The sequence below is a fragment of the Micromonospora sp. WMMD1274 genome (assembly GCF_049179035.1).
GTDB lineage: Bacteria > Actinomycetota > Actinomycetes > Mycobacteriales > Micromonosporaceae > Micromonospora > Micromonospora tulbaghiae.
In genome coordinates, this window is sequence record NZ_JBMHMG010000001.1 from 461,092 (window position 1) to 518,762 (window position 57,671).

Annotated in this window: 52 protein-coding genes and 2 pseudogenes (2 of these 54 only partly in view); 28 read left to right on the forward strand and 26 right to left on the reverse strand. The window is 71.0% G+C overall.

From position 1 onward, the window contains the following. Positions 1-163, forward strand: the end of a protein-coding gene (locus ACN27D_RS01735; protein ID WP_358177145.1) for an IS1096 element passenger TnpR family protein. The gene continues 380 nt to the left of window position 1, outside the view; the window shows 163 of its 543 coding nt (coding positions 381-543); its start codon lies off the left edge, out of view; its stop codon occupies positions 161-163. Between the two features lie 217 nt (positions 164-380). On the opposite strand, the gene ACN27D_RS01740 is transcribed toward ACN27D_RS01735, so the two are convergent. Together ACN27D_RS01740 and ACN27D_RS01745 are read right to left on the reverse strand one after the other, a co-directional pair. After that, positions 381-1,382 carry a TRM11 family SAM-dependent methyltransferase gene (locus ACN27D_RS01740; RefSeq protein WP_421498349.1) on the reverse strand — a complete coding sequence of 334 codons (1,002 nt, stop codon included), beginning with the start codon at positions 1,380-1,382 and terminating at the stop codon, positions 381-383. Continuing rightward, positions 1,366-2,286 carry a hypothetical protein gene (locus tag ACN27D_RS01745; RefSeq protein ID WP_358177142.1) on the reverse strand — a complete coding sequence of 307 codons (921 nt, stop codon included), beginning with the start codon at positions 2,284-2,286 and terminating at the stop codon, positions 1,366-1,368. Before ACN27D_RS01745 ends, ACN27D_RS01740 begins: the two co-directional genes overlap by 17 nt. 838 nt (positions 2,287-3,124) lie before the next feature. Here ACN27D_RS01745 and ACN27D_RS01750 point away from each other — a divergent pair. The 14 genes and pseudogenes from ACN27D_RS01750 (at position 3,125) to ACN27D_RS01815 (ending at position 18,967) form a co-directional block, all read left to right on the forward strand. Next, positions 3,125-4,015 (forward strand): hypothetical protein, encoded by an 891-nt coding sequence (locus ACN27D_RS01750; protein WP_421501092.1) that lies wholly within the window; start codon positions 3,125-3,127, stop codon positions 4,013-4,015. A 642-nt stretch (positions 4,016-4,657) separates the two neighbouring features. Then, positions 4,658-5,050, forward strand: coding sequence for a pilin (locus ACN27D_RS01755; RefSeq protein ID WP_358177136.1), 393 nt, complete (start codon positions 4,658-4,660; stop codon positions 5,048-5,050). Positions 5,051-5,052: 2 nt separating this feature from the next. Beyond that, complete coding sequence (locus ACN27D_RS01760) at positions 5,053-5,967, forward strand: conjugal transfer protein TrbL family protein (protein ID WP_421498350.1); 915 nt, start codon at positions 5,053-5,055, stop codon at positions 5,965-5,967. Further along, the gene (locus ACN27D_RS01765; protein WP_421498351.1) at positions 5,964-6,923 is read left to right on the forward strand and encodes a PrgI family protein; all 960 of its coding nucleotides are present in this window, start codon (positions 5,964-5,966) and stop codon (positions 6,921-6,923) included. The genes ACN27D_RS01760 and ACN27D_RS01765 overlap by 4 nt, the downstream gene beginning before the upstream one ends. Next, positions 6,920-8,761, forward strand: a complete 1,842-nt coding sequence (locus ACN27D_RS01770; RefSeq protein ID WP_421498352.1) for a VirB4 family type IV secretion system protein — start codon at positions 6,920-6,922, stop codon at positions 8,759-8,761. The genes ACN27D_RS01765 and ACN27D_RS01770 overlap by 4 nt, the downstream gene beginning before the upstream one ends. A 62-nt stretch (positions 8,762-8,823) precedes the next feature. Next, positions 8,824-11,274, forward strand: coding sequence for a type IV secretory system conjugative DNA transfer family protein (locus ACN27D_RS01775; protein WP_421501093.1), 2,451 nt, complete (start codon positions 8,824-8,826; stop codon positions 11,272-11,274). Positions 11,275-11,509: 235 nt separating this feature from the next. Then, positions 11,510-12,445, forward strand: coding sequence for a replication-relaxation family protein (locus ACN27D_RS01780; RefSeq protein ID WP_421498353.1), 936 nt, complete (start codon positions 11,510-11,512; stop codon positions 12,443-12,445). Between the two features lie 454 nt (positions 12,446-12,899). Beyond that, on the forward strand, positions 12,900-13,712 hold the full coding sequence (locus ACN27D_RS01785; RefSeq protein WP_421498354.1) for a hypothetical protein: 813 nt from the start codon (positions 12,900-12,902) through the stop codon (positions 13,710-13,712). A gap of 408 nt (positions 13,713-14,120) precedes the next feature. Further along, complete coding sequence (locus tag ACN27D_RS01790; RefSeq protein ID WP_421498355.1) at positions 14,121-14,954, forward strand: hypothetical protein; 834 nt, start codon at positions 14,121-14,123, stop codon at positions 14,952-14,954. Continuing rightward, the gene (locus ACN27D_RS01795; RefSeq protein WP_421498356.1) at positions 14,951-15,268 is read left to right on the forward strand and encodes a hypothetical protein; all 318 of its coding nucleotides are present in this window, start codon (positions 14,951-14,953) and stop codon (positions 15,266-15,268) included. Before ACN27D_RS01790 ends, ACN27D_RS01795 begins: the two co-directional genes overlap by 4 nt. Before the next feature lie 257 nt (positions 15,269-15,525). Then, positions 15,526-16,676, forward strand: a pseudogene (locus ACN27D_RS01800) (monooxygenase). A 24-nt stretch (positions 16,677-16,700) separates the two neighbouring features. Next, positions 16,701-17,060: a histone-like nucleoid-structuring protein Lsr2 gene (locus ACN27D_RS01805; protein ID WP_421498357.1), complete on the forward strand. Its 360-nt coding sequence runs from the start codon at positions 16,701-16,703 to the stop codon at positions 17,058-17,060. A gap of 168 nt (positions 17,061-17,228) precedes the next feature. Further along, complete coding sequence (locus ACN27D_RS01810; RefSeq protein ID WP_421498358.1) at positions 17,229-18,224, forward strand: MarR family transcriptional regulator; 996 nt, start codon at positions 17,229-17,231, stop codon at positions 18,222-18,224. Between the two features lie 95 nt (positions 18,225-18,319). After that, entirely contained in the window at positions 18,320-18,967 is a 648-nt protein-coding gene (locus tag ACN27D_RS01815) for a diguanylate cyclase domain-containing protein (RefSeq protein WP_421498359.1), read from the forward strand. Between the two features lie 578 nt (positions 18,968-19,545). Here the strand turns inward: ACN27D_RS01815 and ACN27D_RS01820 are convergent. Next, on the reverse strand, positions 19,546-20,553 hold the full coding sequence (locus ACN27D_RS01820; RefSeq protein ID WP_421498360.1) for a LysR family transcriptional regulator: 1,008 nt from the start codon (positions 20,551-20,553) through the stop codon (positions 19,546-19,548). A 55-nt stretch (positions 20,554-20,608) separates the two neighbouring features. Between ACN27D_RS01820 and dnaE the strand changes: the two genes are divergently transcribed. Continuing rightward, complete coding sequence (gene dnaE, locus ACN27D_RS01825; RefSeq protein WP_421498361.1) at positions 20,609-24,142, forward strand: DNA polymerase III subunit alpha; 3,534 nt, start codon at positions 20,609-20,611, stop codon at positions 24,140-24,142. Between the two features lie 707 nt (positions 24,143-24,849). On the opposite strand, the gene ACN27D_RS01830 is transcribed toward dnaE, so the two are convergent. Beyond that, positions 24,850-25,715 (reverse strand): IS5 family transposase gene (locus ACN27D_RS01830; protein WP_421501094.1). Its coding sequence is split into 2 segments (ribosomal slippage): positions 24,850-25,382 and positions 25,382-25,715, totalling 867 coding nucleotides; the frame shifts between segments, so codons are not numbered across the junction. 1,018 nt (positions 25,716-26,733) lie between these two features. Here ACN27D_RS01830 and ACN27D_RS01835 point away from each other — a divergent pair. Next, positions 26,734-27,816 carry a peptidoglycan DD-metalloendopeptidase family protein gene (locus ACN27D_RS01835; protein WP_421498362.1) on the forward strand — a complete coding sequence of 361 codons (1,083 nt, stop codon included), beginning with the start codon at positions 26,734-26,736 and terminating at the stop codon, positions 27,814-27,816. A gap of 109 nt (positions 27,817-27,925) precedes the next feature. Then, entirely contained in the window at positions 27,926-28,099 is a 174-nt protein-coding gene (locus tag ACN27D_RS01840; protein WP_421498363.1) for a hypothetical protein, read from the forward strand. A gap of 105 nt (positions 28,100-28,204) precedes the next feature. Here the strand turns inward: ACN27D_RS01840 and ACN27D_RS01845 are convergent, their stop codons facing one another. The 5 genes from ACN27D_RS01845 to ACN27D_RS01865 form a co-directional block, all read right to left on the reverse strand. Further along, positions 28,205-28,348, reverse strand: coding sequence for a hypothetical protein (locus tag ACN27D_RS01845; protein WP_162958994.1), 144 nt, complete (start codon positions 28,346-28,348; stop codon positions 28,205-28,207). A 62-nt stretch (positions 28,349-28,410) separates the two neighbouring features. Continuing rightward, positions 28,411-29,973: a murein biosynthesis integral membrane protein MurJ gene (gene murJ / locus ACN27D_RS01850; RefSeq protein WP_421501095.1), complete on the reverse strand. Its 1,563-nt coding sequence runs from the start codon at positions 29,971-29,973 to the stop codon at positions 28,411-28,413. A 121-nt stretch (positions 29,974-30,094) separates the two neighbouring features. Beyond that, a complete protein-coding gene (locus tag ACN27D_RS01855; RefSeq protein ID WP_121686484.1) occupies positions 30,095-31,339 on the reverse strand; it encodes an IS256 family transposase in 1,245 nt (414 codons plus the stop codon). A 323-nt stretch (positions 31,340-31,662) separates the two neighbouring features. Beyond that, entirely contained in the window at positions 31,663-31,983 is a 321-nt protein-coding gene (locus tag ACN27D_RS01860) for a DUF4253 domain-containing protein (protein ID WP_421498364.1), read from the reverse strand. Positions 31,984-32,074: 91 nt separating this feature from the next. Then, positions 32,075-32,500 carry a hypothetical protein gene (locus ACN27D_RS01865; protein ID WP_421498365.1) on the reverse strand — a complete coding sequence of 142 codons (426 nt, stop codon included), beginning with the start codon at positions 32,498-32,500 and terminating at the stop codon, positions 32,075-32,077. Positions 32,501-32,723: 223 nt separating this feature from the next. Here ACN27D_RS01865 and ACN27D_RS01870 point away from each other — a divergent pair, with 223 nt between their 5' ends. The 9 genes and pseudogenes from ACN27D_RS01870 (at position 32,724) to ACN27D_RS01910 (ending at position 41,060) form a co-directional block, all read left to right on the forward strand. After that, positions 32,724-33,395 carry a hypothetical protein gene (locus tag ACN27D_RS01870; protein ID WP_421498366.1) on the forward strand — a complete coding sequence of 224 codons (672 nt, stop codon included), beginning with the start codon at positions 32,724-32,726 and terminating at the stop codon, positions 33,393-33,395. A gap of 77 nt (positions 33,396-33,472) precedes the next feature. Continuing rightward, positions 33,473-34,570, forward strand: a complete 1,098-nt coding sequence (locus ACN27D_RS01875) for a DUF4314 domain-containing protein (protein WP_421498367.1) — start codon at positions 33,473-33,475, stop codon at positions 34,568-34,570. A gap of 56 nt (positions 34,571-34,626) precedes the next feature. After that, entirely contained in the window at positions 34,627-35,109 is a 483-nt protein-coding gene (locus ACN27D_RS01880; protein WP_421498368.1) for a hypothetical protein, read from the forward strand. Positions 35,110-35,455: 346 nt separating this feature from the next. After that, on the forward strand, positions 35,456-36,619 hold the full coding sequence (locus ACN27D_RS01885; protein WP_421498369.1) for an AAA family ATPase: 1,164 nt from the start codon (positions 35,456-35,458) through the stop codon (positions 36,617-36,619). Positions 36,620-36,649: 30 nt separating this feature from the next. Next, positions 36,650-38,287 carry a VWA domain-containing protein gene (locus ACN27D_RS01890; protein ID WP_421498370.1) on the forward strand — a complete coding sequence of 546 codons (1,638 nt, stop codon included), beginning with the start codon at positions 36,650-36,652 and terminating at the stop codon, positions 38,285-38,287. 266 nt (positions 38,288-38,553) lie between these two features. After that, the gene (locus ACN27D_RS01895; RefSeq protein ID WP_421498371.1) at positions 38,554-39,165 is read left to right on the forward strand and encodes a hypothetical protein; all 612 of its coding nucleotides are present in this window, start codon (positions 38,554-38,556) and stop codon (positions 39,163-39,165) included. A gap of 156 nt (positions 39,166-39,321) precedes the next feature. Next, on the forward strand, positions 39,322-40,137 hold the full coding sequence (locus ACN27D_RS01900) for a hypothetical protein (RefSeq protein ID WP_421498372.1): 816 nt from the start codon (positions 39,322-39,324) through the stop codon (positions 40,135-40,137). Further along, a complete protein-coding gene (locus ACN27D_RS01905) occupies positions 40,130-40,591 on the forward strand; it encodes a DUF4262 domain-containing protein (protein ID WP_421498373.1) in 462 nt (153 codons plus the stop codon). The genes ACN27D_RS01900 and ACN27D_RS01905 overlap by 8 nt, the downstream gene beginning before the upstream one ends. Positions 40,592-40,675: 84 nt before the next feature. Continuing rightward, positions 40,676-41,060, forward strand: a pseudogene (locus ACN27D_RS01910) (ArsR/SmtB family transcription factor). Positions 41,061-41,494: 434 nt separating this feature from the next. Here the strand turns inward: ACN27D_RS01910 and ACN27D_RS01915 are convergent. Next, entirely contained in the window at positions 41,495-42,394 is a 900-nt protein-coding gene (locus ACN27D_RS01915) for a hydroxymethylglutaryl-CoA lyase (RefSeq protein ID WP_421501096.1), read from the reverse strand. A 78-nt stretch (positions 42,395-42,472) separates the two neighbouring features. Here ACN27D_RS01915 and ACN27D_RS01920 point away from each other — a divergent pair, with 78 nt between their 5' ends. Continuing rightward, complete coding sequence (locus tag ACN27D_RS01920; RefSeq protein ID WP_421498374.1) at positions 42,473-43,129, forward strand: GntR family transcriptional regulator; 657 nt, start codon at positions 42,473-42,475, stop codon at positions 43,127-43,129. Positions 43,130-43,201: 72 nt separating this feature from the next. Here ACN27D_RS01920 and ACN27D_RS01925 read toward each other — a convergent pair whose 3' ends face one another. From ACN27D_RS01925 to ACN27D_RS02000, 16 genes are all read right to left on the reverse strand, one after another. Continuing rightward, complete coding sequence (locus tag ACN27D_RS01925) at positions 43,202-44,161, reverse strand: ABC transporter ATP-binding protein (protein WP_120569168.1); 960 nt, start codon at positions 44,159-44,161, stop codon at positions 43,202-43,204. After that, positions 44,158-45,189, reverse strand: a complete 1,032-nt coding sequence (locus ACN27D_RS01930) for an ABC transporter ATP-binding protein (RefSeq protein ID WP_421498375.1) — start codon at positions 45,187-45,189, stop codon at positions 44,158-44,160. The genes ACN27D_RS01925 and ACN27D_RS01930 overlap by 4 nt, the downstream gene beginning before the upstream one ends. Next, complete coding sequence (locus tag ACN27D_RS01935; protein ID WP_120569166.1) at positions 45,186-46,052, reverse strand: ABC transporter permease; 867 nt, start codon at positions 46,050-46,052, stop codon at positions 45,186-45,188. The genes ACN27D_RS01930 and ACN27D_RS01935 overlap by 4 nt, the downstream gene beginning before the upstream one ends. After that, the gene (locus ACN27D_RS01940; protein WP_421498376.1) at positions 46,045-47,058 is read right to left on the reverse strand and encodes an ABC transporter permease; all 1,014 of its coding nucleotides are present in this window, start codon (positions 47,056-47,058) and stop codon (positions 46,045-46,047) included. The genes ACN27D_RS01935 and ACN27D_RS01940 overlap by 8 nt, the downstream gene beginning before the upstream one ends. After that, positions 47,058-47,693, reverse strand: coding sequence for an isochorismatase family protein (locus ACN27D_RS01945; protein ID WP_205776010.1), 636 nt, complete (start codon positions 47,691-47,693; stop codon positions 47,058-47,060). The genes ACN27D_RS01940 and ACN27D_RS01945 overlap by 1 nt, the downstream gene beginning before the upstream one ends. Before the next feature lie 12 nt (positions 47,694-47,705). Then, entirely contained in the window at positions 47,706-48,917 is a 1,212-nt protein-coding gene (locus ACN27D_RS01950; protein WP_421498377.1) for a CaiB/BaiF CoA transferase family protein, read from the reverse strand. A gap of 153 nt (positions 48,918-49,070) precedes the next feature. Continuing rightward, positions 49,071-50,492, reverse strand: a complete 1,422-nt coding sequence (locus ACN27D_RS01955) for an FAD-dependent oxidoreductase (protein ID WP_421498378.1) — start codon at positions 50,490-50,492, stop codon at positions 49,071-49,073. Then, positions 50,489-51,295: an alpha/beta fold hydrolase gene (locus ACN27D_RS01960; protein WP_421498379.1), complete on the reverse strand. Its 807-nt coding sequence runs from the start codon at positions 51,293-51,295 to the stop codon at positions 50,489-50,491. Before ACN27D_RS01960 ends, ACN27D_RS01955 begins: the two co-directional genes overlap by 4 nt. Position 51,296: 1 nt before the next feature. Further along, complete coding sequence (locus ACN27D_RS01965; protein WP_421498380.1) at positions 51,297-51,821, reverse strand: BMC domain-containing protein; 525 nt, start codon at positions 51,819-51,821, stop codon at positions 51,297-51,299. 1 nt (position 51,822) lies between these two features. Next, positions 51,823-52,110 (reverse strand): EutN/CcmL family microcompartment protein, encoded by a 288-nt coding sequence (locus tag ACN27D_RS01970; protein WP_120569161.1) that lies wholly within the window; start codon positions 52,108-52,110, stop codon positions 51,823-51,825. A gap of 20 nt (positions 52,111-52,130) precedes the next feature. After that, positions 52,131-52,763, reverse strand: a complete 633-nt coding sequence (locus ACN27D_RS01975) for a hypothetical protein (RefSeq protein WP_120569160.1) — start codon at positions 52,761-52,763, stop codon at positions 52,131-52,133. 1 nt (position 52,764) lies between these two features. Next, the gene (locus ACN27D_RS01980; RefSeq protein WP_421498381.1) at positions 52,765-53,922 is read right to left on the reverse strand and encodes a methyltransferase domain-containing protein; all 1,158 of its coding nucleotides are present in this window, start codon (positions 53,920-53,922) and stop codon (positions 52,765-52,767) included. Further along, on the reverse strand, positions 53,919-54,686 hold the full coding sequence (locus tag ACN27D_RS01985) for a hypothetical protein (RefSeq protein ID WP_421498382.1): 768 nt from the start codon (positions 54,684-54,686) through the stop codon (positions 53,919-53,921). Before ACN27D_RS01985 ends, ACN27D_RS01980 begins: the two co-directional genes overlap by 4 nt. A gap of 34 nt (positions 54,687-54,720) precedes the next feature. Next, entirely contained in the window at positions 54,721-55,020 is a 300-nt protein-coding gene (gene eutM / locus ACN27D_RS01990) for an ethanolamine utilization microcompartment protein EutM (RefSeq protein ID WP_120573698.1), read from the reverse strand. Between the two features lie 90 nt (positions 55,021-55,110). Then, positions 55,111-57,132 carry a hydantoinase B/oxoprolinase family protein gene (locus tag ACN27D_RS01995; protein WP_421498383.1) on the reverse strand — a complete coding sequence of 674 codons (2,022 nt, stop codon included), beginning with the start codon at positions 57,130-57,132 and terminating at the stop codon, positions 55,111-55,113. Beyond that, positions 57,129-57,671, reverse strand: the 3' end of a protein-coding gene (locus ACN27D_RS02000) for a hydantoinase/oxoprolinase family protein (protein ID WP_421498384.1). Its footprint extends 1,518 nt past the window's final position; only the last 543 of its 2,061 coding nucleotides appear in the window; its start codon lies off the right edge, out of view — the gene reads right to left on this strand; the stop codon is at positions 57,129-57,131. The genes ACN27D_RS01995 and ACN27D_RS02000 overlap by 4 nt, the downstream gene beginning before the upstream one ends.

The following is a 57,671-nucleotide window of genomic DNA, read 5'->3' on the forward strand; positions in this document are numbered from 1 at the left end:
GACGGAGCCGACGCCGTACTGGGGCTGGGGGAACCTGCCCGATCAGTACGGTCGACGGTGGGACGGCGACGATGACGAATCGCCGATGCCCAAGCTTCCCAAGAACCCGCTGCGTGATCTTCCTCCGATCCTGCCCTGGTGGGGACCGCGGCGCCGCGGCTAAACCCGGCGGACGTGCCTCAACCGGGGGATAGGGACCAAGCTTCAACCACGTCACGCCGGCAGGTCGACACGGCGAAGACGACATGGCAAGACCTCGTCAGCCCCCAGGGCGACGCACGGAAACGAGTCAGCCCACCCACCGTGACGTCTCTACCACGGGCGGCGGACCGACCCGCCCAGCGTCCCACGGGACGGCAGCACGGGAATGAGGCAGCCGGCTACCCCGCCTTGGGTTCCCCGTGAGAACACTTGGGTTCGCGGGAACTTCCGGAGCTCTGGCTCTTGATGAACACGAGGACGTCCTCGTGCGCGATCAGGTGCATGGGGGTGCCGGCGGCCCGTGCCTTACGGACGGCCTGGAGTTGGAAGAACGACGGGCGGGCCACGAGCCCGCCGTCGCGGACGGCGGCGAGCAGCGCCACGCATCGGTCGACGGGGGTGAGGCCAGCGCGGATGGCGGCGCCGATGACGGCCGACGGGAGGTCGACCAGTTCGCCCTGCTTGCGCCAAGGCCGAGCGGTCACAACGACGACCCCACCGGGGCGTAGGAGGGTGTGGCAGCCGGCGAGGATCTGCGCGAATCCGTCGGCGAGGCCGGTGAGGTCGCGATAGGCGAGGTTCCCGCGGTCGGTGCCGTCGTTGTAGGCGTTGTCGAACTTCGCCACGCCGCCGGCGCCGGGCCGCACCAGGCCGTGCACGGTCGGCCCATACGGCGGTGAGGTCACGACGAGGGCGATCTGCCCGGTCAGGGCCCCGGGTACGAGCGACAGGATGCTGGTGGCGTCGCCGCGGATGACGCCGGCGCGGCCGGTCGCGCCCTGGGTGTGGGCATGCTTAATGTTGGCGTCGGCGATGTCGGACCAGCGTGACTCGTACTCCACGCCGATCGCGTCGCGGCCGGCGTGGATCGCCTCGACCAGGGTGGTGCCGATCCCGCACATCGGGTCGAGCACCAGGTCCCCCGGTTGGGTGTAGGCGGTGACGGCGTGCGCGGCGATCGCGGGGAGCATCCGTGCCGGGTGTTGCACGGACTCGCGGACGTACCGGCCCCGGCGCTGGACCGGTCCGGTGGCCTGAGCGGTCGCCCACACCGACAGGCCCTCCGGGCCGGCAGCAGCCTGATGGCCTTCGACCGGGTCGATGATGGAGGAAGCAGTCGGTGTGCTCTGCTCGTCGGGGTCGCCGACGGCTTCTGCGCGGTGCTTAGCCACGGCGACCACCGCCCTCGCGCCCGCCCCGTCGACGCGGGGCGCGGTGCTGGGCCTGGCTGAAGACCATCAGGTCCGCGTGGACTCGCAGGTGCGCCATCTGCCACCGCTGGTTGGTGGTGGTGAGGGTGAGCAGTTCCTCGTCGGTGACGTGGTAGACGAAGGCGTCGCCGTCGGTGTCGGCGGTGACGGCGACGAGGTGCTGCAGGTAGCCCAGTCCGACGCCGGCGGCGGCCTGGACCACGCCAGAGAAGTCTTGCGGGCCGGCGGTGGTGCCGGCCGGGACGGTGACGAGGAGGATCAGGCAGCCGCCCGGTTGCAGCAGTGCGGCGCAGGCGGTCAGCAGCCACGCCAGCCGGGCCCGGTTGGCGGCGGCGTGCTCGTGCAGGGGCCAGCAGGCGACCACGAGACTGGTCGCCTGCCGCAGGGAGTTGTCGGGTGGCGGGTCGGCCGCCGTGTCGGTCGGTGGGTGCAGTTGCGGGTCGGTGAGATCGTCACCGAACCAGGCGCCCATCTCGGGTAGGTCGTCCTGTTCCCCCAGTTCCGCGTCGCCGGTAGTGCCGACGGACGGGGCTACGGTGGCCGGGCCGATGATCAGGCTGGACGTGTCGGTGAACCACGCGGGGTGGTGACGGCGTGCCCCGGCCGCGCAGGCCTGGGTGAGGGCGTGATCGGTGGTGAGGTCGACGACCGCTTCGCCGGGGCGGCTGTAGGCGGCGATGAGGCGGCCGGCCAGTCGGGTGCCGATGCTGCGTCCGGCTTCGCCCGGGGTGTGGGCGGTGCGCCAGACGGTGAGCGGTACCGGCGGGTCGCCGGCGACCAGGTCGGTCGGTGTCGGGTCGACTTCGGCCCGAGGGCCGGTGTCGGCGGTGGGGTCGGGATGCGGGTTGTGGTGCTGCGGCGTGTGCTCGCTCATGTGGTGTCGGCTCCGCGCCGCGCCGTGGTGCGCTGACACCCTCAAACCGGTGTTTGTCAGCTGTGGCGAACACCTGCCGCTCTCACGGTGATCTCGCAGATGTCTGACAGCCGGTTCCCGTCCGCCTAGCTGCCCTCGCCGCGGGGATAATCACGCGGGTGCCGGCTCCATGGGGTCGGATCAGTATCGGGAGGCTGCCAGAGCCGTCGATCGTCCCAGTTCTGTCCGCCGCCCAGTGTCACGGCCACCTCGGCCACACCAGCGGCGTACGCCAATGACACGGGGTGCTGGCCGGCATTGTCAGACCGCTGTCCGACTTCCCCAGACGGCAGCGGCGCCGCCGGGGGGCACCGGCTCTGGATCTGTCATTGGATGGCGGCTCGTCAGACCGTCATGGCCCGGCGGAAGGACGCTGTCAGCCGGCACGCCGGCGCACGCCACGCCCCGTGGGCGCCGACAGGCGGCGGGGCGTCCAACCGATCGCGGTCTGTCACTGTTCGCTGTCAGGCGCTGTGAGACGGGCTGGGATGTGTCGTCGGGCCAGCGCCGCGGTGGCGCGTCCTCTCATCCGGCCGCGGCTGCGGAGCGTGTCCGTCCGTCTCTGGTCGTGTCAGCGTGCAGGTCAGCGTGGCGTATCAGAATGGTGCACGTCGACGCCCATCGTCAGTGAGCGGTGGTGTCGCGAGAGGCGACTGATGGCGTCGACCCGGTTTCCATGTCGGCCAGCCTGCGTTGTCAGGGGTCCGTGAGGCCGGGGTGGCGCAATGGCGGTCAGGCGTGCCGACTGCGCGGCTTCGGCCCGTCCCCGACATTCGTCTCTGACATGGGAGTTCCTGACATGACCTCCTCCGCCACCGGCTGGCCCGACTCGCCTCTGGACGCCGTGGACACCGCGTTCGCCGACCTGACCTGCGACCCCGACCCGTTGTCCTTAGACCTCGATCCGTTGATCGGACAGCTCGGACAGCTCGGTGATGACACCGGTCTGCCCGGGGGTGTCATCGCGCTGCCGGCGTTGCGGCAGTGGCTGCTGGAGCATCCCCATGCCTACCCGGTGCGGGACGTGGTGTGGCGGGAGCTGATTCTCCGTGCCCGCCTCGACGGGCCGGCCTGGGTCATCGCCGCGGTGGCCATGGCGATGCCGGCGCTGCGCCGGTACGCCGGCCGGCTGCATACCGGCTGGGCCGGCGACGCCCACGACCTGGATGCCGAGATCCTCACCGGTTTCCTGACCGCGCTGCGCGACCGGGTTGACCTGGCCCGCCCGGCGCCGTACGCGTCGTTGTGCATGGCCGCGTGGCGAGCCGGGCATGAACTGCGGCAGCGTGCTGGCGCCGAGGCCGTGCCGGTGGACGACGTCGACCACGTCACCGGCCCGCGTACTCCGAAGCGGCCCTACGGGCATCCGGACCTCCTGGTACGTCGCGCCGTCGAGTTGGGCATCGTCGATGAGTGCGATGAGCAGCCCTACATCGACCTGCGGCTGGGCCGGCGGGCCATCGAACCCATCGCCGCGCGGCTCGGCGTGGAGGTCGACACGCTGCGGCGGCGCGTCGAGCGCATCGACGTGCGCATCGCCGAAGCGCTCGCCGCCGGGTTCCTTACCGAGGTGCTCTCATCGCGGGTGCAGGAGGACCTCGCCGCGGCGGCCGAGCGACGACAACACATTCGGGCCGCCCGCGGCGGCGGTCCGCGACCGGCTGCGGCGCGGGTGAGGCTGGCAGCCTGAGGGGCCATCCCCGTTGTGCGCCTCGACGCGGGCCCGGCCGTCTGGTCGGGTCCGCGACCGTGTGCGGCGAGCCTGCCGTGCCGCAGCGGCCGCCGGTTCCCACCCCCGGGTACGGCGGCGAACCGCCGTGAACCGCTGCGGGGCGGGCTGTCGGGACTCTCACAGCGGCGTCCAGGGGATGTCGGGGAGGCGGCTGTGAGGTTCCGGCGCCGATGCTGACAGGCGGTTCCGTCACCGGCGGCATGCTCGTCCGGAATGGCGTTCCGGCCAGGGTCGTTAGAGGTTTGTGAGGTCGTGTCGGAGCGCTGTGGGACAGGCAGGTGTTCGCCAGGGCTCACAAACGCCGGTTTGAGGGTGCGGAACTCCTCCGGCGCCACCACGGCGTCATGCGGAGGTTTGGTTTCGCCCGCCGTCGGGCCGGGACATAGGGCTGACACGGGACCGGGTGCCTCGGGTGCCGCGCCACGTTGATGCGCTGACACCTCATCGATCGCCGCTGACCCGAACGGGAGGACGAGCTCCTCCCGAGGTTCACCGCGCTCCCCTGTCCGGCATGTGTCTCCCGCGCCCGGCGGCGGCTCCCCGACCGCCGTTTCGACGATTCGCGCCGGCCGTGAGCCGGTGCGGGAGGTGCAGCCACCCATGTTCCCCACGTTGTGGGCACGTTCTCGTGCTCTGACCATCGCGCTGTCCACGCTTCGCCGCGTCGCCCGGGTCGCCGCGCCCGCCGCGGCTGCCCTCGGGATGCTGGCCGTGCCCGCCGTCGCCTACGGCGACGCCGGTGAGCCGGTCATCCTGGCCGTCAACGACCTGCCCACCGTCATCGCCAACCTGCAGGCCTGGGTGATGGGCATCCTGGCCGCCGTCGCCACCTTGTACCTGGTCCTGGCTGGGGTGTACTGGGCCACCGCCGGCGGCGACCCCGTCCAGGTCGACAAGGCCAAGGGCGCGTTGAAGAACGCTCTGATCGGCTACGGCCTGGCCGTGCTCGCGCCCGTCCTGCTGAGGGTCGTTCAGGGAATCGTCGGAGGCTGACGATGGCCTGGGCGCTCAACCAGATCCTGGACTGGTTTGCCGGTCTGCTGCTGGACTGCCTGAACGGGCTCATCACCGCGATCACCCGCGCGCTGCTGATCACCCCGGACGTCACCAGCCTGCCGCAGGTGCAGGCCCTGACCGGACGGTCGGTCTGGGTCGTCGACACCGTCTTCGTCCTGGCGTTCGTCACCGCTGGTGTTCTCACCATGGTCGCCGGCGGTGACGAACGCGCCCGCTACACCGTCAAGGATCTCCTGCCGCGGTGCGTGGTCGGGTTCGTCACCGCCCACTTCTCCCAGCTGATCGCCGGCACGCTGATCGAGGTCGCCAACGCGTTCACCGTCGCGCTGACCGCGCAGGACTTCAACGGTGACGGGGCCCTCGACGCCGTCAAGACTCACCTGATGGCCGCGCGGGACCAGAGCGCCGGTCTGCTGTTCGTCGTCTGCCTGGCGATCATCGTTGTCCTGCTCGCCGCCACGGCCTGCAGTGTGATCGTCCGCTTCGCGGTCGCGCTGGTGCTCACCGCGGTCGCGCCGATCGCCCTCGCGTGCCACGCCCTGCCGCAAACAGAGGGTGTGGCCCGCCTGTGGTGGCGGTCGTACGTCGCCATGCTGGCGATCCCGGTGGTGCAGGCGTTCGTGCTGTTCGCCGGCCAGTGGATGCTGCTGGACACCAGCACCATGCTGCCGCTGCTGGGCCTGCCGGTCGAACCGGGCGGGACGCTCAACCTGTTCGTCGTGATGGTCCTGCTATGGACCACGGTGAAGGTGCCTGCTCTGATGCGCCGCTACGCCACCAGCGGCGCAGGCGGGCGTGGCGGCAATCCGCTCGGCGCGGTCGTGCGGGTCGTCGTGGTGCAGCAGCTCACCCGCGGGCTGCGTATCCCCGGCGTCGGGGCGGTGCGACGATGAGCCGCGACCGCGGCGGGCAGCCCATCACCGCCCGCATGCCCACCGACGTGGACGCGCCGGACAAGGTGCTCTACGGGCTGACGTTCCGGCAACTGGCGATCGTGGCGGTGGCCGCCGTCGTCTTCTACGGCGGCGGGAAGGCCCTGCACACCGTCGTGCCCGCGCCGGTGCTGCTCGGCGCGGGCGTCGTGCTCGGCGGCCTGGTGTTCGGCCTCGCTGTCGGCCGCCGCGACGGACTGCCCATGGACGTGTGGCTGGCCTGCGCGGTACGGCACGCTCGGGCGCCGCGCGCGTTGTCCACCACCGACACCACCGCGACAACACCCGCCTGGGTACAGGCCCCGACGTCGACGGTGACACTGCCGGCCCCGCTGCGGTTGCCGGCCGACGCCATCGACGACCGCGGGGAGATCAGCCTCGGCGGTGTGAAGGCGGCGATGGTCGCGGCGACCAGCGTCAACCTCGCGTTGCGTACCGCCGACGAGCAGACCGCCCTGGTCGACACGTTCGGCCGCTGGCTCAACAGCCTGTCCACGCCGACGCAGATCGTGGTGTCGGCGCAGCCGGTCGACCTGCACTCCGCCGCCCACACCGTCGCCCGGGCGGCGGACGCCATGCCGCACCCGGCTCTCGCGGACGCGGCGGCCGACCACGCCCGGTTCCTCGACGACCTCGCCCAGCGGCGGGATCCGTTGCGCCGGCAGGTCCTCATCGTCACCCGCACCACCAGCGGCGAACGGGGCGAGCACGCCGCCCGACGCCGCGCCGACCAGACGGCCCGGGCGCTGTCCGGGCTGGGCGTCACCACCCGCGCCCTGGACGGCCACGCCGCGACCGCTGCCCTGGCCGCCGCCGCCGACCCATACCGGCCGCCCCGCCCCGGCGGACTCGCCGCCCCCCACACCACCATCACCGGACCTCCGGCCAGGAGGCCACGCACCAGGAGAACATCGTGATCTTCGTCAGGCGCCGACGCGCCCCGCACGACGACAACCCCAGCGCCAGCCCGCCGTCCGCAGGACTGGCGGCGACGGTGGCACCGGCTTCGGTGGAGGTCACACCCCGGTTCCTGCGAGTCGGAGACGGCTACGCCGCCACGCTGGTGGTGACCGGGTATCCGGCCGAGGTCGGACCGGCGTGGCTGGAGCCGCTGCTGTCCTGGCCAGGCCGCCTCGACCTCGCGTTGCACATCGACCCGATCCCCGCCCCGATGGCGGCGTCCCGGCTGCGCAACCAGCGCGCCCGCTTCGAATCGTCCCGGCGGGCCGATGCCGAGAGAGGGAAGTTGGCCGACCCGTACGTGGAGGCCGCCGCCGACGACGCCACCGACCTCGCCGAACGCCTCGCCCGCGGGGCGGCGAAGCTGTTCCGCGTCGGCCTGTACCTGACCGTGCACGCCCGCACCGAAGCCGAACTCCTCGACGCGTGCGCGCAGGTGAAAGCCGCCGCCGCGTCCACCCTGATCGAGGTGCAGCCCGCGACGTGGCGGCACCTGCCCGGCTGGACCACCACCCTGCCGCTTGCCACCGACAGCCTGCAGATGCGCCGCACCATGGACACCCAAGCCCTGGCCGCCGCGTTCCCCCTCGCCAGCGCGGACCTGCCCGCGCCGCTGCCCGGCGACCCGGCCACCACCGGCGGGGTGCTGTACGGGGTCAACCCGGACTCCCAGGGCATCGTCTGGTGGGACCGGTGGGCGCAGGAGAACCACAACAGCGTGATCCTGGCCCGCTCCGGCGCCGGCAAGTCCTACTTCGTCAAACTCGACATCCTCCGCCAGCTCTACCAGGGGGTGCAGGTCGCCGTCGTCGACCCCGAGGACGAATACCTCCGCCTCGCCGACGCGGTCGGCGGCACCATCGTGCGCCTCGGCGCACCCGGCGTGAAGATCAACCCCCTGGACCTGCCAATCGGGGATAACCGACCGGACGTGCTCACCCGCCGCGGCCTGTTCCTCCACACCCTCATCGCGGTGCTGTTGGGGCAGGTGCCGCCGCCTGCCGAGCGCGCCGCCCTGGACCGGGCGATCCTGCAGGTGTACCGGCAGGCGGGCATCACCGCCGATCCAGCCACCCACCACCGGCCCGCACCACTGCTGAAGGATCTGGCCGCGACACTGCGGGCCGACGACAACGCCGCCGCCCAGGAGTTGGCCGCCCGGCTGGCGCCGTGGGTGGCCGGTTCGTTCTCCGACCTGTTCGACTCACCGACCACGACCCGCCCGGACGGGCACCTCGTCGTCTGGAGCCTGCGCCACCTGCCCGACGAACTGCGCACCGTCGGCACCCTCCTCGCCCTGGACGAGATCTGGCGGCAGGTCGACCTCCCACCCCAATATCGGCGGCGGCCCCGCGAAGGATCCCGCCCGCAAGGCCGGCGGCTGGTGGTGGTGGATGAGGCGTGGCTGCTGATGCGCGACGGGGAAGGCGCCCGGTTCCTGTTCAAGATGAGCAAGGCCGGCCGCAAGCGCAACGCCGGCCTGTCGGTTATCACCCAGGACGTCGCCGACGTGCTCGGCACCGACCTCGGCCACGCCGTCGTGTCGAACGCGGCCACGCAGGTGCTGCTCAAGCAGGCCCCGCAGGCCATCGACCAGGTCGCCGACGCGTTCGGCCTGACCGCGGGCGAGCGGCGGATGCTGCTGTCGGCCCGGGTCGGGCACGGCCTGCTGATATCCGGCACGAACCGGACCGCGTTCGAGTCGATCTCCTCGCAAGCCGAACACCTTCTCGCGACCACCACACCGTCTGACCTCGCCGACCTCGACCCCGACGACACGGAGGAGGACCTGTGACACCGTCCCTTGTCGCATCGCCAGCGCCGGCGCCCAGTCCTTCCGGGCCGGGCGCCGGAGTCATTGCCCCGCCGAGCGCGCCCACGCGCTGGGTTCTGCACGCCGCCGATTGGGCGGTGGACCGGCCGTGGCTGCTCGGTGTCGCCGCCGCCCTGCTCGTCGTCTACGTCGCCGGGCGCACCCTGCTCGACGGGTGGCGGCACCGCCGCCACGCCGACCGGGCCCGCCTCGTCACGGTCGCCCCACCACCGGAGGTCGACCCGCACAGCGCCGCCGCGCTGTGGGCGAACCTGCACGGCACGCTCACCCCGTCGCGCCGACGGCGGCTGCTGTACGGCAGCCCGCACGTGGTGTGGCAGTACACCTGGACCGGCCGCCGGCTACTCATCTCGATCTGGGTGCCCGGGAGCGTGCCGGCCCGGGCGGTGGAGGCTGCGGTGCGGGCCGCGTGGCCCGGCGCCGCCTGCACCACCGACGACCAGGCACCGCCGCCGATCCCACTGGACGTGCCGGCCGCCGTCGGCGGGCAGCTACTGCCGGCGGCCGCCGAGTGGCTGCCGTTGCGAACGGATCACGCCAACGACCCGCTGCGGGCGCTGATGTCCGCGGGGTCGCAGCTCAAGCCGGACGACTACGCCTGCGTGCAGGTCCTCGCCCGTCCCGCCACCCTGCGCCGGGCCGCGCGGGCACGCCGCGCGGCGGGCCGGCTGCGTGACGGTAAGACCGCCGTGCCGGTCGTGAATCCCGCCGCGCCGCTGCTGTGGCTCATCGAGGCCTTCCAGGCGGGATCCTCCGCGCGCAGCCGGGCCGGGTCGGCGGGTGCGGCGACCCGGAGGGACCCGGGAGTGGAGCGGGATGTGCGGGCGATCCTCGACAAGACCGCTCACCCGCTGTGGACGATCGGTATCCGCTACGCCGTCGCGAAGAACAACCGCCGCGGCGGCTCCCGGCCGCAGGCCAGGTTGCAGGGCATCGCGGACGCGGTCGCCTCGTCGTTCGCCGTGTACGCCGGCCGCAACCGGCTCACGCACCGGGCGCGTATGGGGCGGCCGGTGGCCGTGCTGGCCGCTCGGCGGCTCGGGGCAGGGTTCCTGGCCTGCACCCCCGAGCTGGCCGTCCTGGCCGCCCTGCCGCGGGATCTGGCCGTGCCGGGGCTGGATCGGGCGCGGGCGAAGTCCATGCCCGCCCCGGTGGCGGTCCCGACCGGCGGTCGCGGCGCGAAGGTTCTCGGTGACGCCGAGGTCGGCGGCCACGCGGTGGCCCTGTCCGTCGCCGATGCGAGGTATCACCTGCATGTGGTCGGCTCGACGGGTTCCGGGAAGACCACGCTGCTGGTCAACATGGCCGTCGAGGACATCAAAACCGGCCGGGGCACCGTGGTCATCGACCCGCACGGCGACATGGTCCTCGACATCCTCGACCGGCTCCCCGCCAGCGTCGCCGGACGGGTGGTGCTGTTCGACCCCGACCAGCCCAACCCGCCCACCCTCAACCCGCTGTCCGGGACCGACCCCGACCTGGTCGTCGACAACCTCGTGTCGATCTTCGGGAACATCTTCGCCAAGGCGTGGGGGCCGCGGATGGACGACGTCATGCGGGTGGCCTGCCTGACCCTGCTGCGGCACGCCAACGTCACCCTCCAGCACATCCCACCGCTGCTCAACTCCGCCCAGTTCAGAAGCGCGATGACCGTCGGCCTGGACGACCCGGCCGGCCTGTCCGGGTTCTGGCAGTGGTACGACCAGCTCAACCCGGCCCTACGCTCCCAGGTCATCGGCCCCGTCCTCGCGCGGCTGCGGGCGTTCCTGCTGCGCGACTTCGTCAAGCGCACCATGCGCTACCCCCGCTCCAGCTTCGACATGGGAAAGGTCCTCGACGGTGGGGCTCTGCTGGTGCGCATCCCGAAGGGCCAGCTGGGTGAGGACACCAGCAAGCTCCTCGGCTCCCTCGTGCTGGCGCAGGTGTGGCAGGCCGCGACCGCCCGCGCCAGTGTGCCCGCGGACAGACGCCGGGACGCCACGTTGATCATCGACGAGTGTCAGAACTTTCTGACCCTCGCCAACAGTCTGGACTCGATGTTGGCGGAGGCGCGGAAGTACCGGCTGTCGATGGTCTTGGCGCACCAGGACCTGGCCCAGTTCCCGCGCGACCTCCTGGCCGCGGCGTCCGCGAACGCCCGGAACAAGCTGTACTTCTCCGTTGCCCCGGAGGACGCCCGCGTCCTCGCCCGGCACACTTTGCCCGAGCTCGACGAGCACGACCTGACCCACCTGGACGCCTACACCGCCGTCGCCCGCCTCGTCGTCGGCGGGCGGCAGGCGCCGGCGTTCACCTTCAAGACCCGGCCGCCGAAGCCGGTCGTGGGCGAGGCGACGGCGATCCGTCAGGCCGCCGCGCAGGCGGTGCCGGCGCAGGACACCAGCGCGATCGACGAGCTCGTCGACCGGTTCTCGGCCCGGCCCGACGACACCCGCCGGTCCCGGAGCAAGGCCGGCCCTGCAGTCGACGCGTGAACACCGGCCTGGAGTGAGATCGACAGATCGGTCGACGTCGGTCGCCGAGCCAGGTCAGCCCTTTCCGTGGGGGCTTCACCAGTCCTTCACCACCGATCACCAGGCGGCGCTGACAGGTCGGGCCGTGCCCGTCTGTCAGTGCCGCTCGTCGGCGGTCACCCGCCGTGGTGAGCGTCCCGCCGAACCCCGACACCCTCCCTCAGAGGGACTCCCTCTCCCGCTTGGAGCGTCCACGATGCCCGCCGACACCTCCCCTTCCCGCTCGTCTGCGACCTCATCGTCGCCTGCCCGCGCGTTGTCTCGCCGGGCTCGTCTCGACCGGCTGCGTCGCCTCACCGCCCGTGACCATCACCTGCTGCGCTGGCTCGCCGAGCACTATGTGCTGTCCACCGACCAGATCGCGGCGGCCCTGTTCCCCTCACGTCGCTCCGCCCGGCTTCGCCTGGCACGGCTGCAGCAGATGGAGGCGGTCAGCCGGTTCGTCGACGTCACCACCGGCAGCGGCCAGTACCTTTACACCCTCGGCCCGCTCGGCGTTGTGGTCTATCCGAGCGCGTTCAACGACCCCAACCGGGCCCACGTTCGTGCCCCCCGTTCCAGCGTCGAGCGCACCGAACGCATCATCGGCAGCCGTAAGCTGCGCCACCTCCTGGGCACCAATCAGCTATTCATCGACCTGGCCGCCTTCTCCCGCGGCGACGACAACGCGACGTTGGCCCGCTGGTGGTCCGAGCAGCACGCCGCCGCGGTGTTCGCCCGCTCGGGTATCCAGCCTGACGGGCACGGCGTGTGGGTGGCCGGCGGTCGGGAGGTTGGGTTTTTCCTCGAACACGACAACGGCACCGAACCTCTCCGCACGGTGCTGCGCAAGCTGCGCGGCTACGAGCAGCTCGCCGGCTACGGGCCGCGGTATCCGGTGCTGCTGCGCGTCCCCGGCCGCCGCCGCGAGCAGCACCTCCTCGAGGCCCTCGCCGGGGTGCCGACCGCCATGCCCGTCGCCACCGGGATCCACAGCGAACACCCCGCCGGATCCGCCTGGACCCTCACCACCGATCCCGGCCTGCGCCGCTGGCTGCACGAACTGCCGTCCGACCATGGCCCGGACAACCCGGCCACCAACCCGCACCGCTTCCCCGACACCGACCCCGGCGGCGTCGACCCGGATCGGTGAGACCTGCCCTCGCCCCGAGGGGGTGCTTCCTGTCCGCGGGTCGAGGCGGTTGTGAGACCGGCCAGATCTCACAGTCTCCGGCTGCCAGTTGGGGCAGAACCGACGATGCGTCTGACAGTGCAGGTCAAACCCGCCGCTGACGATCATGACAGCGGCCGGCACTGACAGACGCGGCCGCTACCTTCATCGGCACCACCTTCACCCACATATCGCTCCACCCGGTCCGGTCCCACCTCGGGAACCACCGCCGCACCCCCACGGTGCGCTCCGCCCACCCGCCCCTTTGCGGCCGGTCGGCGCCCGCGCCGCGCGGCGACCCCAGGTCCCACCGCACCGCCAGCACCACCTCACTGCACCTCTCCCCTGTTCGTCTCGTGAGCCGCCCCATGTACCCGGTGGGCCGGCCGCTTCCGCGCGCCCAACCGCGCGCCCCAACCGGAGGAGGAACCCCTTTATGGCCGCAACCAACGGTGCCGCGACTCCGCTGAGCCGCTACGGCACCCGCGTGCCGACGGTGACGCCCCGCCTGGGCCGCAAGCCCGCCCCTGGGGCGACCGTCGCCAGCACCACGGTGCCCGCCAGGCCGGTGGTCACGCCGACCGCGACGATCCACACCATGATCATTTGTCCGCCCGACGGGCTGCCGTCGCAGGCCCTGACCGCCACCCAGCTCGACCGGCACTTCGGCGTGTCAGGCAGCCTGCAGCCCCGCTTCTGGGCCATCCCGAACATGTGGCTGTGGCAGCGGCGCGACCTGGTCGCACCGCGGAAGGGACGTCCGGTGTCCTGCGCCGGCGGACCGGTCAAGCTGCTCGACCTCGCCGCCATGCGCCACGCCGCCGGCGTCGGCGCCGGCATCCGCCATCAGCTGTGGCAGCAGGTCGTGCACGGCACCCGGCCGGCCACCCCGTGGCCGACCCTGCTGGCCCGCCACCTGGCGGATCCCGCCCGTTACCCGCGCGAGCGGGCCGAGGCGGACTTCCACCAGCAACCCCGCGTCAACGCGATGCGGATGCACAACGCGGCCAGCTACGGCGCCGCCCACCTCAGCCCAGGTGAGCTGGAGATGTTCCAGGCAGGCCCGGTGGCCTACCAGCACTACAGCGCCACGACCGCCGTGTGCGGGGACGCCCTGCTCACGGCGGACGGGCACCAGCTGGCACCGGCGAGCGACGCCCTGACCCACCGGGTGACCTACCTCGAGAAGGCGATGCGGTACCTCGACACCATCGAGCCCGACCAGCGGCTGCTCGCCGTGGCTCTGTAGCACCGCCGGGCCGGTCGGGCGCCACCACTCATCTCCTCTTTCCCTAGGGATTGGGGGCGGCCCTGACCGGCTCCATCCCCATTCCACCCGGGCCGAGGGCCGGCGCGCGGCAGCAGACGCACGCTCTGCAGCCGCCTCTCTCAGCTTGCCCAGGCCCTGCGACGCACACCGGGCCGCCACCAGTGCGGCCACTACCGCCACCCACGTTCACCGCCGGCCAAAACACGCCTGGGACTACATCCGATCCGCATCTGCGCGTCACGCGCCGTGCCGCGGGTCCCAGAGCAGCGGCGGACCCGGTTGCGGGTCCGTGCGGCACCGCCCGGCGCCCCAGGCCGGGGCAACCCGCCAGCCCGGCCGGCGAAGCGGCCGACCTTCCCTCTTCCACCATCAGGAGGTTTCCCCGCCATGTCCGAGCGACTGTGGTTCCGCGTCGACGACGTCCTGCCGCTCGCCGAACACGCCGCCTCCACCGGCGCGCAGCGGCGGACCCGGCAGCAGTACCGGGCCGGCGTCCGGGACCAGGCCGCGCTCATCTGGTCCCACGACATCGACGGTGACTGGTTGTCCTCCAACGGCGTCCCCCGCTGGTACGACGCCGACGGCGCCGACCACCGCGTCCGCGCCGAAACCTGGACCCACACCGCCACCGGCGCCACCGGCAACCCGATCCCTACCGACGACGGACACGGATTCCTGCCCCTGCACACCGAACACCTTGACGGCCGGCGGGACCTGCTCGACCTGCTCCGCTACGCCCGCCGCCACGGGATGCACTGGCTCGGGCTGCACCCGGACCCGGCGAGCGACGTCCGCTACCGCATGTCCCGCAGCCGCGGCGACATCACCCCGCCGCTTGCCACCTGGACCCCGGCGACGGTGACCTGCGACGTGGTCGGCGGCGGCGCCTACCGCGCCATGGTCGCCACCGGCTACACCACCCTCTCCCGCGCCGGGGTGCTGTGCCGCTTCCCTCGGTTCGCGGTGCAGCGCATGGCCGCCCACCTCGACGCCCTCCACCCCGGTGACATGTCCGGCGAGCATCCCCGGCTGCGGTTCGACGGCGACGAGGTCACCGTCGAGTGGGAGGACGACGACGCCCTGGGCAGCCGCTGGGTCCAGCACGACCGCATCGTCCCGGATACCAACCGCTGCTACGCCATCGGCGCCTACCAGTGGCCCTGGATCCGTGCCGCGTCCGAAGCGACCCGCGCCACGGACCCGGAGGACCGGTCGCGGTGATCGTTGACGAGGTGTTCCATCAGCACGGCCACGGCACCTACGAGCTGACCCGGGTGCACCACATCGACGGGTACGTCCTGCGGGTGCGGGTCTGCCGCGATAGCTACGCCACGCAGAGCACGGCGGTCGCCGAAGTCCTCACCCCGCTGTTCACCTGGACGATCATCGCGAGCAGCCCCGGTAGTGGCTGGCACCGCACGACCCCAGCCACGCCCCCGGACGCGACACCGCTGATCACGGTCGCCGACGAGGTAATGCAGCGGGCCCGGCGGATCCTTCCCGTGCCGCCTCCGTTCACCACGCCCGGCCGCTAACCCGCCGAGACCACACCTTCCCGCGCCGCCCTGCCGGCCCGGTCGCACCTCGCGGGCCAGCCGACGCCGTCCGGCGCCGCGCCGTCCGAGCCTCCATCCGCCCGCCGCATCAAGGCGGCCGACCTGGGTCCGCAGTCCACCGTCGCTGACCCGCCTTCTCACTGGCACCACCCGGCCGATGCCCGGCCACCCCGCGCACTCGCGCACACCCGGGCACGGCCGTGCCCGGGTTTCCCGCACTCCAGAAGGGAACCCTCATGACATCCGCCACCAGGCCGTCCTCCGGCCTGCAGCCCACCATCGCCGTCATCGGTGGCAGCATCACCGGCCCGGTCACCGCGCTGCTGTTGCTGCGCGTCGGATTCGACGACGTCACCGTCTTCGAGGCGGCGCCGGCGTCCGCGCCTCTGGGCGGCGGCCTCATCGGCCTGGAACACCCGGCCCTCGACGTGCTCGACCGCCTCGACATCGGCCAGAGCGAGTTCGTGGCCCACGACTCCGAGGCCATCGTCGAGATGACCGTCCGCGACCGCCGGCCGGCCGAGACGATCCGGCGTACCTACCCGGGGCGGAACACCACCTGGACGCTGCTGCGCCAGGCGCTGATCCGCCGCCTGCCCGCCGGTGTCCTGCACACCGGTATGAAGGTCACGGCCCTGGCCGAGCAGGACGGTCGGCCGGTGCTGCGGTTCCGCGACGGCCACACCGCGGCCGCCGACCTGGTCGTGTTCGCCCACGGCCGGTCCTCCACCGGCCGCCGGCTGCTGGATCCCGAGCGGGCCCTGCGCTACGCCGGCTACGTCGCCCATCGCGGCATCGCCGGCATCACCCCGCAGCCCGGGCTGCGGGACTTCCTGCGGTTGCAGCCCTGCCCGGGCGTGCAGTTCAACCTCGCCCCGGTACCCGGCGGCTGCGACTGGACCTTCTACCTCAACTGCACCCGCGCCGAGTACGCGCAGCGGTTCGGCGCCGACCCCACCCGCCGGTCTTCGCCCTGCCCCGGCACGTCAGCCCCGCCGCCCGCGCCCACGTCGACACCCACGCCGACCTGCTCCTCCCGGCCGACCACGCCGCCGTCGTGCACGCCACCACCACCCGGATGGCGGTACCGGTCCTCGACATCACCGCACCGCAGCGCATGGTCTGGCCCGTCGGCGCCGGTCACGCCGTTCTGCTCGGCGACGCCCTCGCCCCCGTGCGCCCGCACACCGCGCGCGGCGCCAACAACGGCATCGAGCAGGCCGCCGGCCTCGCCGCCGCCCTCACCCAGCACCGCAAGTACCGAGCTGACCTCACCGCCGCCCTGCACGGCTGGCAACGCCGACACCTGCCCGCCGCCGTCGCCGCCGTGCGCCGCGGGCCCGTCATCGGCCACCAGCTCGGCCTCGGCGCCCACCCGCCCGCCTAGTAACCCACCCCGAGAGGAAAGGAGGTGGCCCCATTGGCCACCAAGACCACCACGATCCTCGTCGACGACCTTGACGGCTCCACCGACGACGTCGCCACCCACCAGTTCACCTTCAACGGCATCACCTACGAGATCGACCTATCCGCCGGCAACTTCGACCGGATGGCCGCAGCGTTCGGCCCGTTCCTCATGGCCGGGCGGCGCCTGCCGAAACAGCCCCGGGCAGCGCGGCGGCAGCGCAGCACCGCGACCGGCCGCGTCCCGAGCCAGGAGATCCGCACCTGGTGGTGGACGGTCAACTGGCAGGAGCTGAACCTGCCCCGGCCACGAACCGGGGGCGTCATCCCCGCCGCGGTGCGCGACGCCTATCACGCCGCCCACTGACCCCGGCCGCCGTGCCGCCGGGCGTGCGATCACCGGGCGGCGTACCTGCGGCGGAGTCCCACATCTCGGACAGACGACTTGATCGATACGCGATCCGGAGCGTGCATCAGTGCGCGCGCCTCACTCACCGACCCCTGCCGACGGCAGGAGAAAGGGGGCCACGCGCCCATGACCAGCACCCCCACGAGTACGACCACCGCTCCGCTCGTGCCAGCGCCACTGGCGCCCAGCGTCGTGAAGGTCCTCGCGGCGCTGCACCGGCTCGGCGAAGCGGCCGCTGCCACCATCGCCACCGAAGCCGGCCTCGGCTACTCGACCACCACCCCGAAACTGCGCACCCTGCACGCTGCGGGACTGGCTGAGCCCACGCGAAGCGACACCGGACCTACCCTGTGGCGGATCACCGACACCGGCCGCGCGCACATCGGACAGGGGCGGCACGGCCAGCCCGCCCCGGGGCCCGCCACCCGCGACACCGACACCTCCGGCATCTCTGCGGAGCGCGGGCCGCGCGGCGGCGACCGGCAGGAGGCCGGGGAGGCTGCCGGGCAGGACGACGACCAGCCGCCGGTCGCCGAGGTTCCCGCCGTCGGGCAGCCGGAGGTCGGCCGGGAGTCGGCATCGCCGGCTCCGGGTGACGTCGAGGCGGCGCCCGGTGAGGACTGCGGGGCCGAGAACACCGAGGCTGATCACGGTGAGGCAAGCGTCCGCCGGTCTGCTGAACCCGACGTGCCGGTCGTTGGCGGCACCGGCCCGGCCGCCGGAGCGACGCCCGCAGCGGACGGTGTGGACGCCGAACCGGCCACACCGGAGGTTCCCGGAGCTGGCACGGCCGTCGACAGCACCAGCGGTGGCCTCGCTGCGGACGTACCCGCCGCACCGCCGGCCACAGAGGCGCCGGGCGATGAGGTCCAGGCCCGTCTCCGGCGGGCGTCGGGAATCCTCCGCGGCGCGATCCTCGGCATCCTCGAGGCCAACCCCGGCCGGCAGTACAAGGTCAGTGAGCTGTGCAGGCTGGTCGACCGGGCCAACGAGGGGACCGGCGCGAAGAAGGCCAGCGCGGGCGCGGTCCACAACGCCGCCGTGAGGCTCGTCGGAACCGGGCGGGTGGTCCTGGTCGCCGAGAGGCCCGCCACGTTCGCCCTCGCCGACCCCACCGCCTGAACGACCCCGCCCTGCCGGTAGCCCGGAGGCGGGCGTCGAACTTCCCGGAACCACGCCCGCCCCCGGTGCTCCTTAGTACAGAAGGAGCTTCCGAAGTGTCTCCCATCCTGACCTCGATCGTCACCGCCGCAGGTGGAGTCCTCGCCGGTCTCGCCCTCGCCGCAGCGCTGCTGTGGCGCCAACATCAGGCGCTGACCCGCGCCCGCTACGCCGCCGACCACGACGACACCACCGGCCTGCCCAACCGGCGGGCCCTGCTCGCCGCCCTCACCCGCGCCACACGCGCCGATGCCCCGTTCGGGCTCGTCCTGCTCGACCTCGACGGCTTCAAAGCCGTCAACGACACCTTCGGCCACGAGGCCGGCAACGACGTCCTCACCGAGGTCGGCCGACGGCTCACCGCCCTGCGAGGACCGGTGCGACTCGCCGCACGGTTGTCCGGCGACGAGTTCGCCCTACTGGTCGCCGGCGGCTCCGACGACGTCGCCGCCGTCGCCCGCGCCGCGTGGCGGGCGGTGGGCCGCCACCCCATCGATCTCGGCGACCACGCGCTGGTCGTGCGCGCCAGCGTCGGGCACATCAGCGCCGTCCTCGGTGTCGGCCCGCGTACCCTGCTGCACCAGGCCGACATCGCCATGTACCAAGCCAAACAAACCGGAAGCGGGGTCCGCGGAGCGACCGCCGCCGCCGGCCATACCGGACCGCTGCTCGGCCCCCGCCTACGGGACCTGCGCCGCCGCTGACCGCTCACGGACGAACCAAGAGAGCGTCGCGCACGTCGCCGTGCGCGAGGTTCCCACCGTGCCCGCTGCATCCCGTCCGCCCTGCCGTTGCCTTCCCGGTCCTCGGCGACGGTCGCTGAGGGTCTTGTAAGGGAGTACGTCCTGGTCGGCCCTCACCCACACACCATCGGTGTCCAGCGACCCTGACTCGACAGCGGCACGCCCCAGCACGCGGGCGGCCCAGAGCGTCACCCTGCTGCTGACTGTCAGCGTCGTCGTCGAACCTGTTGACGGCGGTCGGCAGGAGGAGGGCAGCCTGTCGACCTGGCTCGCCTCCGCGGCGGACGCTACCACCGGAAGCGAGTCGGCCATTATCCACGAGGCACCTATGGCCCCGGCCACTTCCATCGCGGTCGCCAGGGCGGATAAGTGGAGCTCCCGGTGGGGTTGCCGACATCTGGGTGCAGTGCAGGTCGTCGCGCACCGTTAGTCACATGACCTTCGACATCCGTGTGTTGGCCTGGCGGTCTCAGGCGTCCTCCCGCGTCGGTGCCTGCCGTGGTTGCCGGGTGCCGCCGTTCGTCCGGGTCTGGGCTGCATCATGATGCGGACGGGCGGGCTACCCACCTCGGGACCCAGACATCACCGGGGCGGTGGCGGTGGCAATGTGGCACTGAGCGGATGTAGCTCCGCAGCATAGCCAGGCCCGGGTGTGGGTTGTCGCGGTGCCAGATGAGGAAGTGCGGATACACGGGGGTCGGGTGGAGGATAGGGATGCGGCGTAGGTCGTAGTTCGTCGGCCACAGCATGCGGGTGAGCTCGCCGACCAGGGAGGCCAGCGTCGGCGATTCGGCCAGCACGTCCAGCAGGTGATCAGTGCCGAAGTTGGGTCCGACCCGCTCGATCGTGAGTCCGAATTGCGCGCCCAGGTCGTCGTAGTAGGCGGCCCATTCGGTGCCGGGGGCGATGCCGGGGATCCAGATTCGTTGGCCAGTCAGGTCGGCCATGGTGATGTGGCTGGCGGCGGCGAGCGGGTGCCCCGGCCCGGTCAGCAGTTGGTGTGGATCGTCCAGCACCCGGGCCGCCCGGATACCCGTTGGCAGTTCCCGTACCGGCACGGTGACGGCCCGGAACGTGGCATCGATCGTCCCAGCTTCGACGGCGGCGATCGCGGCGGCCACGTCCGACTCGACCAGGGTCAGCACGTCGAGCTCGGTCTGCGGGTGCGCCTGGTGGAAGTCGCGTAGCAGCCCAGCCGGGCCGATCCTTCGGTTCAGTACGTCCACTCGCAACGCGCGGCGGTCCGGTCGGACGGAGCTCACCGCGCGCTCGGCCAGCTGAATCATTGCGCGCGCATGTGGGAGGAATGCCTGCCCATCGATGGTGAGTGCAGTGCCCCGGGCTGTACGCGTGAACAAGCGCACTCCGAGAATGTGTTCCAGCGTCGCGACGCGTTTGGACACGGCCTGTTGGCTGATGCCGAGCCGGGCCGCCGCCTCGCCGAAATAGCGGTCGTCGGTGACCGCCAGGAAGGCCTGCACCGATCCCAGGTGGAGATCTTCAACAACCTCTGGTTGTGGATCGTCCGCGTGTCGGTTGTTGGACACCTCAGCTCCTGAACTGTTCGAATGCCTGCTCTGGCGAAGGCTACAACCGGAGGGTGTGGTGGACTCCTTCGTGCATCTTCACGTGCACACCGACTACAGCATGCTGGACGGCGCCGCCAAAGTCGCCCCGCTGACTGCCGAAGTGGCGCGTCTGGGGATGCCTGCGGTGGCGATGAGCGACCACGGCAACGTGCACGGGGCGTACGAGTTCTTCCACGCCGCCCGCAAGGCCGGCGTCAAGCCGATCATTGGCATCGAGGCGTACCTGGCACCCGGCAGCCGTCATGACCGCCGGCCCGTGTTCTTCAGTGACAACGTGGCGCTGCGGAGGTCTGACGACGAGACCGGCGCGGGCGGTGACGTCTCCGGCCGCGGCCTTTACACACATCTGACCATGTGGGCAGCCGACGCCCGCGGCCTTGGCAACCTGTTCCGGTTGCAGTCACGCGCCTGGCTAGAAGGCCATGTCCAGAAGTACCCGCGGATGGACGACGAGTTGCTCGCCGAGCATGGGTCCGGGCTGATCGCCACCACAGGGTGCCCGTCTGGTGAGGTGCAGACACGGCTCCGGCTCGGCCAGTACGACCAGGCGGTTGAGGCGGCCGCGCGCTACCGAGACCTCTTCGGCACGGACAACTACTTCCTTGAGCTGATGGATCATGGGCTACCGATCGAGCGCCGGGTCCGCGACGACCTGCTCCGCCTTGGCCGTCATCTGGGTCTGTCGCCGCTGGCCACTAACGATTCGCATTATGTCACCGAGGACCAGGCGGCCGCCCATGATGCGTTGCTGTGCGTCGGCACCGGCAGGCGGCTGGCTGACACCGACAGGTTCCGGTTCGGCGGCAGCGGCTACTACTTGAAATCCGCCGCGCAGATGCGCGCCCTCTGGGACAACGAGGTGCCCGGGGCATGCGACAACACGCTGCTGGTGGCCGAGCGGATCGGAGCCTACGACGAGGCCTTCACCCACCGCGACCTAACGCCCCGGTTCCCCGTGCCCGAAGGCGAGACCGAGTCCAGCTGGCTACGCGCCGAAACTCTACGCGGGGCCCGGCAACGATACGGCGAGACGCTCTCGCCCGAAGTACTCGCCCGGATCGACCACGAGCTGTCAGTGATCGACACCATGGGCTTTCCTGGCTACTTCCTGGTGGTAGCCGACATCTGCGCATACGCCCGGAAGCAGGGCATCGGGCTGGGCCCTGGTCGGGGCTCGGCGACCGGCTCGATCGTCGCCTACTGCACGGGGATCACCCAGCTCGACCCGATCGAGCACAAGCTGATCTTCGAGCGGTTCCTCAACCCCGAACGGATCTCTATGCCGGACGTCGACCTGGACTTCGACGACCGTCGGCGCGACGAGATGATTGAGTACGTCACCCGGCGCTACGGCGACGACCGGGTCTGCCAAATCGTTACGTTCGGCACGATCAAGGCGAAGGCGGCGGTGAAGGACGCCTGTCGGGTGCTGGGCCTGCCGTATGCGCTGGGCGACCGCATCTCCAAGGCGTTCCCGCCAGCGGACGGCGGCAAGGAGATCCCGCTCGCGGCGATCCACGACGATGGCCATCCACGCCACGGCGAGGCCACCGAACTGCGGCGCATGTACGAGCAGGAGCCGGACGTACGCCTGGTGCTGGACAACGCGGCAGGCCTGGAAGGGCTTACCCGCGGGACCGGCATCCACGCGGCGGGGGTGATCCTCTCGGCGGAGCCGCTGCTGGACGTCATCCCGCTGGTGCGGCCCAAAGCCGCAGGTCCGGTGATCACAGCGTTCCCGTTTACGCAGGCCGAGGAGATGGGCCTGCTCAAAATGGACTTCCTGGGGCTTCGGAACCTCACCGTCATCGGCGACACCATCGCCAACGTGTGCGCCAACAAGGGCATCGACATCGACATTCTTGAGGTGCCGCTGGACGACGCGAAGACGTACGAGCTGCTGGCCCGCGGCGATACGCTCGGCGTCTTCCAGCTCGACAGCGGCGGTATGCGTGCCCTCCTGCGACTGATGCAGCCCACCACGTTCACCGACATCGCTGCTGTCAACGCGCTCTACCGGCCCGGCCCGATGGAAATGAACGCGCACACCAACTACGCGCTGCGCAAGACCGGCAAGCAACCGGTCGAGCCGATCCACCCTGAGCTCGCCGACGCACTGGAGCCGATCCTCGGCGACACGTATCACCTGGTCGTCTTTCAAGAGCAGGTGATGGCGATCGCGCAGCAGCTAGCCGGCTACTCGCTGGGCGCTGCCGACAACCTGCGCCGGGCGATGGGCAAGAAGAAGAAAGAAGTGCTGGACGCCGAGTGGGATCGGTTCGCCGCAGGCATGTGCGAGCGTGGCTTCTCGCCGGCGGCGACCCGAGCGATCTGGGACGTGCTGGTCCCGTTCAGCGGGTACGGATTTAACAAGTCACACACCGCGGGGTATGGCCTGGTGTCGTACTGGACTGCGTATCTCAAGGCCAACCACCCCAGCGAGTACCTCGCGGCACTGCTCACCTCGGTCGGCGACGACAAGGACAAGCTCGCTATCTACCTTGCCGACTGCCGCCGTCTGGGCATCGCGGTGACGCCACCGGACGTCAACGAGAGCCGCCTCGACTTCGCCGCGGTCGGCAACGGCATCCGCTTCGGTATGGGCGCGGTCCGCAATGTCGGTGCCAGCGTGGTGGAGGCGATCGTCGACGCCCGCAAGTCGCGCAGCAGGTTCACCGACTTCGCGGACTTCCTCGCCAAGGTACCGCCCGTGGTATGCCAGAAACGGGTGATTGAATCGCTCGCTAAGGCCGGCGCTTTCGATGGACTCGGCCATCACCGCAAGGGCCTGGTCACCGTTCACGAGCAGGCTGTCGATGCGGTCATCGGTGTCAAGCGCAATCAGGCCCTCGGCCAGGAGTCCCTCTTCGGCGACCTGGGCGGCGCCAGCGTCGCAGTGACCATTCCAGAGGGAGAGTGGGACCGGTCCACGCTGCTTGCGTACGAGCGAGAGATGCTCGGTCTCTTCGTCTCCGGTCACCCCCTCGACGGGACCGAGCACGTGCTCCGGCAGCACCGCGACATGGGCCTGGCCGACCTGTTGGCCTCTGGACGTACCGATGGCGCGATCCGGGTCAACGGCATCATCGCGAGCCTGCACCGCAAGATCACCAAGCAGGGACACGCGTGGGCGGTGCTCACGCTGGAGGACCACGACGCGGCCGTGGAATGCCTGGCTTTTCCCAAGACCTACGAACGGTACGAAGCGACACTTGCCCAAGACCGAGTGGTGGCCGTGCGGGGAAGGATCACCGTCCGCGAAGAGACGATGAGCATCCACGTGGAAGAGGTGACGCCGCTCGACATGACGGGCGAGGACGCGCCGATCGTGCTGGCGCTGCGGGACACCCAGGTAACGCCGCAGCTCGTCGGCGAGCTGAAGCAGATCCTGACCCGCCACCACGGCAGTGCGCCGGTGCACGTACGGCTGGCGTGCACCAGTGGGCGTACGATCTTGCTAGATCTGAAGGCCTGCCGGGTAGCGCCAGGTCCGGCGCTCTACGGCGATCTCAAGGCGTTGCTGAGCACCGCAGCGATCGGTTCCTAAGCGCGGGTGCAGCAGGCTGGAGTCGGTGTCGCGGACCAGCCACTGCAGCGTCCCGGAGGATCGCGTCCCGACCACTGGGCATCCGGCTGATCAGATCTTGTGCTGGAACCCGATCTCGGACCCGAGCCGTAGGCGCGTTGCTGCGGAATCGACACCAATCGCGTCTGCGTCCCCGTGGCCGCTACTGGCAGCGCCCGCAACCTGCTCACACCGTCGCACTAGCCGGGTACGCCTCGACCCCGAGCAGACCCGGAGCCCCTACGCCACGCTGCCGTTCAGAGCGGGCAACGTGCGTTCGCAGTCGACGTCGCCCACCAACTGGGTTCCGACGGTGTTTGCTGGAACCTGCGATGCCCCGGGCAGCACCGCCCGGCCCCTGCTGGGCGGTGCGCACGGCCCGCCGCGCCGAACTCCACTCCCGCCGCGCCGCCACCCTCACCTCGCTGCCTTCGCCGCACCCGGCCGAGAACGCACGCGGATGCGCCCCGTTCCCGCCACGCCGCCTCGCTTCGCCGGTTGGTTCACGCCGGCCCGCCCGCCGGAACCGGTGATGCGGCCCGCGTCCGTACCCGACGCGGCGCGACCGAACTCCAGGCTCCACCGGCGTCGACCCGTAACGGCGTTGACCACCCGAGCACGCTCCTGGAGGCAGCAGGTGAGCTTCCTCCCCGAACGACACCCGCGCCGGCTAGGGCGTGTCCTGTCGATCATGGGAGCCAGATGACAGCAGCGATCAGGACGAGGCCGGCTCGGTAGAGGGATGCGCGTTTGGCGTATCGCGTTGCCAGGTCACGCCACTGCTTGAGCCGGTTGAAGCAGCGTTCCACGACGTTGCGCTTCTTGTAGATCACCTTGTCGAAGGCCGGTGGTCGCCCGCCGTGGCTGCCCTTGGCGGCCCGGCGAGCGACCTGGTCGCTGCGTTCCGGGATGACGTGCCGGATCCCGCGTTGTCGCAGGGCTCGCCGGGTCGAATCATGTGCATAGCCCTTGTCCGCGATCAGCACCTCCGGTCGCTTGCGGGGCCGACCCGGCCCGGGCTCGTTGACGCGGATCGCGTCCAGCAGCGCCAGCAGCTGCGGGTTGTCGCCGGCTTGGCCGGGGGTGAGCAGGATCGACAGCGGCCGTCCGCGTCCGTCGACCGCGAGGTGGATCTTCGTGCTCAACCCGCCGCGGGACCGGCCGATGGCCTCGCCATCTTGCGCACCAGGCGTCGCCGCACTTGTCGGGGAGCCCCCTTTTTGCGGGCGCCAGCGGCATGCTGGTGCGCCCGCACGATCGACGAGTCGATGCTGATCGTCCACTGCACCGGCGTGCCGTCGTCATGCACCTGCGCCGCGGCCAGGACCCGATCCCATGTCCCATCAGCGGTCCAGCGGCGCAGCCGTTCGTGGCACGTCTTCCACGGCCCGAAGCGTTCCGGCAGGTCACGCCACGGCGCACCCGTGCGTAGCTTCCACAGGATCCCGTTGATGACCTGACGGTGATCCCGCCACCGCCCCCGAGCCCCGCCAGGTTCCGGTAGCAGCGGCGCGATCACCGCCCACGCCTCATCGGTCAGTTCACCACGACGCACCACCGGCACATCGTCAACGATCAACCATTACATGATCGGCAGGACACGCCCTAGCCCGCACCGCTGTCGACCTGTGCGCCCTGCATGGTCGACTGCCACCGCAGCCCGATCGCGGCGCAGTACCTGCAGGCGTTCTTCCGCAGTCGCCTCGCCGATCACCCCGCCTCCGGCACCGACGGGATGGTGAAGGTCCTGAACGCGGCCTTCGCTATCACCGCCTAATCCGTGGCGATTCGGCAAGCCATACGTCATTGCCCCCGCGATGGCCGCCGCCGCCGTGAGCCCTCCAAGGTGCTCCTTGCCGACATCGCCCCCCGGCTACGGCGGGGTGCTATTCCTGCCCGAACCGATCGAGCACCGCGGCCTCAGCGGTGAGATGTCCTCGATCGGGCGATCATTTGGGCCCGCACCACCAGTACCCACAGCAGCCGGTTCTTCCGGGCCAGCGCCGGCTGGGCCGACCAACGCGACCTGCATGACCCGCCGACGGTGCGCCATCGTGCGCAACTCGCTGACCGGCCCGATCTCGTCCGCCATTTCGGTCCCCCGTGCTGACCGAATTCACCGAGACTCCATCGGCCACCCGTCGACCCTTGCCCTGACCTGCCCGTCCAGGTCCAACCTCTCGCCACCATCACCGCCTCCCCCTTTGGACCGCACCGCACGCCGCCGCGTCGTACGGGCCAGCATCCGTCACGACCTGCGTGGTGATGCTGCGTCGCGCCAGCCCTCTCTCCGAACCGCCTGACGGCGAGCCCCAAGTGGCACTACCCGGCGCGGTTCGTCGCCCGAAGCCACTGACAGCGCCTCATTGACCGCGACGGCAACCCGTACCGCATCTGAATCATCGCTTACCGCAAAGGCCCGGACGACGCTCCCTTGCTGCACGGCGAAAGGTTGGCAGCCCTCGCCTGCCGACCACCCGCACCCGTCCGAGGGCCTTGCGACGCCGCTCCAGAGGCCCGCGCGGCTTCACCTTCCCAACGATCCGCCGCACCGGCCTCGAAGGAGTCCAATCATGACCGCCCGCGTGCTGTCCGGGATCGCCATCGCGTTCGCCGCTGTCCTGCTGCTGTGCTCCGGACTGGCCGCCACCCTGGTCTCCGGCGGCGGCGGCGCGTGCGGATCGATCACTAGCATTCCCGCTACCGCCTCGTCGGCCGCGCGCGGCCCCGCCTCGGGTGGCATCGATGCGATCGGTGACTGGAGCGCCGAGCAGACCGGCAACGCCGCCACCGTCACGACCGTCGGCATCCGCCTCGGCGTCCCGCCCCGCGGCTGGGTCATCGCCGTCGCCACCGCGATGCAGGAATCCTTCCTGATCAACACCCCGGGCGGGGACCGCGACTCGGTCGGCCTTTTCCAACAACGCCCCTCCCAAGGCTGGGGCACCACCGAACAGTTGCACGATCCCCAGTACTCGGCGACGAAGTTCTACCAGAGTCTGCAGGCCGTCGACGGTTGGCAGGCGATGCCGCTCACCGAGGCCGCCCAGGCCGTGCAGATCAGCGCTTTCCCCGACGCCTACGCGAAATGGGAAGGACCGGCAACCCAGCTGGTCACCGCGATCGCCGACACCGCCGGCCTGTCCACCGACGGCCTTGCCGGGTGCCGGGCCACCGGCCTGTGGACGCAGCCGGTCCTCGCCTCTATCGGGTCGGGGTTCCGTACCGGTGACCGGCCGGGCCACGACGGTGTCGATCTCAGCGCCCCGCGAGGCACCCTCATCCGCGCCGCCTCCGCCGGGAGGGTCCGCACCGTCCGCTGTAACGCCGTTTACGCCGACACCGGCGCTGAATGGGGCTGCGACCGCGACGGCGACCCCGTTCTCACGCGGGGTTGCGGCTGGTATGTCGACATCGACCATGCCGGTGGGCTGCTCACCCGCTACTGCCACATGCACCAGCCGCCGATGGTGACGGTTGGGCAGCCGGTCGCCGCCGGGCAGCCGATCGGTGTTGTCGGTTCCACCGGCCACAGCTCTGGCCCGCACCTGCACTACGAGGTGCACCGCCACGGCGATGCCAGTTCGAACGGTGCGATCGACCCGGTGTCCTTCATGACCGTTCAGAACGCCCCGCTCGGGCCCTATGAGCGGTGATGCATCTGCGCACCAGCGGCTCTGTCAATTCAGTAGGCGCTGGGCTCAATACATCTGGCCCGTGAGGACCGACGTTGTTCAGAGGGGTCCCCTGTTCACCACTCTGACGATGATCGCTGAGGTCGTGGCGGACCTGACCTGGATGCGGACCTGCGAGGGCATGTGGGTCGTCACGGCGAAGGGCCGGCTCCGTGGCAAGGCGCCCAAGCTCACCGTCAAGCAGGAAGCCCAGTTGGTCGGCCCTGCACAAAGCCGGGGAGCACACCAGAGCCGAGCTGCCTGAGCTGTTCGGTGTGGCGCGCTCGACGCCCTATGGCGAACTCGAGCTGCTACGGCGGTACCTGGCCCGGCCTAAACCCAGACAGGACCCGGCCGCCGCGGCCGAGCGTCAGTGCCCGTCGCGGCCCTTGCGGTATGAAGTGACGAGCCATCCGAGCAAGCCGAGCAGGAGCAAAATCAGGACAAGGATGGTGATGTGCCAGGGCTTCATGACATCTCCCGGACTGGTGAGTCGTTTGTAGGTCTGCGGCATGACCCTACGGGGTGTGTCTTGTGGCGACCGGGCTGTTGGTCGCTTCCCTGCGAGGAGTCATGTCAGCCGGTTCGGATGCCGGCGAGGGCGGTGGCCACAAGTTGCTGCAGTTCGGTGAGACGCACCAGTCGGGCCACCGCGACGTATGTTGCGGTGCCTACGACGCCCGCGACGCTGAGCATGAGGAGCGCCGCGTTGACACCGGAACCGACCTGGGGCGTCAGGGCGGACGTGGTGGCGGCGGCGCAGCTTCCGGCGACCCCGGCGGCGACCGCCACGCGGACGTGGGTGCGGAGCAGTCGGTTGCCGTCTATGCGTCCGAGTCGGCGGCGCAGGATGGCTGCGGCGGCGATGAGGCCTGTGGTGTAGGCGGCCGCGTAGGCCAGCGGAATCCCGACGACGATGTCCGCGCGGGGTAGTAGCCAGGTCGCGGCAAGGCAGCCCGCCACGCCGACGACGGTCACCGCGGCGGTGATCAGCGCGGGGGTCTTGGTGTCCTGCAGGGCGTAGAAGCCGCGTTGGAGGATCATGTAGCCGGTGAACGGCACCAAGGCCATGCCGAAGGTGGCCACCACCGCGCCCAGTAACGTGATCGCCGACGGTGAGCTGCGGCCGTAGGCGAACAGCACAGTGGCGATCTGCGGGCCGAGGACCAGCATGGCTGCTGCTATGGGGGCGAGCGCCACGACGGCCAACCGGATGGCCCGGGACAGATCTTCGGTGATCTGCCGATGATCGAGGTGGGCGGCGTAGCGGCTGAGTCGGGGCAGCATGGCGGTCATCACCGACAAGGCGATCACCGCGAACGGCATTTGAAACACCGCGAACGCGTTCTGATACGCGCTGATCCCGCCCGGGCCGCTGACCGACGCGGCCCGCGTAGCAGCCGCGAGCAGCACCTGCGCGGCGACGACCGACACGAGTACCCAGCCGCCGAGCCGGCCGATACGGCGGATCCCGATGCCGCGGGGGTCGAGTCGGGGCCGCAGCGCGAAACCACTGCGGGCGAGCGCCCACACCACCAACGCCATCTGGGCAAACACGCCCGCGGTGGTGCCGACCGCAAGCAGCAGCAGGTGTGCAGGTGTTATCGACTCGATGCTGTTAGCGCCGCCGATTAGCAGGTAGACCACGGCGACCGCGATCACGATCAGGCTGTTGACCAGCGGCGCCCACATCGGGGCGGCGAAACGGCCTCGGATGTTGAGCACGGCACCGGCGGTGGCGCTGACTCCGTAGAACAGGATCTGCGGCAGGAAGAACAGGCTGAACACGACCGCTAGCTCACGCTGCTCGCCGGTGAAGCCGGGCGTGTACACCTCGACCAGCCACGGCACCGAGACCATCGCCACCACCGTGACCGCCCCGAGGCCGTAGACCATCAACGACAGCAGCCGCTGGGCGTAAACCACCCCATCATCAGGCTCGCTCAGCGCCGCCCGGGCCAGCAGAGGCACCACCACGCTGGCCATCGCGCCCCCGACTACGAGCTCGTAGACGGCGTTGGGCAGCGTGTTCGCCACGTTGTAGCTGTCCAGTAGCCGGCTACCCAGGCCCAGGGCGGAGGCCAGCACCACTAGCCGTACGAAGCCGGCGATACGTGACCCCAACGTTGCCACTGCCATGCCGCGGCCTGCACGCCCTACCGACGATCCTTCTGCCATGTCAACCTTCATAGCGCATCGGGCGCCGGTCACGTCCGCGCTGATGGTGTAAGAGACGGCCATCGCGTGATCCGGTCTGATGCTATGCGGCGATCGGGGTGGGGTCGGGTTGGTCGGTGTCGTGTTGGCTGGTGTCGACGGTGATCAGGCGGGCTTTGGCGAGGAGTTCCAGGCCCATGTAGCGGCGACCCTCGGTCCACTCGTCGGTCTGCTCGGCCAGGACAGCACCGACAAGGCGGATGATCGCCGCCCGATTGGGGAAGATCCCGACGACGTCGGTGCGGCGGCGGATCTCCTTGTTCAGTCGCTCCTGCGGGTTGTTCGACCAGATTTGACGCCAGATCTCGCGCGGGAAACTGGTGAACGCGAGGAGGTCATCGCGGGCGGCGTCGAGGTGTTCGGCCGCGGCGGGGAACTTCGCTTCGATCGTGGCCACGACCCGCCGGAACTGGGCGTGGACGGCGTCGGCATCAGGCTGGTCGAAGATCGTGCGCACGAGGGTCGCGATCCACGGCTGCGCCGACTTCGGCACCTTCGTGAGCAGGTTGCGCAGGTAGTGGGTGCGGCATCGTTGCCAGGTGGCGCCGGGCAGGGCGGCGCCGATCGCGGCGACGAGGCCGCGGTGGGCGTCGGAGATGACCAGTTGGACGCCGGAGAGTCCGCGGGCGGTCAGGCTGCGCAGGAACGCCAGCCAGCCGGCGCCGTCCTCGTCCGAGGCGACGTCGACGCCGAGGACTTCACGCTGGCCGTCGGCGTTGACCCCGACCGCGATCAGGGCGTGGACGTTGACGGTCCGGCCGTGTTCGCGGACCTTCATGGTCAGCGCGTCCATCCACACGAACGTGTAGTGGGCGGCGTCCAGGGGTCGGTTGCGGAACGCCTCGACCTGGGCGTCGAGGTGGGCGGCCATCTCCGAGACCTGCGACTTCGACAACTGCCGGATGCCGAGGGTCTCGACCAGCTTCTCCACCCGCCGCGTCGACACCCCGAGCAGATAGCTCGTGGCGACCACCGAGACCAGGGCCTGCTCTGCCCGTCGCCGGTGCGTCAGCAGCCAGTCGGGGAAGTAGCTGCCCTGACGGAGCTTGGGGATCGCCAGGTCGATCGTTCCGGCGCGGGTGTCCCACTCCCGAGGCCGGTAGCCGTTGCGAGAGTTGACCCGCTCGTCGCTGCGTTGCCCATAGCCGGCTCCGCAGATGGCATCGGCCTCGGCGGACATCACCGCCTGCGCGAACATTTTGATCATCGCCTGCAACACGTCCGGCGACGCGCCCTCGATCTGCTCGCGCAGCAGGTCAACAGGGTTCACACTCTCTGAAGCGGCCATCGCGTCCTCTCTTCCTTCTCTGACTTGGTCGTCTTGAAGGATCGACGCGATGGCCGTCTCTCATCTACGCAACACGCCCATCACGGGCAAGTCGTACACCACTTCCGCGGACGCAACCTCGGCGCGCCTCCCGGCTCAGGTACCCGGCCCCTTCTGCGGCAGCTCCTGTCCCGCCTGCACGATCAGGGCGGCTGCACAGAGGCGCTGGCTCTCCGGCTAAGCCATGATGATTGCTCGGACTGGCGGCTCTTACCCGCCAACGCCCCACGCGCAGGCATACCGGCAGGTCTCGAACAGCGCCTGTAGCCAGCAAACACTAGGGTTTAGGGGCGGTCGTGCAGGAACCATGCGTCGCCCCGGGTGAGGGCCATGGCGAGCTGCCACTGTTCGCACTGCAAGCTGCCGCCGACGGCTAACTGCTGCCCGGCGAGCTCCCAAGCCGGCGGCCCGGGCTGCGGCCGGCGTTGCGCGGTGAACTGCAGCATGCTTCCCCAGGCGGCGATCAGGGCAGCGCCCCACCGCTGTTCCCACTGCCGGATCGCCGCTGCCAACGCCGGGATGCCGTTGTCACGGTCGGCTTCGAAGTAGGGCACCCAGGCGGGGGCCAGCCACTGCGACGTCGTGGGCAGCAGCACCAGCTGCACTCGCGGCGGGGTGTGCCACCGGGCGGTACCGACGAGGTGCTCGGAACCGCTGAAGGCTCGGGAGGCGAGCTGCCCATCGGCGATGAGGGTGTCATAGGTCCACCGCTGCAGAGCTGCCGACGTGGTCGGCGGTCAGCTCTTCGATGGCCTTGGTGACCATGTTGTCACCCAAAAATGCCTGGACATAGCGTTTTACGTCTTCCTTGTCTTGGACGTCATCCCTGCCGTATCGCCGATAGAACGACCACGGATCCAGCGTCCGAGCCACCTGGTCCAGATCGGCGAGCTCATCGCCATCCGGTTCGCGGGCGACGCCGTCCGGCAGCGTAAACACCGGCCAGCGGCCTGTAATAGGCATGGCCGCATGAGCCGCCTGCCAGGCGTCGAGTAGCCGGCCAGGATCGACGTCGTCCACCACGAAGGTGTGACCGGGCCCTTCCTCCACGGGATGGCCCTGCAGTGCGGTCCCGCGCAGCGCGGTCGCGATGCCATCAATTTTATTGATTCGTGCAGCCATCCACGCACGGTAATACCGACCACCGACATGGCCGCCTGATCCGCCGACTCCTGCCCACCGGTGCAGTCCGGTCGGAGAAATACCGCCGGATATGAGTATCGCCGTCTCCCGCACGAGGGCCGTGAGTAATACCGGCCGATCCATGCCACCCAAGTTCAACGGTCGTCCCACCGGGACGACCGCCGCCTGCCCCAATCCACACATCTCTGAGGAGGAATAGCCCGTGAGCACACCCACGCTCATCGGTGTCGCCGCGTTCCGCGGCAGCTACACCGCCCGTTTGATCCAGTTCGGTGAGAGTCCGGAGGTTCTGGTGCCGCTGCTGCGCCGGATCTGGACCGACACGTTCGGTCGGGACACCGGCGCTATGGCCGCCGCGCTGCTGGCCCACGACTGGTGGTCCCTCGCCGTCCACCCCAAGCCCCGGCGTTGGGACCGGCAGCCGCCCGTGCCCGGCCTGGGCTACCCGGTCGTCGCTCAGGACGCCACCGTCCGGCGGGGTGCGCTGCGCGAGGACGTCGGCGGGGCCCTGGAGTGGCTGTATCTGCTGCACCTCGACCAGCGGCGGCTGGTGGTGTACGAGGCGACGGTCCACGGCCGTTGGCTGCGGCACAGCGGGCACCACCTCGACCCGGTCGAGGACCTGTTCGTCACCGCGCCCGCCGACGACGGGGGCGGTCCGGAGATGACGGTGTGCACCGTCTGCGGCGCGGTCGACGAGATCGACCACGTCGAGGTGCCGTCCATGGCCGGCTACGGCTACGACACCGTCACCAGTTGCGCCCACTGCGGCTCCTCGGTCGCCAGCGACCCGATGTTCGGCGATCGCGTCACCCGCAAGCCCTGGCCACCGCAGACCCCCACGCCGGACGACGCGGCGGGGGAAACCCGTTGAGCACCGACCGCACGCCGTCAGCGGCCACCGGGGACGGCGGCCCTTGCACCGGCGCTGACGACCGATCCGAGACCGCCATGACCAGCTACAAGGTCGGACAGCGTGTCAGCTTGGTTCACACCGACGACCCGTACACCCTGCTGCGGCCCGGGGACACCGGGACTGTCCGCCGCCACGACCAGCGGCAGAACATCGTGGAGGTCACCTGGGACAGCGGCTCGACGCTGGCGATGTGCCTCGACGCCGGCGATCGCATCGCACCGGCCACCACCACCCCGCCGCCGACCGGTGATCCGGTTGCCGAGGCCACCGGATGGGCCGCCGCGCTGCAACGGATGCGCGCCGCCGGCGCCGAGGCCGGACGCACCGCCGCCGAGTGGTGGGCGCAGGACACCATCGGCGCCCGGGCCGGCGGGAACACCCGCCTGGCCGCGCGCCGGATCCTGGCCGGCACCCACGACGGCGATCCTGCCGTCCTCGACGCCCTGCCCCACTTCTCCTCGGTCGGAGAGCCGGTCGACGTCGCCGGGTGGGAGCTGTTCGCCGCCGCCACCGGCGACACCGCGGGCTGGTTCGGGCTGCGCATCCCGCAGCGCGACGAGGCGATGGCCGTCTACCGCGACGCCTACGACACCGCCGCCACCGACCGCGTCGCGGAACTGTGTCACCTCGCGGCCAGCCCCACCGGCACGGATGTGTCCCACCTGCACCCCGACCGGGTCCGGATCGGCGGCGTCGGTGTGTTCGCAGGCGACTGGGCGCGCACCACCGGCCCCGACGGCGACGACCGGGTCGAGGTCGGGTTCGTCGGCACCCTGATCGACTACTGGAACGGGTGGGCGGTGTTCTCCTGCACCCGCGACGTGGCCGAGGCGATCGTCGCCGACCAGCAGCGCCACCGCGACCGGTACCGCGACAGCCTGCGCGAGCAGGGCGTACCGGCCGACGACCTGGACCGGCAGGTCGACGAAGCGCTGGCCGGTCTGTCCTTCGACGGCGACGTCCTCGTCGCCGACCAGCGTGCCCTGTCCGACGACCCGGACGCCATCGACCGCATCACCGCAGACGGGGACGGCCGGTACGTGGTGATGGGCCGCAGCCGGTGCTGGGAGGCCGTCGATCCGTACGCCTGCGACCGGATCGTCGGCGACCTGCCCGACACCGACAACGCATAGGCCGGCATACCCACCGATGCCCTACCTCGACGAGTGGGCCGACAGGAAGGAAACAAGTGACCATCCGTACCCAAGAAGAGATCGTCACCCGGGTCTGGGCTCTGCGGGCCAACCGCGGGGACATCTTCGGCTTCCGGGAGGAGGTGCTCGTGGAGGCACTCGACCTGGACCACGCCCGCCAGGTCATCGCCCCTCGACACCCGGGCGAGTGGACCCAGCGGGTCGACCACAGAACCTACGCTCGGGACTACCTGCGATTCGCTATCGGGAAGATCCTCGACCACCGCGGCAACTCGGCGAGCCGGTCGGTGGACAAGCTCAGTGAACTCGCCTGGCTCCTCGGCCGCGACGACGTCGTGGCGGCGATGGAGCACACCGGCTACCCGATGTACGGGGCGGCCAAGGTCAAGGCGTTCGCCGACGGGTTCAGCTGGCCGTTCCACGACGACCTCGACGGCGGCGACGGGCTGGCTCTGGCCCGGATGGCCGAGGGACAGCAGTGCGACCCGCAGGGCTGCGAACGGGGCTGCGCCGACTGACCACGACCCCGCCGGCAGCATCGCTCGACGCTGCGTCGCCCACGTAGTCAGCCGGCACTTCCGAAATCCCGCACCCGCGCACCCATTCGACTTGATCAATTGGGCTGGCGGGGGTTCCATCGTCGGCGCCGACACCGCCCGCGCGGCCTCGACACCGACCAGCACGCATCAGCGGCGACCTGACGTGTCGCCGTCACCCTTCAGCACCACCGGGGTGTGGTCGCCGACCTGCCAGGCCCGATTCGGGCCGGCAGGGGTTGGCCCCGCCCGTCTCCGCTGTGCGGTACCCACCGCCCGCGCACCCGGAGACGGGTGCGCGGGCCCGAACCCGAATCGAGGCAATCCCATGACCACACCACACCCACCTGCCGGTTCACCGCAGAACGACCCGGCCCCGACCAGCGGCGCCGCCACTCCCACCACCGGCGAGGGCTCCGGCCGGTCCGGCTACCTCTACCGCAAGGTCGCCCTGCACCTGGCCGACCACCCCGACCAGATTCTCAAGGTCGGCGAGATCACCCGGGCGATCGGCGCACCGTCGTCCGGGGCGGTGTTCGAGGCGCTGAAGAAGATGGCCGCCGCCGGGCACGCCACCCACCACCGCGACCCGCACCACCGGTTCCAGATCACTCAGGACGGCATCGACGCCGCCGGCGCCCTCCCGCCCGCCGCGCCCCGCACCCGCTCCAGCGGCAGCTCTGGTGGCCGGCAGTCCCGGCCCGCTCCGGTGCCGCGGCCGAACGGGACGCTCTATCACCCGCGGCGGCTCGGCAAAGGCTGGGACGTCGAGGAACTGCGGCGGCTGCGCGCCCAGCAGGTGCCGGTGCTGCTGTACGGGCCGCCCGGTACCGGGAAGACCGCGATGGTTGAGGCGGCGTTTCCCGATCTGCTGACCGTCGCCGGTACTGGCGACACCGTCGTCGACGACTTCCTGGGCTCCTACAACCCGGTCCCCGGCGGCGGCTACGAGTTCGTCCACGGACCTTTGGTCATTGCGATGCGGGAGGGGCGGGTGCTGCTGGTCGACGACGCCACCCTCATCCCGCCCCGCGTCCTGGCCGTGCTGTATCCGGCCATGGACGGCCGCGGCATCGTCACCATCCCCGCGCACGGCAACGAAACCGCGCAGGCCGTTGACGGGTTCTACATCGTCGCCGGTCACAACCCGGGCGTGCACGGCGCGGTCCTCACTGAGGCCCTGGCCTCCCGGTTCACCGTCCACCTGCACGTCACCACCGACTGGGACCTCGCCCGCCAGCTCGGCGTTCCCAGGCCGGTCGTGGCCGCGGCGATGGACCTCAACGCCGACCTCGCCGCCGGCAAGACCGTGTGGGCGCCGCAGCTGCGTGAACTGCTCGGCTTCGTCAAAGTCCGCGACCAGCTGGGTATGAGCGCCGCCCTGGCGAACCTGGCCGGCATCGCCCCGGAGGACGCCCGCGACGACGTCACCGCAGCCCTGTCCCGGCACACCGGCACGCCCATCACCGCGCTTGCCCTCGGCAAGCGCTGACCGCCCCCTTTTCTGGAAGGAGCCCTTTCCGTGTCCCACCCGCACACTCACCTGCGCCCCGGCACACCGCCGCCGCCGGCCGGTGCCGCCGATTGGCGGGCCTGGTCGCAGGCTTGGACCCAGCATGTTCCGCTGTTGACCGGCCGTACCGACCTCACCGTCCTCGTCGCTCCCGGCGCCGCCGGGGACGCACCCGAATGCTTCTACCCCGACCTGAACCGGATCGAGGTCGACGCCACCTACATCGCCGACAGCCCTGATGTCACCGACCCGGTCAAGGCCCGGCACAAGCGGATCGTGCCCACCGGCTACGGGCTGCTCGTGCACGGCGCCGCGCACGCCGCGCACAGCCGCTGGACCGCCCCGCCCGGCACCCCGCCGATCCTCGCCACCGTGGCGGACCTGCTGGAGGAATCCCGGGCCGAAGGACGCCAACGCGCTCGCCGCCGCGGCGACCGCCGTTGGCTGCGCCACGTCGTGACAACCCTCCTCGACCCGAACGGCGCGGCCGTCGACGACGCGTGGCACGCCGGACAGCTCGCCGCGCTGCTCCTGGCCCGCGTCGACGCCCGCATCGTCACCAGCAAAGACGTCCGTCCCGTTCGCGCCGCGGTCACCGGCGTCCTCGGACGCGCCCGCCTGCGGCAACTGCGGGACATCTGGCGGCAAGCCCACACCTGCGACGACACCGACGCCGACACCATGATCCGCCTGGCCCGCCGGTGGTGTCAGGTCCTCAGCATCGACCCCAACCAGCAGTACGACACCCCGGTACCGGACGCCGGCCTGTTCCCCGGCCGCCTCGCCGCGGCCCTCGTCGACTACCTCGCCGTCGCCGCCGGTGTCACCCCGGCCGAGTACGCCACGGCGCTGCTCGCCCACCGGCACAGCCCACCAACCGAGTGGGACCGCACCGACCCGACAGAGCAGGAACACCGCGCGGCCCGCGATCTCGCCAACCGGCTGCGGCAGGCCCGCACCCGCCACCCCGAACCCGGCCGGCGTCCCTCGCCGATCCCACCCGGTCGGCTGCGGACCCGCCAGGCCATCACCGCCGACGCGCAAACCGCCGCCGGGCAGATGCCGACCGCCGCACCGTGGCAGCAACGCGCCCAGCTGCCTCCGGAGAAGCCCCGCCTGCATCTGGCTGTCCTGGTCGACCTGTCCGGGTCGATGGCCCGCTACACGCAGGCGATGTCGTCGGCCGCGTGGATTTTCGCCAACGCGGCACGCCGCGCGCAGGCGACGACCACCACCATCGGGTTCGGTGACCGCACCACCGTCCTGGTGCCTCCACGCACCTACCCCCGACAGGTGCTGCACATGCGCACCGAGTTGGCGACCGCCACCTTCCCGGAAGCGGTCAAGGTCGCCGACCAGCTCCTCGACCTGCGCCACGGCCGCGCCCTGCGGATGCTCGCCGTCGTCTCCGACGGCTACCTCGACGACATCCCCGTCGGCCAGCAACTCGTCACCACCCTGCACCGCGCCGGCTGCGCCGTGCTGTGGCTCCACCCCGCCGACCCGCCCAACGACGGCGAACCGGCCGACCCGGACCAGATCTGGGGGCACACCTTCACCCACGCCACCACCCTGGCCGTCACCGACCCGGCCGAGGCCATCGCGGCGATCGCCGACGCCGCCGTCACCGCCCTCACCCAGGCCTGAAAGCCGACCGGTCCCACCCCGCGCCGCGGGGCTGCCCGGGCCGCTGCCGGGCGGCGCCGCGCACTGCGACCCGCGACATACCGGGCCTGGAATGCGGGGCTGCCCCAGGCGGCCCCACTCGCATCTCGGGGAGGGCCCGATGCCGAACGGCCTCGCTGCCGCCCCCGCGACTTGACCATCCCTCGCCATCGAAGCGTGCATGCATCGCGCCCGGACCGACCCAGATCCGGGGTGCGGCTACGACGCTGCCCGACAAGGAGTTCCTCATGCGTTACGACACCGACGACGAACACCCCTTCGACACCGACAACCGCGCCTGGCGGCGCCTGCGCGACGTCACCAGCGAACACTTCGACGCCATCACCTGGAACCGGGACCCGGACGGACGGCCGGTCCTGCTCACCCTGCGCGACATGCGTACCGGCGACACCGTCACCCTCGCCGTCCTCGACTCCCTGGAGATCCGCGACCCGCACGCGCTGATCGCCGTCCACACCAGCGGCGACCTCGACGCCCACGGCCCCACCAGCGGCGCCGACGCAGCCCACTCCCACGCCGCCACACTCGCGCTCGACAGCACCACCCTCGCCGTGACCAGGCCCGTACCGCTACACGACCCCGCCGTCACGGATCTACCCGCCACCGGATGGGTCGACCTACCGCCCCGCCTCGCCCCGATCCTGCTGCCGGCCCTCGACGACGCCCGCACCGCCGTTCTCGTGCTCCTCGACCGCACCGACGGCAGGCTCGCCGCCATCGGCCCGTTCCCCACCCACGCCGCCGCCGGCACGTGGCAACCCGCCGACCGGTCCGGCCGCACCGCCGACCGGCTCACCGTGCCCCTGCACCCGATCCTCAGCGAGCAGGCCCAGCCGTGACCACCACCCGGCCACCGGCGCACCCGCCTCCTTCCCCGTCGTGGCCATCGACGTCGACGGCGTCCTCAACCCCGACGGCCGGCACGTCACCGGCACCGTCTGGCTGAACCCCGACCACGGGCCCTGGCTGCGGAACTCGCCGAGCACGCCCAACCGGTGTGGTGCACCAGCTGGAACCACCTCGCCGCCGCATGGATCGCGCCACGGCTGGGCCTGCCGACCACCTGGCCGCACGTCCCCGTCCACGCCGGCGGGGTCCGCTTCGGCCACCAGAACAAACTCAGCCCCCTGTACGCCTGGGTCGCGCGGCGGCCACTCGCCGTCCTCGACGACGAGTTCGGCGGCAAGGACCCCACCACCGCCGGCCAGCGCACCGCCGACGGTGCACCCACCCTGCTTCACCCGGTCGACCCGTACAACGGGCTGCACCGCGCCGACATCGACACGGTGCTGACCTGGCTGCGCCGGCTCAGAACCACGCCGCACCAGCACCGCAGAACTCCGATCTCCCGGACTCACGGGTCCCGCATCCCACGCCAAGCGGGCCCGTGCCGCAGCGACAAGGAGCTGACGATGGACAACACGTTCGACGCCGCCGACGAACCGGACGTCGACCGGCCACCCCGACTCAGCGTCGGCGACCCGGAACTGCGCAAGACCCGCCGGCTCGCCCGCGAATGCGCCACCTGCATCTTCAAGCCCGGCAACCCAATGCACCTCACCCCCGGTCGGCTCCAGCAGATGGTGTCTGAAGCCCGCGGCGACGCGGGATACATCATCTGCCACTCGACGCTGCCCTACGCCGGCAGCCCGATCCCGCCCGCGCTCTGCCGCGGCTTCGCCGACCGCTACCGCACCTGGCAACTCCAGGTCATGGAACACCTCTGGGGCTTCGTCGACGTCGAGCCACCCCACCCAGACACGGACCCCGCCCCCAGCCCCGAATGCCTAGGAGACACCGACCATGCGTGACATCGACGACTTGCTCCGGCGTCAAGAACGGATCATCCACACCATCGGCTGGGCCGTCACGTACGTCCTGCCCACCGACGACGCCACCGTGCCCACCGCCCCGTTCGCCTACACCGTCGGGCTCACCGCCCACGAGCACCCCGAACTGATCACCGCCGGGCTGCCACCCGAGGTCGCCCACAGTCTGCTCAACGACCTGGCTCGCCGGGTCAACGACCAGGCCGAACGGTTCACCCACGGACAACGCCTCAGCGACGTCATCGCCGGCTACGACGCGATCATCATCGACGGACCGCCGACAGACGAACTGTTGCCCGGGTTGGCGATCAGCCGCTACGGCCGCGACCAGGTCCGCCTCCAGCAGATGGTGTGGCCGGACCAGCAGGGCCGGTTCCCCTGGGACGACGGGTATCGGTTCGACCCGTGGACACAGCCGCTGATCGGCCGGCTGTAGCCGGATACCCGACCGCCGCTGCCCAGCCGAGTCCAGCAATGACCTCCAACGTGCGGGGGCCCGCGAGCGCCTGCGAAAACAGCTATGTCTGCCACCTCGCCGCTGGCAGGTGAGCCGATGAAGCCCGCCGATGCCCAGCGGCTCGTGGGAGTGCTGAAGGCGTTCGACGACCCGGCTACGGCTACGGCTACGGCTACGGCTACGGCTACGGCTACGGCTACGGCTACGGCTACTAAGCCTGATCCAGTCCGCCGGGCAGGGGGAAGCGTCCGTCAGTGACCTCACCGCGCCGCTGGGTCTTTCCCAGCCGACCGTGAGCCATCACCTTCGGATCCTCACCGAGGCCGGCCTGCTCGAACGCGAACAGCGCGGCGTCTGGGCGTACTACCGGCTCGTGCCGTCCGCGATCGCGGCGATCGCCGACCTGTTGACTCCGCCCCGAAAGCGAGCGACCAGGAAGGTCCGCTGAGCGGCACCTGGCGAACGACGAGCGCCTCGGTCTCGACGCGGGTAAGGCGTCGGGCCATTAGGCGGTCCCTCCAGTACGACCATGCCCGCCCGCTGGTTAGTGGGACTACGTGGGCGCACCATGGATCGGTGGGTGGCCGAGACCGGTCCGGCCCGGGCGCCCACCTGACCTTACTGATGCACCCTGCAGTGTTCTCTCTCCAGCGGCTGAGGATCGCTAACGTGGAGGTCGTAGCCCGCCGTGGCGCGGTTGGCGTACAGCAGCGTTTCCTGCGTGTACCGTCAGGCGGACAGCGGCCAGGCCAGCCCCTGATCGGTCGATCAGCCGCAAGGTCCTCGACTCGCAGGCCTTTCGCCGTTCCCGGTATTGGGCCGGCAAGGTGGCCGCCGCAGCTCAGTGAAGGGCAGGCCGGCCACAGCCATGTCCCGATGATCTCAGGCCGGCTCGTCCGGGAACCAGCCGGCCCGGCCGAGGGCACCCGGCAGGCTGGCCTTGCCGAGCCGGTCACCGATCCAGGCCGCCGTCTCGATCACCGCACGCGGGTCGAGGCCGGTCTGGTGGCCGGAGCGGTGCAGGGCGTAGACCAGGTCCTCCGTGGCGACGTTGCCTGTGGCCGCCGGGGCGAAGGGGCAGCCACCGATGCCGCCGACGCTCGCGTCGAGCACGCTCACGCCGGCCTCGACAGCAGCCAGAGCGTTGGCGATTGCGGTGTTGCGGGTGTCATGCAGGTGCAGGCGCAGCGGTATGCCTGGCGCGGCCGCGCCGGCTGCGGCCACTAGGTGCCGCACCTGGGCGGGCACTCCCACACCAATGGTGTCGGCCAGAGCGATCTCGTCCGGCTCGCCCTCAGCGAGCCGGGCGACGAGCTCGCCGACTGTCGACGGGGCGACGTCGCCCTCGAAAGGGCAGCCGAACGCCGCGGCGACGGTGACGCTGGCCCGACGGCCGGCGGCGTGGGCGGCTGCGGCAATGTCGGACCAGGCCTGGACCATGGTTTCGACCGAGGCGCCCTGGTTTCGCTGGCTGAACGTCTCGGTGGCGACCACGACGCAGTTCACCTCGTCCACCCCGGCGGCGAGGGCGCGGTCGAGCCCGCGTCGGTTGAGCACCAGACCGATGTACGATACGTCGCTGCGGCGCGGCACCTCGGCCATGACGGCTTCCGCGTCGGCCATCTGGGGCACCCGGTCGGGACGGACGAACGACACCGCCTCGACCCGCCGCGCTCCGGCCTCGACGCAGCGCCGGATCAGCTCGATCTTGCTCGCTGTCGGGAGGACCTCGGACTCGTTCTGCAACCCGTCCCGGGGGGACACTTCCACCACGCGCACCATCATCTGTATACAATCGCAGAGCGACAGGCGGTCGGCAAGGTACCGGTCGCGACATCGCTTCAGACCATGGAGGCACGGGTGACCAATGCCGGGCAGGACGCCTACGAGGCGTTGCGGAGCGCGATCCTGAAAGGATCCATCCGCCCGGGGGAGCGGCTGGGCGAGGTAGAGCTGTCCTCGCAGTTCGGGGTGAGTCGGACCCCGATCCGGGAGGCCCTGCGTCGGCTCACCGCCGAGGGCCTGGCCGTCTTCCAGCCCAACCGGGGGGCCCGGGTGGCCGAGTGGTCGATCAGCGATCTGGAGGACACCTACGAGATCCGGGCCCGGCTGGAAAGCTACGGCGCGGCCCTGGCCGCCCAGCGCATCGACGCCGACTGCCTGCCGAGGCTGAGCCTGCTCTGCGACCAGATGGATCAGCGGGCGCAGCGGATGACCCCGCAGGATCTGGACGACATCGCCGACCTCAACGCCGAACTGCACGGTCTGGTCATCGGCGCTGCCGGCAGCCCTCGGCTGACCTCCCTGCTCTCGGCGGTGGTGGAGGTCCCGCTAGTGGTTCGGGCGTTCCGCCTCTACACCCCGGAGGCGCTGGCCCGCAGCATGGCCCACCACCGTGACCTGGTGGCAGCCCTCCGCGCCCGCGACGCCGAATGGGCGTCGAGCACGATGCGCGCGCACGTGCTGGCCGCCCGGCGAGTGCTGCTGGACGCCATGTCCGACAACCCGGATCTCTGAGCGCTCGGGGCGCGCCGATCCGACCGCGGTCCAGCCTCCGGGCCCGGAGGCTGGACGGGCCACCGGGCGCGGTCAGCTCCCGGGTGCGCCCGGCTTGATGCAGGCCACCGCGCGGTCGGCGCCGAAGGGGGTCAGTCGCACCTCGTTTTGTACACACCGGTCCTCACCGACCGGGCACCGACCGTAGAGGACGCAGCCGCTCACCTTCTCCGTCGGACTCACCGGGTCGCCGGCCAGGCGGGCCAGCGGCAGCTCCTGGTCGGGGTCGACGGGCAGCGCTGCGGCCAGCAGCGCGCGCGTGTAGGGGTGCTGCGGGTCGGCGAACACCCGCTCCGACGGGCCGGTCTCCACCACCCGTCCCCGGTACATGACCGCGATCCGGTCGCTGACGTAGCGAACGGTGTGGATGTCATGGGAGATGAACAGATACCCCATGCCGAGTTCGGTCTGCAGGTCGGCCAGGAGTTGCAGGATCTGGGCGCGGACCGACAGGTCGAGCGAGGAGGTGGGTTCGTCGAGGACGATCAGGGAGGGCTCGGTGACGATGGCCCGCGCGATGCCGACCCGCTGCTGCTGTCCCCCGCTGAGTTCACCGGGAAATCGGCGGGCCATCTCGGGTGCCAGCCCCACCTGGTCGATGACCGTGGCGACCCGGCTCCGGCGGTCGGCCGCCGGGGTCTTCGGCTGGTGGATGGCGAGTGGCTCGCCGATGATGTCGGCCACCCGCATACGCGGGTTCAGCGACTCGAACGGTTCCTGGAAGATGATCTGCGCCTTGGCGCGCAGCTGGCGCAGTCCGGCTGCGGGCAGCGCGAGCATGTCGGTGCCCTGGAAGTGCACCGAGCCTCGGGTCGGCTCGATCAGGCGTAGGGCCAGCCGGCCCAACGTCGACTTGCCCGACCCGCTCTCGCCGATGACGGCCAGTGTCTCGCCGGCGTTCACGGTCAGCGACACGTCGTCGAGGGCGTAGACCGTGGTGGTCCCGCCGACGGAAAACTCCTTGCTGACGTTGGTCAGCTCCAGCAGGCTCACCGAACGGCCTCTCTCTCCTGCGACAGGTGACACCAGTACGTCCGGCCCGACGCAGAGGTCGTCGGCTCCGGGAACACCTGCCCGCAGGGCTCGAGGACGTGCGGGCAGCGGGCCTGGAAGGGGCAGCCGGCCGGATAGTTGACGAGATCCGGCAGCCGCCCGGTGAGGTGCACCAACGGATGGCCCGGGCGGGGAACGGCCCGGACCAGCGCCTGCGTGTATGGGTGCTGCGGGCTGGTGAGCACGTCACGGACCGAGCCGTGCTCGATCACCTTGCCGGCGTACATCACGACCACCCGGTCGCAGTACTGGGCCACTACGCCGAGGTCGTGGGTGACCAGCAGCATCGAACGGCCGTGCTGCTGGACTAGGCCCCGGATGAGGTCGAGGATCTGCCGTTGCACGGTCAGGTCGAGGCCCGTGGTCGGCTCGTCGGCGATGACGAAGGCCGGGTTGAGCAGCATGGCCATGGCGATGACGACGCGCTGGGCCATCCCGCCGCTGAGCTGGTGGGCGTAACCGTCGAGGACCCGGTCCGGGCCGGCGATGCCGACGTCGGCCAGCGCGTCGCGGGCCCGGTCCCGGGCGATGGCGTCGGAGCGGATGCCGTGCGCAGCGAGGATGTTGGCGAACTGCCGGTGGATGCGCATCACCGGATTCAGCGCGCTGAACGGGTTCTGCGCGATGAAGCCGATCTCGGCGCCGCGCAGTCGGCGCAGTTCGGCCGCACGCAGGCCGAGCAGGTCGACGCCGTTGAATCGGGCGGTGCCCTCGACCACCCGCCCCGGGGGGCGGACCAGGCCGAGGATCGACCGGATCGTCACCGACTTGCCGCATCCGCTTTCGCCGACCACACCGACGATCTCGGCCCGGTCGACGTGGAAGTCGACGCCGTTGACCGCGTGTACCAGTCCGTCGGGGGTGTCGAAGCGGGTGGTGAGGCCGCTGACCTCCAGCAGGCGGGGCTCCCGGTCCACGCTCTGGCCGATGTTGGCGGGGCGGCTCAGCGCCTGGCGGGGGGCGCTCATCGCTGCCTCGCCCGTCCGAAGGAGTCCTGCAACTCGTCGCTGATGGCGTTGAAGCAGAGCACGGTCAGGAAGATGGCGAGTCCCGGGAAGACCGATACCCACCACTGGCCGGTCGTCATGTTCTGCGCTCCTGTCTGGATCATCGCTCCCCAGCTGGCGTCGGCGGCGTTGATGCCGATGCCCAGGAAGGACAGCGAGGCGATCACCACGATCGAGTGGGCCACCGCCAGCGACGCCTGGGCCAGGATGATGCCGGTCATGTTCGGCAGCAGGTGACGGAACATGATCCGCGGCCCGGTCGCGCCGATGGCGTGGGCGGCCTCGACGTAGCGGCTCTCCCGGATGGTCAGCCCTTCGCTGCGGACCAAGCGGACGAACCGGGGGACGTTGATGATGGCGATGGCCACCACGACGTTCTCGATGTTGTTGCCCATCAGGGCGACCAGGGCGATGGCCAGGACCAGCAGGGGGAAGGCCTGGAAGACGTCCAGCGCGCGGACCACGCGCTCTCCCCACGGCCCTCGGTGCAGGGTGGCCAGCCCGAGCAGTACGCCGACCACCAGCGAGATCAGCATGCCGGCGAGGGCCAGCGGGATGTCCACTCCGGCCGAGGCCACCAGGCGGCTGAAGACGTCGATGCCGAACTTGTCGGTGCCCATCCAGTGCTCGCCGTCGGGGGCGGCGAGGGTGTCGGGCAGCGGCTCGGCCGGGTCGTACGGCAGCGGCGCGAGGTAGGCCGCCGCCAGCATGCCGGCGAGGATGCCGCTGGGCACCCACAGGCGCAGGCGGCGGCGACCGCGGCGGGGCTTGCGGCCCTTCGGCGCGGTGACCGTGGTGGGGTCGGCGGCCAGGGTTTCAGTCATAGCGCACCCTCGGATCGAGTACCGCGACCAGGATGTCCAGTGCGGTGAAGGCCAACAGGGTTCCCAGGCCGGCGGCGAGGATGAAGCCCTGCACGGCCGGCATGTCGAGCTGGAGGATGGAGTCGATCGCCCACTCCCCGAAGCCACCCCACGAAAAGATCGTCTCGATGATCGCCGCGCCGCCGAGCAGGGCGGCCAGCAGGATGCCGCCGTAGGTGAGGATCGGGGTGCGGGCCTGACGGAAGGCGTAGGCCAGCACGGTCCGCTCGGGCAGACCGCAGGCCCGGGCGAATTCGACCTGCTTAGACTCCAGGGCGGGCACCAGCGAGGCGTAGGTGCTGCGGGCGAAGTACGCCGAGTAGTAGATGCCCAGGGTCAGCACCGGCAGCGTCGAGTGCGCCACCGCCGAACGGAAGACCGTCATGTCACCGGCGATCAGCGAGTCGACCAGCAGTGCCCCGGTCGCCGCCGGCGGCGGCTCGTCCATCAGACCGAGCCGGCCGACCGGGGCGGGAGCCCACCCGGCGAGATAGAAGCAGAGGTAGATCAACAGGAGGGCAAGGAAGAAGTCGGGGATCGACTGGAAGGTGGTGACCACAAATCGGGAGCCCCGGTCGGCCAGCCTGCCCTTGTAGTACGCGCCCAGGGTGCCCAGGCCCACCCCGAGCACCGCGGCCACGATGAGCGAGAGGATCACCAACTCCAGGGTGGCCGGGGCGAAGCGCAGGATCTCCGACAGGATCGGCCGGTCGGTGTAGTACGACGATCCGAGGTCGCCGCGGACCAGGCCGCCGAGGTAGTCGACGAACCGCTCCCACAGTGGCCGGTCCAGACCGAGGCGTCGCTCGATCTCGGCCAGTTCCTCCGGGCCGGCGGCCGGCCCGGCGATGGCCCCGACCGGGTTGCCCGGCAACGCGTTGACCAGGAGGAAGGCCAGCACGACGACCGAGAGCAGCCCCACGGGCAGGAAGAGCACCCGCCGTCGGGTGTAGCCGAGGACCCGCATCACAAACCTCCCGGTCCGAGCAACGCCGTGGCTTCGTCCAGGGCCAGCACTTCGGCGTACTTGGCACCGAGGTCGAACAGGGCGGCCTGGTGCGGTCGCGGGTCGCGGTCCAGGCATGCCTCGGCGACGACGAGGGGGACGAAGCCGTGCTGCAGGGCGTCCACCGCGCTGGCCCGGACACAGCCGCTGGTCGACGCGCCGCCGATGACGAGGGCGTCCACCCCCAGGACACGCAGGGTGCTGGCCAGGCTGGTGCCGAAGAAGGCGCTGGCGTACTGCTTGGTCACCACCGTCTCGCCGGGCGCCGGGGCAAGGCTCGGCGGGGCGTCGGCGAACGCGCTGCCGTGCTCGAAGACCCGCAGGGCGGGCACCTTGCGGGCGAAGAGGCCACCGTCTTCCCCGCCCGGACTGAGTTGCACCCGGGTGTGGATGACCGGCACGCCGTGGCGGCGCGCGGTGTCGAGCAGTGTGGCGCAGGCCCGCAGGGCCGGTGGGTCGGTGTCGCCGGCGTAGAGGGGTGAGGCCGGGTCGAGGTAGGCCCGGACGAGGTCGACCAGGAGCAGGGCTCGACGTGATCCGCGACCCAGGTCCCCTCCGAAGCCGGCCCTGCGGTAGTCGCCCTGGAGGTCATCCACGGTATCCACCCCCTAGATGACGCCGCTGGTTCGCAGCGCGTCGATCTCGGCGGACTCCAACCCGACGATGTCGGTGAGCACCTCGTCGGTGTGTTCCCCGAGCCGCGGCCCGGCCCACTTGATCCGCCCCGGGGTCGCCGACAGTCTCGGTACGACGTTCTGCATGGGGAACTCGCCGAAGTCGGGGTGAGCGACCCGGACGATGGCTTCCCGGGCGGCGAAGTGCTCGTCCTCCAGCATCTCCGGGGCGCGGTAGACCCGGCCGACGGGGACGTCGTGCTTGACCATCGTGGCCATCAGGTGCTCGGTGTCGTGCTGCGCCGACCAGGTCGCGATGATGGCGTCCAGTTCGACCTGGTGGCGGCCCCGGGCGGCGTGCGTGGCGAAGCGCTCGTCGGTGCCGAGTTCGGCCATGTCCATGGCTGCGGCCAGCCGCCGGAAGACGGTGTCCTGGTTGGCCGCGATGAGCACCAGTCCGTCGTCGCGTGTGGGATAGACGTTGGAGGGGGCGATGTTGGGCAGGATGGCACCGGTGCGTTCGCGCACGTGACCGGCCAGGGCGTACTCCGGCAGCAGCGACTCCATCATCGCCAGCACCGCCTCGTAGATCGCCGAGTCGACCATCTGGCCCTGGCCGGTGCGGTCGCGGACCCGCAGCGCGAGCAGGGCTCCCAGGGCGGCGAAGGTGCCGGCCAGGGAGTCGCCGAGGCTGATGCCGACCCGGCTGGGCGGCGTCTGCGGGTCGCCGACGACGTAGCGCAGGCCACCCATGGCCTCGCCGACGGAGCCGTAGCCGGGGCGGGCGGAGTAGGGACCGTTCTGACCGAAGCCGGAAACCTGGACCATGACCAGCCCGGGATTGGTTTCGGACATCTGCTCGTAGCCCAGGCCCCAGCGCTGCATGGTGCCGGGCCGGAAGTTTTCCACCACCACGTCGCACTGGGCGATCAGCCGCTGGGCCACCGATTGGCCTTCGGGGGTGCGCAGGTCCACGGTGATGGACTTCTTGTTGCGCGCCACGATCGGCCACCACAGCGACTTGCCGTACGGCTTCTCCCGGCCCCACTCGCGCATCGGGTCGCCCTGGCGCGGGGGTTCGCACTTGATGACCTCGGCGCCGAAGTCGGCCAGGAGTTGGCTGCAGAACGGCCCCGCGAGCAGGGAGCCGAACTCGACCACGCGTACGCCGTGCAGCGGTCCCTCATGGTGCAGATCGCTAGACATGAACACCTCTCATAGCAGCCACTCAGTGGTCGTTGTATACAACAGGGAGTCAGGACTGCTGTCAACAGCAGTTTGGCCGATCAGCCGCGCGCCACCGCGGCCACATTCCCACGTTCGTGCATACAGAAGCAGCCCGGGCGGCCCCGACGCCTGTCACGCCCGTCCGCCCAGCCGACGGCCAAGCAGCCGCCCGAACGCCAGCGCCGGCGTGACCGCCATCCCCCCGCAGAACGCCGCGCCGCTGGTGGCCCCCATGCCGATGGCCTCACCGACGGCGTGCAGCCCGGGCACTATTGCGCCACCGGGCCGCCGGACCCGCAATTCGGTGTCCACGTCCAGTCCGCCGAAGCTGCACAGCAGCGCGGCCACCGAGCGAAGCGCGTAGTAGGGCGGCCGGACCAGGGGATGCGCGGGAGCCCGGCGGCCCAGCGGGTCCACCCCTTGCCGCACCGCGAGGTTGTAGGCCCGCACGGTGTCGACCAGCCCTTGCGCGTCGATGCCCGCCCGGCGGGCCAGGCCAGGCAGGTCGTCGGCAACCCAGGCCAGGTCCCCCCGCTGCGCCTCGACCCGGAACCGCTCGTGTCCCCAGGCCGGCACCAGAGGCGGCCCCGCCGCCAGGGCTTCGGAGTCGCAGACGATCCAGAACTCGCCCCCCGGCTGCTCCTGCACGGCCCGCTCGTGTCCGGTGACGTCGTCGAGGTCCTCGGCGACGAACCGTTGCCCGGCCGCGTTGACCCAGATCTCCCGGGGCGGGCGCTCGACCGGTGCGAGATGCGCCAACTCCGACCAGAAGTCCACCCGCCCCGGCTGGGAGCGGCGTTCGAGCAGGCCGAGCCGGGGCGTGTGCAGATCAGCGAAGCGGACCTCGGCGCCCAGGGGCCTGGCCATCTCGATCGCGGCGCCGGTGGAGGTCGGCACCGCGTTGGTCACCAGCCGAGGGCCGCCCGGGGTCAGCGCGCGGAACAGGTCCGGGTTGGCGCCGTACCCGCCACAGGCCAGCACCGTGACCCCGGCGCGGACCTCGCGGGGGCCCTCGAGGGTGTCCAGGAGCGCGCCGGTGACCGTGCCTCCGGCGCTGGTCAGCTGGGTGGCCCGCGAGCGCAGCCGCAGGGCGACCCGGCCCGCGGCCACCTGCTTGTCCAGCAGCGGACGCAGCGTCTCTCGGATCGACCGACCGTGCCCGATCCCCCAGTAGGTCCGCGGCCGGGAGTACGGGGAGTGCCCGTGGTAGACCACCGGTGTGCCCGGGGCGAACGGGAAACCATGCTCGTCGAGCCAGTCCACGACGCCGGCCGCTTCGTCGACCGCCAGCCGGATCAGCGCCGGGTCGCCGCGGTGACGACCGATGCGCAGCACGTCGGCGTAGTGCCGGTCCGGGTCGTCGTCGATACCCGCCTGGCGTTGCCGGCGGGTGCCCGCGGCGCTCATGTGCCCGGCCGAGACGCTCAGCGTGCCGCCGATGTCGGTGCCCCCGTCGACCAGCTCGACGCGGAGCCCGGCCCGCGCCGCCTCGATCGCGCAGGGTAGGCCGGCGGTGCCGGCCCCGATCACCAGCAGGTCGACCTCGTCGCTCATCGCGCGCTTGCCCGGTCGGATCCCAGCCGGCCCGTGGTGACGAAGGACGACAGCACTGCGGCGAACTCCTCGGGCACCCGCCAGGGCAACTGGCCGGTGGTGTCGGTCAGCCGCACGGCGACGGCGTCCGGACGGATTGCCTGCGCCAACGCGTCGCCGTCGGCCAACATGTCCCGGGCGGCGGTCAGCAGAAGCACCGGGCAGGGCAGGGCGCGCAGTGGCTCGGTCGGGTCGTAGGCGAACGCGGCCCGGTACGCCCAGTTGTACCGTTCGAAGACCGAGGCGATGTTGGCCACCGCGAGGTTGACCAGCTCCGGAGGGCCCTCCCAGATGTGGAGGTAGCGGGCCCAGAGATCCTGCAGGTGCCGGCCGGCCGGGTCGATCGGCTTGTCCGGCGCCCAGAAGGCGCCGAGGCGCTCCCGCTCGGCCTGGTCCAGCACCAGCCCCGACAGGATGGCGTGAGTGACCCGGTCTGGCCCGGCGAGTTGGGCGACCGCCAGGGCCAGCGAGGCTCCGGTGTGCTGTCCGGCGACGGCGAACTCGGTGATACCGAGGGCGTCGACGGCGTCGAGCAGCAGACGGGCGTAGCCGGGGATCTCCAGTGGTTCGCGGGGCGGGTCGGACAGCCCGTACCCGGGGGTGTCGAAGGCGAAGGCGCGCAGTGTGCGGCCGAGGGCGGGCAGGGCTGGGGCGAAGACGTTCGATGCCTGCGGTGACTCGTGGAACAGCACCAGTGCAGGCCCGCCGGTGCCGGCGGTGCGGTAGTGGATTTGCCCGCCGGGCGGGCCGACGTATCCGCGCATGTCACTTCCCTGGGGCTCGGGGGGCGGGGGGTTCGGGTGCTGGCTCGTACGGCCCGGCGGCGGGCGGATGCCGTTTTGGGGCGGTCGAGCGCGCGGCGCGCCGGGTGGGGTCCCCGGCGGCCTTCCCGGCCGGTCGGCGGGCGGGCACGGTGGGCGGCGGTGCCGCGGCGGGTCCGGTCTCCAACTCGGCCCCGCCTGCGGCGGACGGTGGAGCGGTGGCCGGTGGGTTCGGCGCCCCGCCTGCCCGGGGCTTACGCAGCAGGTCCGTCGGCACGGTCGGTCGACCGATCACGGTCGTCACGACAGTCCCGCCGATCGCAGCCACGGCCTGCCGGGCGCTCTCCACCGCGGACGTGACCGAGGCCATGTCGCCGATGAGGGAGACCGTGACGATTCCGTCGCCGATGCGTTGCACGCCGATCAGCCGTACCTCGGCCGCCTTGCCCATCACGTCGACGGCGACGATCGAGGCGGTCAGCCCTTGTGTTTCGACCATGCCGAGCGCACCGGAATCCCACAGATCCACGTCAGTCCTTCACGTAGTTGAGCCACGCCTCGGTCTCCAGCCGGTCGACGATTGCGACGATGCTGGAGTCCACGGGTGCCTGACCGGGTTGCCGCAGCGCCAGCCGCGCGGCGCCACCTGTGGCGACCAGGACGACCTCTCCCCTGCCGGCGCCGACGGTGTCGACGGCGACGTAGGGCTCCCCGGCGGGCGCCTCGCCCAGGGGCGCGACGACGAGCAGCTTGGCCCCGGTTAGCGCCTCCGACTTGACGGTGCTGACCACCGAGCCGATCACGCGGGCGACACGCATGCCGACACCACCTCGTTTCTCTAGCGTCGGTGCGACCAGGGCTTCGTCTCGAACGCCTGACGGACCGCGTCGCGCGCCGCCTCTACCTCCGAGTGCAGCCCGGAGATCCACAGCCTGCCGAACTGGCCGACGCCCCGGACGTCGATGATCTTCACACTGGCGGACTTCTCCACCTCGTTGCCGACAGCGGAGATGTAGGCGGCGGGCTGACACTCGACCACCAGCATCGACTCGCCGGCCACGAGCAGGGAGCCCTTGCGGGAACGGTTGACCAGCTGCGCCTGGTAGGCGTCGATGTTGGAGACGACCTTCGCCGAGACCAGCTCCGCCGGCTGCGCGTCGGCCTCGGTTATCCCGAGCAGGTCCAGGATGGTCTGACCGGCCTGGCGCACCGCGTCCTGCGACATCGAGTGCAACTCGGTCATGCCGTACTGCCGCTCGACGACCTGTGAGCCGGGGCGCACCCCGGTGGCCTTGACGGCGGCGTCGACCAGGGCGTACACGTCGCTGCCCGGGGAGATCTCCAGGTAGAGCTCGGACATCCCCTCGACCACCGGGTCACCCGACATCACGCTGCCGAGCAGGGCGGCCATCTGCGGTTGGAGTCGGTCGACGAACGCGAAGGTACGCAACTCGACGCCGTTGTGGGCCATGTCAGCGCCGGCCCACGAGCAGCGCGAGGGTGCCGCTGCTGCGCCGCTCACCGCTCTGCAGCACCCGGCCGGTGGGGGTGGAGACCTCCTCGACGCACTCGCGCTTGCAGGACAGTTCGGTGCAGTCGCCGGTGAACCCGGCGTCCCGGGCGGCCTGGACCAGGTCCATGTCCCGCATCGGGCCCCAGAACGGCTCGTTGTTGTTCCAGGTGTCCCAGTCGATGAGGAACTGCACCAGCGGGTCCAACCCGGCGTAGCCCGGGAAGTCCGCGTGGATCATCATCCCGCCCGGGGCGAGCAGCCGGTGGCATTCCCGCAGGACGGCGCGGACCGCCTCCGGTGGCATCTCGTGCAGCAGGATGTGTGAGACGACCAGGTCGAAGTGCCCCGACGGGAAGCCCGTGTCTTCGCCGTTGCGCTGCGCGAAGTGCACCTTGCGGCCCAGGGACTCCGCCCGGCCGTGGGCGTAGCGCAACAGAGCGGCGCCGACGTCGATGCCGTGCACCTCCGCCTCGGGATAGGCGTCGACGTAGGGCAGCGTGGAGTTGCCGACTCCGCAGCCGATCTCCAGGATCCGCCTGGGGCGGAAGTCCTTGTGCGCGGTCTTGAGGTAGTTGTTCACCACCGACTGGCCGTAGTCGTCGTTGAGCTCGCCCATCTGGCCCATGGCGTAGACGTAGACGCCGCGGTCGTAGAGCGCGCCGGCGGTGACGTCGCCGGGCACGTATTCGCCTCGGTAGCCGCCGGGCATGGCGTGGATGTCGATGCCCCAGAAATACCAGGGCAGGACGAAGTCGGGATCCAGCTCCAGCGAGCCGAGGGTACGGCCGGTCCGCTCCGCTCTGGCCCGCAGGTCGTCCAGTTGCCGGGCGATGCTGTCGGCCACCACGTTCCAGAGCAGGTCCTGGCTCGCCCGCCGCACCGAGCTCCAGAGCTGGTAGTACGGCTCGGGCTCCATCGCCCGGCGGACCGTCTCCCGGTCCCGGGGCGGGACGCCCATCTCCTGCTGGTACCTGGGCAGGACGCGGTGCGCGTACAGCTCCCGTACCCCCGGGGTCACCTCGGTGGAGATGTGCGACTTCAGGGCCCGGACAAACGTCTCCCGGGCCAGTTCGTCGTGGTTCTCCGTCGGCAACAGGCCGTGCTGCTGCTGCTTCACTTGTCCTCCCCCACCTGTGCGAAGGCCCGCCGGATGACCTCCCGGTAGGACTCCGGGGTTTCCTCCCGCACGATCTCCTCACGCCACTCGTAGAAGACCCGCAGCACCCGGGCGACGAACGCCGCCGCCTCGGCGTCTCTGGTCTCGGCGTCGGCAGCGGAGAGCGTGAAGCCGTCCACCGCGCCCCCCTCCACAACCCGCCGGTCGGCCAGCAGTTGTTCCAGGGTCATCACCCGCTCACGCAGTACCCACACCTCCGAGGTGAGGGTCACCATCGTCGAGACCAGGGCCTCCATACCCGGCTCAGCGAAGAACTGAGGGCGGACGCCCTTGGCCTTCTTGGGCAGCAACTGTCCTGGCAGCGGTTGTGCCTGCTCGGGGCTGCCCACCCCGGGCCCGCCGTAGGCGCCGAGCGCACGCAGCGTCTCGGTGGCGACAGTGGAGGCGTCCGCGTCGGGGTTGGCCGACACGACCGCGGCGGCGATGGTACGGATGGTCCGCTCCGCCTCCTCCGCGGCCTCGCAGCCACACGAGCAGCCGTCGGCGCCGTCGCAGCCGCCCTGGGGCTCGCCGGGGACGGTGCCGGCCCCGGCGGGGGCGGCCGGCGCCGGTGCCGCCGACCCGCGCCGGACGTCGATGCCCAGCCCTTGGGCGATGTCCTGGGCGTGCGGGGAGATCAGGTCGCCCGGGCCCAGCAGGACTTCGCGCGGTCCGTCCGACCGGGCAACGTCTTCGATATCGACAGCAGTCCACACCCGACTCATGTCTCAGCTCCTTCAATGAGCACGCGGGCTCCGGTCAGGACTTCGTTCCGCCTCGAGTCGAACCGGTCGGCAGGATCGCCTCGACCTCGTTGTGCGGGCGCGGGATGACGTGCACCGAGACGACCTCACCGAGCCGGGAGGCGCTGGCCGCCCCGGCGTCGGTGGCGGCCTTGACCGCGCCGACGTCGCCACGGACGACAACGGTGACCAGGCCACCGCCGATGTACTCGGTGCCCACCAGGACGACGGTGGCGGCCTTGACCATGGCGTCGGCGGCCTCGACCGCCGCGACCAGGCCCCGGGTCTCGATCATGCCCAGCGCGGACATCTGCAGTTCAGCCATGACAGTTCTCCTCTGCGAGTTGGTTGGCGTGCGGGTGCCCGCCGTTGCCCAGGACCGTGGTGGTCTGGAAGTGGGGTGGTCTCATCGCACGGTCACCTGCCGGGCGATGTGGTGCACGAGCGCCTCCAGCGGGGACTGCGCCGGTCGCTGGGCGCGGGCGAGCCGGTCGCCGCCGCTTGCGGACCCGGCGTCGCGATGGCGGGCCGGCGTCGCACCGGGCCGTGGGCCGGCAGGCTCCGGCTCCGGCCGCGTCCCGGCGCCCGCCGGCTCCCGGGGTGGGGTCAGTCCGGTCTCGGCGAGGCAGCGCGCCCGGAGTTCCTCCACGGTGCCGCCCCGGTTGAAGCGGGGCAGGTCGCCACGGCCGGCGGCGAGTTCCGCGCGCCGAGTCCGGGTGCGCTCGGCATCGACCCGGCCGTCGACCAGGACCACTCCGTAGCGCCGGGCGCCGTCGACGGTGACCAGGCCCCGCTCGACGTCGTGGCGGACCTGCTCCGGGTCGCGCTCGAGCGGATCGCCCCAACCGCCACCGCCCCAGGTGACGAAGTGCAGCAGGTCGCCGGGGCGGACCGCGACGTGGTCACATTTGGCCGGGACCACCTGCCGGGAGCCGTCGGCGCGTTCCAGAATCTTCGTGCCGCGTTCGCCGGGCTCGCCGCCGAGCACGCCCCAGGGTTTGGTGAACCATCTGTCGTCGTGGATCGAGACCTCACCCGGTTCCAGGAACCGGTAGCCGACCCGGATGCCGTTGCCGCCCCGGTGCCTACCGATGCCCCCGGAGTCGGGGACCGTCTCGTAGGACTCGATACGCAGCGGGTAGTAGGCCTCCAGGTACTCGTTGGGCACGTTGGTGAACGAGGGCCACATGGAGTGCCCGTCGAACCCGTCACCGACCGGTCGGGCGGGCACACCGCCGAAACCGATCTGGTAGAGCTGGAACCACTTGCCGTGCCGATCCAGGCCGGAGTACATCAGGTGCGGGCTGGAGGAGAACCCGGCGGCGGCGAGGAAGTCCGGCTGACACTGCCCCAGCAGCCCGGCGAGCACGTCGAAGAGCCGACCCAGGGTGTGGGTACGACAGGAGATGGCCGCCGGGCGCCGGGGCTTGAGCAGGCTGCCCTCGGGGATGCGGACGTCGACCAGGGGGTAGAACCCGTCGTTGAAGAGGATCATCGGGTCCACGGCCATGATGGTGTACACCCCGAAGAACATCCGTAGGACGTTCTCGTTAAGCAGGAAGTTGATCGACCCCTCGGCCTGCCCGCTGGTCCCGGTGAAGTCCAGCACCACCCGGTCGCCCTCGCGCCACAGCGAGCAGCGGATGCGGAACGGTCCCTCGCCGCGTCCGTCGTCGTCGACGAAGTCCTCGAAGGTGACCGGCTGCTCGGGCACGACCTGGCGGAACAGCTTCGCCATCGCCTGCCGGTTGCGCTCCAGCAGCAGCTCCAGGGTGGACAGGTAGGTGTCAGCGCCGAAGCGCTCGCAGAGTTCACGGACCCGGGTCTCGGCGGTGCGGCAGGAGGCCAGGACCGCGTTCAGGTCGGCGCGGTTCCAGCTCGGCAGGCGCACCTGGTTGAGCACGGTGTCCAGGAGCTGTTGGTCGAGGGTGCCGCCGCGGAACAACTTCACCGGCGGGACGATGACGCCCTCCTCGTGGATGGACACCGCGTCGGTGGGCAGGCTGCCGGGCACCTTCCCGCCGACGTCGCTCATGTGACCGAACATCGCCGCCCAGCCGACCAGCGCCTTCTCGAAGTAGATCGGCAGCAGCACCAGCCAGTCATTGGCGTGGCTGATGGCGCCGTCACAGGCGTACGGGTCGGAAGTAAAGAAGACGTCGCCCTCCTCGACCGTGCCGTCGTATCCGGAGAGGAAGCCGTCGATGAAGGAGCCGAACTGTCCGGCGACCATGCGCCCGCGCCGGTCGGCGATCAACGGGAAGGCGTCGTGCTGCTCGCGGATGCCCGGTGACATCGCGGTACGCAGCACCACCGCGTCCATCTCGAAACGGGCGTTGCGCAACGCGTTCTCGACGATGTCGAGCACCGCGGTCTCGACCACGACGCCACGCTCCGGGCGTACTGTCTCGACGATGACCGCACTCATCGGTTCCCTCCCTGCTCGGCGGGCAGGATGAGCAGGTTGCCCAGCCTGTCGACGCGCGCGACACAGCCCGGCAGGACCAGGCTGGTGGAATCCATCTCGACCACGATCGCCGGCCCGGACAGCTCGTTGCCGGCCCGCAGGGCGGTGCGGTCGTAGAGGGTGGCCTCCTGCCAGCCGCCGTCGACATAGACCTGCTGGCGGCCGACGATCGCCTGCGCGGCGTCGCGGTCACCGGATTCGATCTCGACCGGGGTGATCCGTTCGGCGTGGGAGACCCCGACCGCCCGGATGTTGACGATCTCGTGCCGCTCATCCAGGGCGAAGCCGAACAGGCGCTGGTGGGCCTCGTCGAAGCCGCTGCGCAGGTCGGGGATCATAGCCATGCCCCGGCCCGCGTCGACCTCGACGGAGACCTCGAAGCCCTGGCCGTGGTAGCGCACGTCGGCCTCGTATCGCACCGACCGGGCGTCGTCGGGCACCCCGGCGCGGTCGAACTCGGCGTCGATCTGGGCGGCGAGGTCGGTGAACTCGCGCCGCAG

Coding starts and splice junctions, on each gene's coding strand:
- ACN27D_RS01930 (WP_421498375.1), bottom strand. CDS start 45,189: ATGAGCGCCCCCCGCCAGGCGCTGAGCCGCCCCGCCAACATCGGCCAG.
- ACN27D_RS01840 (WP_421498363.1), top strand. CDS start 27,926: ATGATCGCTGAGGTCGTGGCGGACCTGACCTGGATGCGGACCTGCGAG.
- ACN27D_RS01960 (WP_421498379.1), bottom strand. CDS start 51,295: ATGCGCGGATACGTCGGCCCGCCCGGCGGGCAAATCCACTACCGCACC.
- ACN27D_RS01865 (WP_421498365.1), bottom strand. CDS start 32,500: ATGGCTGCACGAATCAATAAAATTGATGGCATCGCGACCGCGCTGCGC.
- ACN27D_RS01875 (WP_421498367.1), top strand. CDS start 33,473: ATGACCAGCTACAAGGTCGGACAGCGTGTCAGCTTGGTTCACACCGAC.
- ACN27D_RS01970 (WP_120569161.1), bottom strand. CDS start 52,110: ATGCGTGTCGCCCGCGTGATCGGCTCGGTGGTCAGCACCGTCAAGTCG.
- ACN27D_RS01750 (WP_421501092.1), top strand. CDS start 3,125: ATGACCTCCTCCGCCACCGGCTGGCCCGACTCGCCTCTGGACGCCGTG.
- ACN27D_RS01810 (WP_421498358.1), top strand. CDS start 17,229: ATGACCAGCACCCCCACGAGTACGACCACCGCTCCGCTCGTGCCAGCG.
- ACN27D_RS01765 (WP_421498351.1), top strand. CDS start 5,964: ATGAGCCGCGACCGCGGCGGGCAGCCCATCACCGCCCGCATGCCCACC.
- ACN27D_RS01755 (WP_358177136.1), top strand. CDS start 4,658: ATGTTCCCCACGTTGTGGGCACGTTCTCGTGCTCTGACCATCGCGCTG.
- ACN27D_RS01760 (WP_421498350.1), top strand. CDS start 5,053: ATGGCCTGGGCGCTCAACCAGATCCTGGACTGGTTTGCCGGTCTGCTG.
- ACN27D_RS01780 (WP_421498353.1), top strand. CDS start 11,510: ATGCCCGCCGACACCTCCCCTTCCCGCTCGTCTGCGACCTCATCGTCG.
- ACN27D_RS01935 (WP_120569166.1), bottom strand. CDS start 46,052: ATGACTGAAACCCTGGCCGCCGACCCCACCACGGTCACCGCGCCGAAG.
- ACN27D_RS01885 (WP_421498369.1), top strand. CDS start 35,456: ATGACCACACCACACCCACCTGCCGGTTCACCGCAGAACGACCCGGCC.
- ACN27D_RS01790 (WP_421498355.1), top strand. CDS start 14,121: ATGTCCGAGCGACTGTGGTTCCGCGTCGACGACGTCCTGCCGCTCGCC.
- murJ (WP_421501095.1), bottom strand. CDS start 29,973: ATGGCAGTGGCAACGTTGGGGTCACGTATCGCCGGCTTCGTACGGCTA.
- ACN27D_RS01975 (WP_120569160.1), bottom strand. CDS start 52,763: ATGGCCCACAACGGCGTCGAGTTGCGTACCTTCGCGTTCGTCGACCGA.
- ACN27D_RS01950 (WP_421498377.1), bottom strand. CDS start 48,917: ATGTCTAGCGATCTGCACCATGAGGGACCGCTGCACGGCGTACGCGTG.
- ACN27D_RS01895 (WP_421498371.1), top strand. CDS start 38,554: ATGCGTTACGACACCGACGACGAACACCCCTTCGACACCGACAACCGC.
- ACN27D_RS01845 (WP_162958994.1), bottom strand. CDS start 28,348: ATGCCGCAGACCTACAAACGACTCACCAGTCCGGGAGATGTCATGAAG.
- ACN27D_RS01855 (WP_121686484.1), bottom strand. CDS start 31,339: ATGGCCGCTTCAGAGAGTGTGAACCCTGTTGACCTGCTGCGCGAGCAG.
- ACN27D_RS01940 (WP_421498376.1), bottom strand. CDS start 47,058: ATGCGGGTCCTCGGCTACACCCGACGGCGGGTGCTCTTCCTGCCCGTG.
- ACN27D_RS01835 (WP_421498362.1), top strand. CDS start 26,734: ATGACCGCCCGCGTGCTGTCCGGGATCGCCATCGCGTTCGCCGCTGTC.
- ACN27D_RS01955 (WP_421498378.1), bottom strand. CDS start 50,492: ATGAGCGACGAGGTCGACCTGCTGGTGATCGGGGCCGGCACCGCCGGC.
- ACN27D_RS01785 (WP_421498354.1), top strand. CDS start 12,900: ATGGCCGCAACCAACGGTGCCGCGACTCCGCTGAGCCGCTACGGCACC.
- ACN27D_RS01995 (WP_421498383.1), bottom strand. CDS start 57,132: ATGAGTGCGGTCATCGTCGAGACAGTACGCCCGGAGCGTGGCGTCGTG.
- ACN27D_RS01985 (WP_421498382.1), bottom strand. CDS start 54,686: ATGAGTCGGGTGTGGACTGCTGTCGATATCGAAGACGTTGCCCGGTCG.
- ACN27D_RS01745 (WP_358177142.1), bottom strand. CDS start 2,286: ATGAGCGAGCACACGCCGCAGCACCACAACCCGCATCCCGACCCCACC.
- ACN27D_RS01905 (WP_421498373.1), top strand. CDS start 40,130: ATGCGTGACATCGACGACTTGCTCCGGCGTCAAGAACGGATCATCCAC.
- ACN27D_RS01915 (WP_421501096.1), bottom strand. CDS start 42,394: ATGGTGCGCGTGGTGGAAGTGTCCCCCCGGGACGGGTTGCAGAACGAG.